Here is a 57,671-nt window from a genome sequence, read left to right as displayed (position 1 = left end):
GCTTAGTCACAGAGAAAGGCCTGTAGCAATCGTAAACTTTCAAACCCAATCCGATTTTTTCCAAATCTGTTTGAACTAGCCCTAACTGTTGAGCAACAGAACTTCTCAAAGCGCATTTCGATATAGGGTAAAGTTTTCGTTTCAAGAAATTGTTAGTAGTGGCGTATCGGATATCGAGCCGAATGTTGGGATTTACGCTGCGGATGTCAACCAGTCGTGCTCCACTGGGAAGTTGACTCATGAAAATACTTTCAGGTACTACTGGGTTTGGTTCTGGTTGGGTAATTTGCACTTGTGGCGGCTCCTGGGCGCGGACAAATGTTGTATGGTGCAGACCGATCGCACATAGCAACACTAGCATAAATGCGATTAAGTATTTTCCAAAACGATTAAATTTCATAGTTGTTGGGATTGTGAGTGTTAAAAAGTAGATTGAGGTCGTTGGTCTATGCTATAACCAATATTATGATGTCACCGTGACAGCAAGGGGAGCTATGAAAACTGCAATTTCACTTCCAGATTTAGTTTTTGAAGAAGCCGAGGCTTTGGCTAGTCAGTTAGGTTTATCACGCAGTGAGCTTTATACAAAAGCATTGCAGGCGTATCTGCGGCGACACAACCGCGAGCGAATTTTGAGCAAACTAAATCAAGTCTATTCTGAAGAGTCCTCTGAACTAGATCCTGTCTTGGCAAAGATGCAATTTATGTCCTTACCCCATGAGGATTGGTAATGTATCGCGGAGAAATTTGGTGGGCAAACTTACCCTCTCCAGTTGCTTCAGAACCTGGATATCGTCGTCCCGTCTTAATTGTTCAGGATGATACTTTTACTCAGAGTCGGATTAGCACTGTAATCGTCGTCATCATTACTTCTAATCTGCGGTTAGCGGAAGCACCAGGTAATGTCTCGTTACCGAGTAAAGCCACAGGTTTACCCAAGGATTCTGTGGCTAATATTTCTCAGCTTTTTACTGTGGACAAAACGTTTTTAATTGAGTGCATTGGCACAATCCCACAGGATTTACAGGAAGAAATAGATGAAGGATTACGATCGATCTTGTATCTTTAGTAGGAAATTCAAGAGATTTTTAAATTCCCAAGCGCTGATACACTAAATCTAAGTGCCTCAATTGATACTGCGGATCGAAACAATCATCAATTTCTTTGGTGGTCATCTTAGCTGTTACCCGATCGTCCTTAGCAATTAAATTGTAGAAATTGCCGCCCGGTTTGTTCCAAGCTTCGTGAGCACAAGATTGCACAATTATGTATGCGTCTTCGCGACTCGTGCCTTTTTCTACTAAGGCTAACATCACGCGCTGGCTGAAGATGACTCCGCCGTAAAGATTCATGTTTTGTTTCATGTTTTCGGGATAGACTAGCAGGTGTTTTACTAAGTCTGTGGTTTCTACTAACATGAAGTGAGTTACTGTAGAACTGTCGGGCAAAATCATCCGTTCTACGGAACTGTGAGAGATGTCTCTTTCGTGCCAAAGCGCAACGTTTTCTAAGGCTGCGACGGCGTTGGCGCGGACAATTCTCGCCATCCCTGTGAGTCTTTCCGATCGAATCGGGTTGCGTTTGTGAGGCATGGCGGATGAGCCTTTTTGCCCTTTGGAAAAGAATTCTTCGACTTCGAGAACATCGGTGCGTTGCAGGTTGCGGATTTCTACTGCAAAACGCTCGATCGATGCTGCTAAGAGTGCTAAGGTTTGGACGTATTCGGCGTGTCGATCGCGCGAAATGACTTGAGTCGATGCGGTATCGGGTTCGAGTCCGAGGTTTTGACAGGCGATCGCTTCAATTCGCGGATCGATATTAGCATAGGTTCCGACTGCGCCGGAGATTTTGCCGACTGCTATGGACGATTGCAAATTCACTAATCGGTCGCGGTTGCGAAAGACTTCTGCCAGCCATCCTGCTAGTTTAAAGCCAAAGGTGATGGGTTCGGCGTGAATTCCGTGCGATCGGCCAACCATCACGGTATTGCGATGCTGTTGAGCCTGATAGCGAATAGCTTGACTCAATTCTTCGACACGTTCTAACAAGATATTGACGCTAGCGACTAATTGCAGCGCCAAAGCGGTATCGAGCACATCGGAACTGGTTAAGCCGAGGTGAATGTAGCGGCCGGCATCGCCTACATATTCGTTGACATTTGTCAAGAAGGCGATCATGTCGTGGCGGACTTCGGCTTCTATTTCGAGGACTCGTTTCGGGTCAAAATTAGCCTTAGCTTTGATTTCTTCGACTGCGGCGGCGGGGATGTAGCCGAGTTCGGCTTGAGCTTCGCAGACAGCGATTTCTACTTGCAGCCAGCTTTTCAGTTTGGCGGTTTCAGTCCAGATGTTGCCCATTTCGGGCAAAGTGTAGCGCTCTATCACGGTGGGAGTTGGGGAATGCGATCGTCCTATTGTACCTCTGCGAGGCGATGCAAGGGCCATAGGATTTAGCATGGGGCCCAGAAACCGGGTTTTTACCGAATCTGCGGGCTACAACGGGTCTTTTCGTAAAAACCCGGTTTCTTTGGTTGGAGTGCAGAAACTAGGTTTTTGTATTTTTGTAGTTTGGGCGATCGGCTACAATATCCTAAACCTGATTAGCTGGCATCACTCATGCCTAAAAAGATTCGAGAATTGAAAAGCCTATTGCTAAAAGCAGGGTTTACTTACCGACAGGGAAAGGGCAGTCACACTGTATGGGAACACCCTTTATTACCTGAAAAAATTACACTATCAGGTAATGATGGTGATGATGCACCTAATTATCACGAAAAAAGAGTAATTTCTGATTTGCAGAAACTGAAGGAGATAGAAGAATGAATAGCCATTACAGTCTCATCATCGAGTGGTCAGAAGAAGATCGACTTTTTGTTGTCAGCTTGCCTGAGTTTACCGATGTCATGCAGCCTTGCACTCACGGACACACTTACGAGGAAGCGGCCAAACACGGACAAGAATTGTTAGAAACATTGATAGAACTTTATCAAGAAGATGGTAAACCTCTACCAGAACCTCAAACTTTGGGAAAACGATTGCAGATTGCGTAAAGTTATTAATACAACGCATCAGGAAGTGGCTCGTTAAAATCCTCACTCATCCAGCCCATCCCTTGATGCAGACCCAAAACCCGTTGTTGCCCAGGAGGGGGTGCAGCTTCAACTGAAGTGTTTTCGGGGATCGATCGCATCTGTCGTTCCAGCAAAAACTCTGCAAAAGCTAACAGAAGCTGCTGATTTTCCGGGAGTAAGTGTTGTAACTTGCCTAGCAAATCTTCCAAAAGTTCGATCGTTTGAGAAGTCATCTTATTCCCCTCAATGTTGGCGATAGTCTCATTTTATCCGAACGTATACTATTTCATTTTAACTGAGCGATCGCCCTAATTGTACATCTGCGCGGCCTCGGTCTTGAGTCGGGATGGGGAATTTCGGGCGATCGGGCGATCGAGTATAATAATTCAGAACTTACGCACGGGTAGCCAGAAACCGGGTTTTTTAACCACAATACTTGCTTAAAACCCTCAATAAGAGTTAAAAAACCCGGTTTCTTTGTGGGCTAGGGTGTCCAGGACTATAATTTCAACCCGAAACTTCAGAACCATGAAATATACAATTGTTATCCAATGGTCAGAAGAAGATCGATGCTTTGTCGTATTTTTGCCCGAATTTGAGGATGTAATGCAACCAGTCACTCACGGAGATTCTTATGAAGAAGCTATCTACAATGCGCGAGAGGTACTAGAGTTACTAATCGAAAGCTGTGAAGCTGAAGGTAAGTCATTGCCAGCAATTAAGAAGATAGAACGATTATTTCAGGCTGAATGAAACCGTAAATCCTAGAAAAACACATCACAAGAGAGACTATGTTGAAACAAAAACCATCGCCAGAATCTGTTTTAATTACCGAACAAGAAACAGAAGCTATAAAAAAATTACAGCAGATTCTCAGCATCGAATCCCCACAAGTAAAATTAGTGGCAAGTAATGGAGAAGAAATTCTCATTCCCGAATCAGTTTACAATTTGTTGGGTCAAATTGTGCGCGCAATGGCATCGGGTCAAGCTGTATCGATAGTAACTCACAATCGCGAACTGACGGTGCATCAAGCTGCCGATCTCCTGAATGTATCGCGAGCGTTCATTGTCAAATTGCTAGATGAAGGAGCAATTCCTTATATTGAAGTTGGTTCGCGCCGACGCATACTTTTTCAAGATTTAATGACCTACAAGCAACAGCGTAAAGTTCAGCGACGCCAATTATTAGACGAGTTAATCGAGATGACTGAAGAAGCTGGCTTGTACGAGGAATAGGACTAATTGAATCTTTAATATGACTAAGCTGCGTGTTGTACTTGATGCTTGCGTCCTTTTCCCGATGTATTTGCGCGATACTCTGCTTTCCACTGCTGATGAAGATTTGTATTTACCCTATTGGTCTCAGAAAATCATTGATGAAGTAATAGGCAATCTTGTTAAAGGAGGAACACTTTCGCAGGAGAAAGCAAAGAATCTTGAAAGGACAATCAAAATAGCCTTTCCTGAAGCAATGGTTGAAGTGCCTGTCGCACTAGAGAAAGCAATGACCAACGATCCTAAAGACCGTCACGTTCTTGCCGCAGCCATAACTGCTGGAGCTGATATCATTGTCACCAATAATCTCAAGGATTTTAGAGAAAACGATCTAGCTCCTTGGAACATTATAGCACAGTCGCCCGATGAGTTTCTGAGCGATTTATTGGACGAATACCCGGACTCAATAGTTGATTTATTACAGCAACAGTCTCAAAAGTACAAAAATCCCCCAAAGACTTTTACTGAATTAATTAATTTTTTAGGTGAAAAAGCAGGTACACCAAAGTTTGCCAGTAATATATTATTAAAAGTTCAGCGTCGCGAGGAAAATCAGTAATATCTTATTTGCTAATTCTTAGGCTTTGCCTGGAAGAATAACTTTACTAGGTTTGTTCACAGCAATATCAGTCAAATATGGAATAAGTGCCAAGCCGATACACTCCGCCAAACGAGGCGGCACGGCATTTCCAATTTGCCACATTGCCTTTTTCATCGAACCTTCAAAAATAAATGAATCCGGGAAAGTTTGCAATCTTGCCATTTCGCGAGCTGAAATCACGCGATTAAGATAAGGATGAATATGAGTGCCGCCGTGATTTTCTTTAACAGTCATACTCGGTTTTCCCGGATACTGTCGCTTGAAAGCATCGGCGTAGCTTTCATACAAAGAACCGCCTGGTGGAACTTTAGCAAGTCTTTCCATGTACTCAACAGAATGACGAGTCCATTCGTGGTTAATTTCCGGTATGCGAGTATATTCTGGTAAATCATCAATTGCTGACTCAATCGCTTGGTATTGTTCTGGAAACAATTGCGGCTTCGGATAGGGATTTTGCATCCCAAATCTATTGGCAATAAAAATAGCTCGCGGGCGGATTTGCGCGACTCCATAGGCGGCTGATTCCAGAACAGCAACGGACATATGGGGATAGCCAATTTCCTGAAAAGCATCGCAAATGGCTTGCTTAACAGCTCCTTTTTTTATAGTCAATATTCCGGGTACATTTTCCATGACAACATACCAAGGACGTATTTCAGAGACCACGCGGACAAACTCTCTAAATAAGCGATTTCGAGGGTCGTTGGGGTCGCGTTTTCCTGCAACTGAGAAGCCTTGACACGGCGGCCCACCTACAACAACATGAACTTCTGGCGAACCAATTTCAGCGAGCAAGTTTTGGGGATTTAAGTTTTTTATATCGTCGCACAAGTGATGGCAATCGGGAAAGTTTTTTGTATGAGTTGCTGAGGCGATCGCATTAATTTCAACACTTGCTACTGGTCGAAAACCTGCTTGCAATAAACCTTGGGTCATGCCGCCCGCACCGCAAAAAAGATCGACAAATGTATAGTCGGATTTTGGCAGTGACTGAGATTCAATATCAATGAATATCTTGTAGGGGTCACAGTCATTTGCTTCGAGTTCGCGTTGGATGCGTTCGTAGCGCCCTAATTTTGCTTTCTTCTGCTTTTTGGCAGGAATTGGTTCTTCCTCGTTTGAGAATAAAGACAGTTGTATTGCTTCCATTTTATATTTGTTTACTGCGTTCTCTCTGATGTCGCCCACTTGGGCCAGGGTGTAGAGCTCGATCGCGCTTGGAGTCGCAGAGTGCGATCGTCCTATTGTACATCTGCGAGGGGATGCAAGACTCAGAAACCTGGTTTTTGTAGTTTGGGCGATCGGCTACAATATGCTAAACCTCGTTAGCTGGCATTCTTCTCTATTCGCCAATAAATGGTTCCAAATAAATAGCCATTAATATTTTGGCTTGACTTCGCCCTTGAGTGCATTTACTCAAAAAGTATTGCGGTTTTCAGGGTTATTCGCTACAATAGCCAACCTGTCAAGTAAAAAAATCCCATCAACAAGACAGACATTTCCCACATCCGCTTATGACCATTGCCTATACTCCACCTTGGCTGCTCAACAACGGCCTGTTAATGACGTTGTACACCGCATTAAGGGCTAGTCGCCGCTGGGAAAAGACGATCGCTGACCCAGAACCCCCTTACCGAGAACACATCTTTACTGGTGCCTGTGGAGTCCCGATTTTCGGCTGGGTTGCCATCCCCGAAAATCCCCGATATACCATTGTCGGCACTTACGGCATTACTGGCGATCTGGATAATCAATGGTATCTGAAGCTACTAGGCCGTAAAGCCTATGCCCAAGGCTGTGCATTGGTGTTATTTGACTGGCGAGCTCACGGCAAAACTGCCCAACTCTCTCCCACCCTGACTTCTGATGGTCTATACGAAGGTGAAGATTTCGTTCGGATTGCTGCCGCTGCTAAAGAAATGGGATGTCCCGCCCCTTTTTGGTTCACTGGTTATTCTCTGGGGGGACAATTAGCCTTGTGGGCCGTAAAATCAGCTCAGACGATCGCAGATTGGGGGCCTGACTTAGGGCTCGAAGAGTCAGAACTAGCAGGCGCGGCGGTGATTTGCCCCAGCTTGGACTCGAACCGTTCTCTGTCTTATCTAGTTAAAGATGAGTGGGGGAAATTTTTAGAAAAAGCGATCGCGCGACAGTTAAAAAAACTAGCAAAAAACATCGCCGCATCGCATCCAGGGGCGATCGATCCTGCCGCTATTGAACGCGCCAACAGCATTTGGGGCTTTGACCATGAACTGGTAATTGGCCCGTTAGGTTTCTCCTCTGTGGAAGAATACTATGAGGCTAGCAGCGCTCTACACATTTTGCCTCACCTCAAAAAACCCACTTACATCCTTTATGCAGCAGACGATCCGATGTTTGATCCGGTGCTTGTCTCTGAGTTGCAAGCCATTGGCGCGAACAATTCTGCCTTAGAATTAGTGGTGACAGCCTACGGCGGTCATGTTGGGCATATCAGTAGTAAACGTTGTCAGCATCAATTTGGTGATAGCGATCGGTGGTGGGCCTGGAATCGGATTTTACAGTGGTTCGATGCCTTGAGTGTTGATGAAGATTATCAAATAAAACCTGAACACTCCTCGGCAATAGTTGCGGGAGGAAAGGATTAGGGGGTTTTTGGCCGTTGCTGTCGGTTTTAAGGAAATATTCTGGTAAAAAACCCGGTTTCTGAGTACCCGCGCCTCAAACCAAAGAAACCGGGTTTTTGGCCGTTGCGATCGGTTTTAACGCCGTATTCTCGTCCCAAACCCGGTTGCTGAGTACCCGCGCCTCGATTTTCAGCTTTTAGAGAGAGGTAAAAACTCGCCCGATCGCTACACTATTAACTAGGAACTCAGCAATTTTGGAGAAGAGGTGAATTGAAATTCGTTTCCGACCCGCAAATAAAAGTCAAAATCCGCAAAATGAACGAGCGGGTGCGGTGGCAAGAACAGTCGATCGTCCATCGGGGAATCGACCAAACTCGGATGGTTTTGGAATCTCCAACCACCGACTCTCCAGAGTTTTCGTTTTTAGTTGTAGGCGACAGCGGCACGGGCAATCACCGCGGCTACAATCCCCAGCGACAGATTGCCGAACAGATGGTCTCCGAGCGCGAAACTTGCCGTTTCGTCCTCCACACCGGCGATGTAGTTTATCTCGTCGGTTCCAGCGAATATTACTTGCAAAACTTTATTCGCCCCTACCGAGAATTTATAGTCGGCGGCGAGGAGCCATCTCGGATTGCCTACGATCGCATGGTGTTTAACTTTCCGTTTTTGCCCGTACCGGGAAACCACGACTATTACGACTTGCCGATAGTCTACGGCCTTCTGTCGGCGACAGCTTTGCCGCTGCGCCGGCTGTTGGGTTCCAAGTTGGATCTCGATGTCGGCTGGCACGGTTCCGATCGCGGAAACACCTACGCCAAAGCCTTTCTCGACTACCTGCAAGCTCACAAAATGCCGGGAGAACTCGATCGCCACCTAGACGCCCACTACACCGCCAGCACCAGCACAGGCCGCTGCATCCGCTACCAACCCGGACGCTTTACCCGCTTACCCAACCGCTACTACACCTTCCGCAGCGGCGGCATCGACTTCTTCGCCCTCGACTCCAACACCTTCAACGAACCATTGCCGATCCCGAAAACCAAACAGGGCGACATTCGCCGCCAGAATTTGGAACTCGATCGTCAGAAGTTGGAACAAGAAAAATTGGCAATGATCGAAATCTGCGATCGGCTAAACCCCGAAATTCCCGAGGAAGCCGAACAGCTAGACGACTTGGGCGCCAAGTTAGAGCAAGTTGACGAAATCCTGATGGATATTGACAAACAACTGTCGTCGCACAAAACAGCAGCCACAGACGTTGAACAGCTCGAATGGCTGAAAAAAAGGCTGATTGACTCTTGGCGGGATTCCGAGGTGCGGGGGCGGGTAATTTACCTGCACCATCCCCCCTACGTAACCGAGGCGACAAAGTGGAATCAAGCTCAAACTTTGGCGGTTCGGTTGCGATTGCGCGAGGTACTCGACGCGGTGGCCGATGCTGTTGGGGACGCGGCGCAGGGGCGTCCGCTAGTAGATTTGGTGCTGACGGGCCACGCTCACTGTTTGGAATACCTGCGGACTGGGGATACTGGACACGGCGACTCTGGGATTAATTGGATTGTCTGCGGGGGAAGCGGCCACAGTCTCCGCCGCCAGCGCCCGGAAGGGCCGATGTTGGAGGAAGCATTGAGTCCTGAAGCTTATCGGTTGGCGCGGCAGTCTGGTTCCGAAACAGCCAGCCGGCGGGTAGCGGAGTCTTTGCTATTTGTCGGCCGCAGCGGTCAAGGTTCCCACAAACGTCGTCCTTATTCGTGTTTGCGGATTGATGTTCTCGATGGGTGTCCCCCCAAATTCCGCATCCGACCTATTGTTGTCGAACGATTTGAGGGGAAATGGCAGGATATCTCGATCGAACCTTTTGTGATTTAGCATCAGTCATTCAATTGGATTGTGGGGAGTAGGGGTTGGGCACGCGAGCCCGCCCAAACAGGCACTCCGGCCTGTTCCACAAAAATTCAATTTGATTGTGGGTTGGGCACGCGAGCCCGCCCAAACAGGCACTCCGGCCTGTTCCAGAAAACCAACATCACTTAATTCAGGACAAAAATTCAATGATTGCTAACTTAACCGCCACCGGCTGGGAAATTATTTACCACCGCGCCCATGCTTTGCTCGCCGCCCAACTTGGCGGACAGTGGAAGCGCTCGAAATCTCCGCTTCGGTTGTACGAAACCATAGCCGCGATTTCGCATCACGATGATTTGGAGAAAGAGTGGGAAGAAAATATTTTAACTGAAGCGGGCGCGCCCTTTGATTTTACTTTGCAGACGGAAACTTCTCTGCCTAAAATTAAAGCCATGACGCAGAATTCCCTATATCGCGGTAGGTGGGTAGCCATGCTGATTTCTATGCACATGAGTTATCTCAACGAAGGAAAGCGGGGAGAGTCCAAGGAACTCGACGAATTTTTGGACGAACAACTGGAAAATCAAAAAAAATGGCAAAAAGAGTTGAAGATTTCCGAGGAAGATGCTAAGGCAGCTTATGCTTTTTTCCAGTGGTGCGATCGGCTATCATTAATTCTTTGCAGCCGCGAGTTACCTGCAGGAGAACGAGCTTTAGAAATTAGTGTCGGCCCGGACGGCAAGCGCTACGATATTGTACAGCACAGCAACGAACTCGTGACTGTAACTCCTTGGCCTTTTGAAGACGATAAATTTACTGTCAACGTCGAAGCGTGCAATTTAAATCAAGTCAAATTTGACACCAATGAGGAAATCAAGGAAGCGTTGCACAAAGCTCCGCGCAAAGTCTTAGAGTGGACTTTTGTCAAGTCTTAACTAAACCTTTGAAAAATAGGTGAGGGTTGTTGTCGAAGTTTAGCGGGCATGGCATTTGTGTTAACTTAATCTTAAAACCATGTCTCATATTATGTCGGGTCGATTACCCCTAATACGGTAGGGGTTCCCCTCACGAAAAATATCTGCCAATAATTGACAATCTCAAAAACCTGCCCTGTTAATCGCGGTCACTCGATCGGACATGATATCAATCAGCATTATAGTTGAGTCTTGATCCCCCCCTCACCCCCCTTAATCAGGGGGAGTAGGGGGTGGACAAGAACACTCAAAGTCAACTCCTACTCCCCTGATTAAGGGGGATTTAGGGGGAGCGAAACTTCGATATAAACGTTACGTATTACCTATTACCAACTATGAAACGTTCAGCTTGCCTAATTTTCAATCCAGTCGCCGGTAACAGCGACCCCGACCAAGACTTAGCTAGAATTCAGGAACTTTTAGAGCCTTTTATTGACTTAGACATTCGTCTGACAACCCCAGAATTAGACGCAGATCAAATCGCCCGCGAAGCAGTTGCTAGGGGAGTTGAAGAAATTATTGCTTCCGGGGGCGACGGCACATTATCAGCAGTTGCTGGGGCGATTGTGAGCACAAATATTCCTTTAGGAATTATTTCGCGGGGAACGGCTAATGCTTTTGCGAATGCTTTAGATATTCCGAATACAATTGAAACCGCCTGCGCCACTATTTTGGGAGGGTTGACGCGGGTAGTGGATGCCGGGATTTGCAACGGTAAAATGCCGATGGTTTTGTTAGCTGGAGTGGGTTTTGAGGCAGAAACTGTCGAACTAGCCGATCGCGAAATGAAGAATCGCTGGGGAATGCTGGCTTACATTTTGTCAGGAATTAAACAGTTAAACAATTTAGAAAGATTTGAAGCGGAAATAGAAACCGACGATAAAATTATCCACCTTACTGCTGTGGCCGTAACAGTAGCAAATGCAGCGCCGCCTACTTCCATTTTAGCTCAAGGCCCGGCGGGGATTGTTTTTGATGACGGCTTGCTGGACGTGACGCTGGTTGCGCCGGAGAATAAAGCTGGGGCGATCGCAGCTTCTTATCACCTATTGCAAACCGCTTTGAGCGGCAATCCTACCGATCGCGATGACATCGGTTATTTGCGGGCAAAAAAAATAAAAATTACTACCGATCCGCCTCAAAAAGTGGTTTTAGACGGGGAAATTATCGGCATGACTCCGGTTTCTATTGAGTGCGTTCCGGGAGGTTTAACTATTTTTGTACCGCGAGTTGAAGAAGCACCAGTGGTGGAAAAACTCACTGGTTTAGCGGACATCGAAGTTACATTGAAGCCCTCAACTTAAAAATTTTAGCGAAACAAACAAAAAGAAAGACCGCCCGGGCGGTCTTTTGTTTTTAGGCGTCTAAAATTTGGCGAATGCGGCGCTCCAAACGTTCGAGATCGAGTCCGCCTTCATCGCGGCTGATGCGTCGCACGGTGACGTTAACATTGCTCAAATCGGCAAGCAAATCTTGCAGGATTTCTTGTTGCTGCCGAGCTTGAGTTATTTCGCGCGGTTCCTGCACCAAATCGCGAACGATTGTATCTTCCGCGCGCGAAGCAACGATCGGGTCTGCTTCGCCGTCTACGTGTACGAAAGTGCGCCGACCGGGCCCCCGTTCTTCTTCAATTGGTATTACTGCTGTTACTCGATCGGAGCGTACATATTTGCCAAATCCCAGGTGGACTAAGACAGAAGATTGTATTTTCATAGATAGCAATTTTTATTTGTTAGTTATCTATATTTTAACTTTGCCAACTCAGAGATGACAACTAATATCCTAGCTGTTTGTACTACAATATGTGTCGGTATTTTCTGTGTTTTATAGTTGTCAATTTTCCTAAAAAGTGCTAAGTTAATTAACTGGATATAAGTTACCAACGGTGGGTCAGAAACCGGGTTTTTAACGAAAAGACGCGCTCCAACCAGCAGATTCGGTAAAAACCCGGTTTCTTTGGTCGGAGCGCGTAAATCCTGTTACCATAATAAAAATAGAGCAGTTTGCGATCGCCCGCAACGCATTTCAGGGACACAGCCTACCGATTCTAGATTTGAGCATTACTTCCACGGAAAAACAGGAAAGCCTAAATCATGCTAATTAGTCTCGACTTAGTTATCAGTATCCTGACGACAATTCCCTTCGGCACTATCAAAGACAAGTTTCAGCGCAACGAAACTGTCATCAAAATCTTAAAAAGATTTAACCTCGACCCGGATGCTCCGCCCGCAGATTTTAGCGGAGTTTATGTTTATACTTTAGTAGAATACGGCGCTGGCAAACCCAAGCAGATTTTAGAACTGTTTCGCCAAAAAGAGATTGAATCAGCATTTCGCAAAGCCTTCGAGTCCGATAGCCCAGCCATTTTAATTAAAGCAGGCGATGAATATCTGAATGAGAGTGCTTTAGGCAAAGAAATTCGAGATTTAGGCATTGACCCCAGACGGGAATTCATGGCATTTGCCGCCGTGTTTATGGAAGTAGCAAAGCGGACGCGGACGCTGGGAGATGTGATGGTGGGAAATGCGATCGCCTCTTTGCAAAAACGCCTATCTATGGTAATGGATCGCATCGAACGCCTCCCCACTATCGAAGGAATTCGCACCGAATTTGCGCGGTTGGAATCCGAAGATTATCCCGCACTTCCCGCAGCAGCATCAACTAATTTTCAAAAGTCTCAAGCTTTTATTTTATCACAACAAGTTCGCGGGTGGTTTGAAACATTAAGTTATAAGTTTGAAACCTATCAAATCTCGGAAGATAACTATTTTGAATGGATTATCAATGTTCCTGTCAGACGCAATCGGTACGATCGCATTTTAGTGCGCGGAATAGCCGGAGAAGCAGGACTGAGGGATATCTCAGCCCTGCGCGAGTCGGTGGAAAAACAGCGCACCGATGAAGGATGGTTAGTCACCGCCCGCCGCATCAGTCGCGCAGCGCGGGATGAAGTAGATAAACCAGAAAATAGCGATCTAGCTTGCTATACTTTCGATGAATTACTCGACCAAGATGCCGATTTTACGGCTTATCTGGATTGGCTGGAAACTGAAATCACCAGCCGGGGAATTAATACTAAATACGTACCGCTAGCTTGTACGAAAGAAGAAATTGACCCCGATACTCACCGCAAGATAGGCGTGAGTCATTATGGCGATCGAGATGGCTGGATTGAAGGTTATATTGATTTGTGGTTGGATGACCCAGTAAAAGAACATATTTCAGTTTTAGGAGAATTTGGAACCGGGAAAACTTGGTTTGCGATGCACTATGCTTGGATGGCGCTGCAACGCTACCGAAATGCTCAAAAGCGCGGCTTAGAACGTCCGCGTTTACCGTTAGTAATTCCGCTGCGAGATTACGCCAAAGCAGTTAGTGTCGAGTCGCTATTTTCCGAGTTTTTCTTTCGGAAACACGAGATACCTTTGGCGGGTTATTCGGCTTTTGAACAGCTAAATCGGATGGGCAAGTTTCTGTTGATTTTCGATGGTTTTGATGAAATGGCCGCTAAGTGCGATCGGCAAGAAACCATCAACAACTTCTGGGAACTAGCAAAAGCCGTGGTTCCCGGCGCAAAAGTCATCCTCACTTGCCGTACCGAACACTTTCCTGAAGGCAAGGAAGGACGGGCATTGTTCAATGCAGAACTGCAAGCATCAACAACCATTTTAACAGGCGAAACTCCCCAATTTGAAGTCTTAGAATTAGAGAAATTTAACGACCAACAAATTAGCCAAGCGCTGTCATTTCAAACAGAAGCGGCGACAGTAGAAAAAGTGATGGGAAACCCGCAACTATTGGATTTAGCGCGTCGCCCTGTGATGACCGAGTTAATTTTGGAAGCATTGCCCGATATTGAAGCTGGAAAACCTGTCGATATGTCGCGGATCTATCTGTATGCGGTGCGGCGGAAGATAGAGAGAGATATCAAAGCAGAACGCACCTTTACTTCGTTAGCAGATAAGCTTTACTTTTTGTGCGAACTGTCTTGGGAAATGCTGTCTACCGACCAAATGAGTATCAATTATCGCGGTTTTCCCGATCGCATTCGAGGCCTGTTTGGTTCCGTCGTCCAAGAGGAAAAAGACTTAGACCACTGGCACTACGACATGATGGGTCAAACGATGCTGATTCGCAATGCAGATGGGGATTATACTCCAGCCCACCGTTCGTTATTAGAGTTTTTTGTCGCTTATAAATTTGCAGCGGAATTGGGAGTTTTGGCCGCAGATTTTACCGAATTAGTTGCGCCCGAACAGTCTTGTGTCAATCCTGATGCAGAACCTCGATCGTACACTTGGTCTAATTATTGTCGGCTTCAGGCCCAGAAGAGAAATAACAACGAACTTATCGCACCTTTAAAGGGATTTGTTGCTGAAGATTTAGATCAACTTCTTCAGAGTTTCGGACAAGCGCCACTGACGAAAGCTGTGATGGATTTGTTGTTGCCGATGTTGGATGCAATTTCTCCCCCCTTGTTAAGGGGGGCCGGGGGGGATCGTGACGATACTAGCCAGGAGAAATCCCCCCAACCCCCCTTAACAAGGGGGGCTTTAGAGAAGTCGCCCCTACTCGAAATTATAGAAGCAACGCGAGGTAAAACTGAAACCGAAGTAGGCTACGTGGGAGGAAATGCAGCAACTCTGTTGGTGAAAAAGGACAAGACTGCTTTAGAAGGTAAAGACCTCTCTAGTGCAGTTATTTTAGGTGCTGATTTTACAAATGCGACGCTGCGTCGCGTCAACTTTGCTGAAGCTAATTTGGCTAATTCTGATTTTACTAAAATCTTCAGCAGCGTGCGATCGGTCATATTTAGTCCCGATGGCAAACTGTTAGCTACAGGTGATACTGATGGCATAGTTCGCTTGTGGGAAGCTAGCAGTTGCAGAGAAATATTGACCTGTAAAGGACATACCAACGTGGTGGAGTCAGTCGCCTTTAGTCCTGACGGTAAGATACTTGCTAGCGGGAGTTATGAAAATACAATCAAGTTATGGGATGTCAAGACTGGTGAATGTTTAAAAGTTTTGCAGGCACATACCGGATCGGTAATGTCAGTCACCTTCAATCCTGATGGAAATATACTCGCTAGCGGGAGTTTTGATGGCGCGATCAGGTTATGGGATATTCACACGGGTGAATGCTGCAAAATTTTGCAAGACCATACTAAAGTTGTATTTTCAGTGGCTTTCCATCCTGCTGGTGAGATGTTAGCCAGTGGAAGTGGCGACACAACAGTAAGGCTGTGGAATGTCGGTACTGGTGAATGTCTCAAAACTTTGCAAGGTCATACTAAAAACGTGTTTTCAGTAGCTTTCAATTCTGCTGGTGAAATACTTGCTAGTGGCAGCAGCGACGAAACAGTGAAGCTGTGGAATATCGGTAGCGGTGAATGTCTCAAAACTTTGGAGGGACATGGCGATCGAGTACGGTCAATCGCCTTCCATCCTGCGGGTGAAATATTAGCCAGTGGAAGTCTCGATCGCACTGCAAAACTGTGGGATATCCGCACTGGAGAATGCTTGAATACTTTGCAAGGGCATAGCAATCAAGTAGGGTCAGTCGCTTTCCATCCTGGGGGTGACATACTTGTTAGCGGTAGTTACGACCAAACGCTGAGGCTGTGGGATATCAACAGCGGTGAATGCTTGAATACACTGCAAGGGTATAGCAATCAAGTAATGTCGATCGCCTTCAGTCCCAACGGTGAAATGCTTGCCAGCGGCGATGATGAACAAACTGTCAAGCTGTGGGATGTCAGCAGCGGTGAGTGCCTCCAAATTTTGCACGGGCATCTCGATCGGGTACACTTAGTTGCCTTCAGTCCAAACGGTGAAATACTTGCCAGTGCTAGTTATGACCAAACACTGAAACTGTGGGATATTCGCAGTGGTGAATGCCTTCATACTTTGCCAGAATTTAGCAATGAAACACGATCGATCGCCTTCAGTCCAAATGGTGAAATACTGGCGAGTGCAGGTTATAAACAAACGGTGAGGTTGTGGGATATTGGTACTGGCGAATGCCTCAAAACGTTGCACGGGCAGAACAATTCTGTCTACTCGGCTGCTTTCAGTCCTTTGGGCGAGATATTTGCCAGTGAAGGTTTTAACGGAACGGTGAGGCTGTGGGATATCCATACTGGTGAATGCCTCAAAATCTTGCAGGGGCATACGGATTGGGCACGCGCGATCGCCTTTAGCTATAACGGTGAAATACTTGCCAGTGGAAGTGTCGATCGAACAATAAGATTATGGGATGTCCGCAGCGGTGAATGTTTCCAAATTTTGCAGGGGCATACTGATTGGATACGTTCAGTTGCCTTTAGTTATTCTGGTGAAATAGTTGCTAGTGCAAGTGTAGATGGAACGGTAAGAATATGGGATATCCGTACAGGTCAATGTCTCAAAATTTTGCAAGGTCATACCAGTAGAATTAACTCAGTTGCCTTCAGTTCAAATGGAAAAATTATTGCTGCTTGCAGTCGTGATGGCACAATTATTCTTTGGGATGTTGAAACAGGTGAGTGCCTCAAAATACTGAAAAGCGAAAGACCTTATGAAAACATGAATATCACGGGTGTTACGGGTTTAACGGAAGTGGAAAAAGTCACGCTCAAAGCTTTAGGGGCTGTTGAAAATTGATCGTAGCAAAGGAGAAACTATGCAGTCAGCAATACGGATTACAACCAAAGTTCTTGCAGGAAATAAACTTGAAATTCAAGTGCCGCCTGGTTCTGTTGGTGAAGAGGTTGAAGTTTTTGTGATTATACCAGAAAAGCCTGAAGGCGGGCGGCGTAAAGTGTTGGAATTGCTTACAGAAATCCGCAGCCGTCATGTTTCCAGAACTGTTGAAGAAATCGATCGCGAACTTCAGAACTATTAGTCTATGAGCTTTATTCCCCGCTTCTCATACAATCACAATCTGGTTAAGCATTTGGGAGTCATCGAGGGTGCCCGTGCTGTCATTAAGGTGTTACCATTGCCACCTGATACGACTCTACGCCTGCGCCACGATGCTTTGCAAAGAAGTACGCGCAGCTCTACTCAGATTGAGGGTAATCCCTTGGATGAAGCGGCGGTGCGACGGGCGATCGCCAGGAGCTCGCGCACGGGAAGTGATGCTGAACAGGAAGTCCGAAATTACTGGCGGGCACTCGATCGCGTGGAAGAATTCGCAGAAGCCCAAACCCCGATTACAGAAGCATTTATCAAAGAACTGCACCGAATAGTCATCGTGCGCGGTCGCGGGCGGCGGGGTAGCAAAAGCGAGTATCGCATTACAGAATGCCCTGTGGTGGATACAGTCACGCGGGCGATCGATTACGGACCACCGGAACCGGGGGACGTACCCGCCCTGATGCGGGAATTAGTCGATTGGCTATCTTCAACGACAGCAGCAGAATGGTCAGCCCCTATCCGTGCGGCTATTCTGACGCACCGCTTTCTCAGTATCCATCCATTTAACGACGGGAACGGTCGCACGGGACGGCTATTGGCTACTGCTGAACTGTGGCGTTCCGGCTATCGAATGCGAGGGTTTTTCTCATTTGATGAGTATTTTAATGCCGATCGCGATCGCTATTACCGTTCGTTGCAGATGGGACTGCCGGTGAACTTCTACGAAGGTCGCCACGACCCAGACCACACGCCCTGGCTGCTTTACTTTGTGGAGACGATGGCTCGTGCCGCCGATGAACTGCAAGCTAAAGCTAAGTCTCTTTATCAAGGCGCTTCTCCTGATGCCCTACCCTGGGAAGCATTGCCACGTCGCTCTCAACAACTCCTCACCCGACTTTTGGCAAGGGTTTTGGATGGAGTGGAAAATCCTTTTGCGATCGACGTTTCAGATGTTGCATCCTGGTTTGGGATTTCGGACAAGACGGCCCGCGAATGGCTGCTTGAGTGGACTGAAGGTAGTTTGATCCATCCAGTTTTAGCAGGTTCTGGGTCAAGAGTCCGCAGTTACGCACTAGCTGAAGAGTGGATCGCTGCTTGTTTCAAAATAAGGGAATCAGTTTCGGAAAATAGCGGAAGTTAATTTGAGCATTTAGCCCCTAATTTGAGGGAGGTTTCACGAATTTACAAGGTTTTCGGCTGTTTTGAGTCTAAAAATAACGGAAGTAGGTTCGGAAAAATAACGCCTATTTAGCCTAGTTGGGGGTGCCATCGCACTCCGAAAAGAATAGTCCTGGACGCACGGGTGGTCAGAAACCGGGTTTTTTCCAAAATACTTGGTTGGGGCCAGCAGAAACGGCCAAAAACCCGGTTTCTAACGTAGCCTACTGACTAAACTGTTGAGCGTAGTAGCCAGCATAGCGAGATCCCTTTTCCAGCAACTCCTCGTGCGTCCCAGATTCCACAATTCTGCCTTTTTCCAAAACTAAAATGCGATCGGCTCTCCGCACAGTAGCCAAGCGGTGAGCGATAATAAACACAGTGCGATCGCGCATCAATCTTTCCAGCGCTTCTTGCACTAAACCTTCGGATTCCGAATCCAGCGCCGATGTCGCTTCATCCAAAATCAATATTCTGGGATCAAGCAAAACTGCACGGGCGATCGCAATTCTTTGTTTTTGTCCCCCAGATAAATTTACACCCCTTTCTCCTACCCAAGTTTGATAACCGTCAGGAAACTGACTAATGAATTGATGAGCATTAGCAATCTCCGCAGCTTTTTGAACATCTTTCAGTTCATAATAAGATTGACCGAAAGCGATATTTTGAGCGATCGTACCCGAAAAAAGAATAGTTTCTTGCGGTACAATTCCAATTTGCCGCCGCAGAGTATTTAAGGTGACATCTTGAATATCAATACCGTCAATTAAAATCTGTCCCGCTTGCGGATCGTAAAATCTGGGTAGCAAATTTACTAAAGTAGTTTTACCCGCACCGGATGCACCCACGAGAGCAATCATTTCTCCCGGAAGCACCAACAAACTCATGTTTTGCAGAATCGGTGTCTCTGAGTTATAGGCAAAATTAATGTTGCGGTATTCGACTTTGCCTGTAACATGGGGAAGTTCGATCGCCCCAGGCTTTTCGACTACTGTTGGTTGAATTGCTAATAATTCAAAAATGCGATCGCTAGAAGCTTCTCCCTGCTTAAAATCCCCATAATTAGCAGTTGTAATAGCGATCGGGTCAATTAAAAGTGCCACCCCTGCGATATAACTGATAAATTGAGTACCTGTGAGATTTCCTTGAGAAATTTGCCAACCTCCCAGGAAAAAAAGCAAAATCACGCTCATCGCTTCCAGAAAGCCAACTACAACGAACTGAAGTGCTTTTACTCTTTCTGACAAATACTTAGCGCGGCGGTTTTGTTCTGCTTCTTCTGCAAAACGGGCTATTTCGTAGTCTTCAGCAACAAATGCTTTGATTAAACGAATGCCGCTGAATACTTCTGTCAGCAAAGCGGATAAATCAGAAATGCGATTTTGACTTTGCCGCGAGTAACTTAGCAGTCTCTCGCCAAACCAGCCAATTAAAATAGCCATCAGCGGTGCAATAATTAATGCACCTAGAGTTAATTGCCAGTTGAGATAAATCATATATCCCAGAACCGCAATTAGCTGCAAAACACAAGGGATAAACTGATGAAAAAATTTATTTACGACTTCGCCAATGCGGTCAATATCTTCTGTGAGGCGGTAGGATAAGTCTCCGGTTTTGGCAGTTTCAAAGTAGCCGAGATTGAGTTTTTGCAGGTGGGAGTAGACCTTTTTGCGAATTTCAAAAGCAATAGTCAAAGCAGCTTTTGCCATCAGCGTATCTTGACCGTACTGGGCTGTACCGCGAATTAGAAATATAATGGCGCTGAGTGCAGCAATTTGAGCGAACCCTTGTAAATCTCCTTTACCTATAAATTTGGCAGTTTCGCCAACTAGCCACGCTATAATCGGCCAAAATATGGTAAATACTACGGTACAAGCTAATGCTTTACCGATGGTTTGTTTTTGGGGACGGAGGTAGGGTAAGATTTGCCAGTATGTCGATCGAGTTTTCAAGATATTTTGCCCTCGCAAATTCTGTTTTTGGGGATCTCTGCAAGAATATTCAAACTTCGATCCCCCCTAACCCCCCTTAATAAGGGGGGGGACAAGATTATTATTCAAAGTCCCCCTTCTTAAGGGGGATTTAGGGGGATCTCTGCGTCACTCATTGCGTAAGTCATAGAGATATCTGAGCCAGAATATGATAACAGCGATCGGACAAATCTCAACAATCATTCTTCACCAAAAGCATCCGGGACACAAAGCCCCCGGATTAATCCGTGGGTTAATTGTCCAATTCTTCAATTCTTTAATCTAAAATCTAAAATCTAAAATCATTCTTGAGCGTCTGCATGAGTAGCTACTACCTTAGCCCCCGCCACAACTTCGCCCCGAAAGGCGGCTGATTGTCCGGGTGCAAGAGTAACTGGTTGAGCGAAGATAAATCCGTTGTCAATTAAATTGCCTGACTCGTCCAAAACTTCATAATTGACTTTGACATTCTTGATTGTTTTGCAGCCTCGATTAAGCACTTGACCGCTGAAAAAGTTGCCGTCATAATTAGCCGCCGCAATTGACACTTTTGCAGCGATGTTGGAACCGGGAATGCAAGTTTGGGCCGTTCCCGATGCTGGCTGCTTCTCGCACAACTTGCCCAAGTCTACTGTTTTGCCGTCGGGGGTTTTCATGTAGCAAAACGGTTCATCAACTGGTGAATTTTGAGCAAGTGTATTTGTAGCGTCTGCAAGCAAAGGGCGAGCCGATATCGGCGAGATTAGAAAACTTAATAAAGCTACGGTAAAATGTAAAAATTTCATATTTTTTTCGGCCTAGTCTGAAATTAATTGTACAATATAGTTTGCCTCAAATTTAGGCTAGCATATCTATATGTAGGGCGCGCCGCGCTCACGTTGCATTGTGCTATGATAAGACATCAAACTTTAGAAAGTAAAGTAAAGTCATGGTCGTTACTCAAGATAACCCAGGACAAAAAACGTTAGAACTGATCGTGTTGTTCTTGAGCAGGAAAGGAGAAAGTGAAAGGAGAACCGTTGCTCCTATCGATTTGGAACGTTACTCAAATTGAAGCTCCAGACGCCATCTTTTTACTACTCAATCCCCAGAGTACATATAGCGGTTCTCAAGCGTGGTGAGGTATGCCCTATGCCCTATGCCCACGGAGGCCTATGTCCTATGCCCATGAGTACCTCATATGAGAGCTCGAAAGGCTATATAAGAATAATTATCATTGGCTCGTCCCTCCGGAGAATGAGTCACCGATTGTGCAAATTACGCCGACATTATTACAGCTACGTCCCTCTGTTGGTGTCTCTGCTAAAAAAATCTATAAGGTTGGTGCTGATACCCCCGTCGTTGCGGTAAGCTGTTGGGCATTTAAAAGAGGATAGTAGGGTGCGGAGCGTACATAAGTATTTCCCATATCCCGCCAGTGTTCTCGCTGACGCACCCTACCTCTATCGTTATTCGTTTAAATGTGTAACAGCTTAGCAACTGTCAAAGATGGCTTAGCCATGATGGAAAAAGCAACTTGTCAGGATGGGGAATACCCCGATGGGGCAGTAGGCGGTGCTGGATTTCCTGTAGAAGTGTATAACAATGGCGATGCTAAAGAAAATTACGCAGAACTAGAACTGCTTTTTCCACTACATCTTTTCAAACAGGGCGATCGCTATCAGTATACTGTGCGTTGGAGTCTTCATCAACTGCTTTCAAGTGATGTCAATGCTATGGCAACACGCGACGCTATTGAAAAATTCCTAAAAGGGAAGTGATGGACGGGTACGGTCAAAAGTTACTCTGTTCTACCTGATCGCACGCCTGGAATTTTGAGGCGGATACGGTAAAGACCATTACTTGCAGTTCGGCAATTGCATTTTTCAACCAAACTCGGCGAAATCGGGGCTGTAATCTTTAGCCGATATCAGATGCCAATTGGTATTACCAACTAGCCTTAAGACCTGCTCGTGATACTGTACCAAAGTCGGACGGTGACCGACACTGATAAAGGCAGTTCCTGTTTCTTTGAGCAACTGATAGAGCCGTCTCTCGTTAGCCACATCCAATGCACTCGTTGATTCATCCAAAATAGCGTAGCGAGGTTTAGTCAGCAGTAGGCGTGCAAATGCTAACCGTTGTTGTTCTCCTAGTGACAAAACATCAGCCCATTCCAATTCCACATCAAATCCACCTACCCGTTCTGGCAAATGGGAAAGATTGACTTGTTCGAGCACTTCGTGCAGTTGTTCATCAGTAACTTGACCGCTGGTGTTGGGATATAGCAATTGGCTGCGTAAGTCCCCTAGCAGCATATAAGGCCGTTGGGGCAAAAACAGCGTTTCCTCCGGTTTAGGACGGACAATGCAACCCGTACCCGCATTCCACAATCCTGCGATCGCTCGCATTAACGAACTCTTGCCAGCGCCAGAAGGTCCAACAATCAAGACGCTTTCACCCTGCCCCACCTTGAAAGATAAATCTCTAACTAAGATTCGCTCATAGTTAGGCGTCTCTAAGGTAACCCGTTGGAGGGCTAGATAGTGCTGTTCCACAACATCAATCGTTGCCATGCCGGCTTGAGGTGCTGCCATTTGCTCGGACAGAACCCGATCAAATGTTCCTAAACGATTAATCTGAGTGGTAAAGTTAGTTAGCATATCAAAATTCTCGGCAATAAAGCCCAGGGCACTTAAAATAGACACAAACGCTCCAGAAGCTTGCGTTACCTGCCCAAAATCTATCTGGCCCGCAAAGTATCGAGGAGCTAAAAAAACTATAGGTAAATTTGTAAATATCATCTGGCTTCCTTGGGTAAAGAAACCAAGGTTACGCTGCAAGACAATCAGGTTATTGAAATTATTCAAAGCTTCATTAAATCGCTGTGATACTGCACTAAATTCACGCTCTTCACCTCGGTAAAATGCAATGGATTCACTGTTGTCTCGAAGATGAACCAAACTATAGCGAAAATTTGCTTCTCGTTGTAACTGATTGAACTTTAATCTACTTAACCTCTTACCTATAAAGATAGTGAAAACAGTTCTAAAAGCAGCCAGTATAAATACAACTAAAGTCAGGGTCTTGTCAATTGTAAAGAGAACGCCGAGAAAAGAAATTATTGTGACAACTTGGTTGAATAATAATCCCCAAATATCAATATTTTGCTTAACAAACAAATTAACGTCTTCAGCTAAACGCTGATCGGGATTATCAACCTTATCATTGAACTTAATTTTGTAGAAACCTTGATTGCTAAAATATTTCTTCAGTAAGTGATTCGTTAGCCACTTTCGCCAGTAGAGTTGCAGTACATTTTGCGAATAGAAGAAGGAAACCATAATGGGCGTGAATATGGCAAACACACCCAATAGCATCAGCCACATCTTATAGAAGTCTGAAACATTCTTTCCCGTGACTGCATTCATCAAGTCCCGCATAATATAGCTCTGGACTATGCCCACAGCATTGAAACCTAGCATTAATAACATTACGAGGGCGAACAACCCCCTAGCTCCCCATTTTTCTCTGGAAAAGAAGTAGGGGTTTGCGATCGACCAAAACTGCTTTACCGACTGCTTCAATTGATTCATCTTTTCTTATGGGTAAAAAAATTTGTGCTTTGGTGGAAACTACCTGTAGCGGATGGGGCAATTCTCATTAGAAAAATGGGGAGAAACCCCGTCCTAAAAGGACGGCTTTACATTTTTGATTTACTACCGCCTTGGGACTGGTTGGCGGGAGTGTGCTTTTGTGTTGCACTTTCAACGGGACAATTACCGCCTCAAACTTCCCAGTCCTGTACGCATAGTGTTTTGCTCTTTTGGAGCCTAAGAAAGCGGGGTAATGTTAGCTTCGACAATGTTTTGAGAGCTTGTTAGGCCCAAAGCACTGTAAAGCGTGACCTTAGAACTGTTTAACCTTCAGCGACAGAGCAAGGAACTAGCTACGCATTCCAGGGTGTCGTGACTCTCAAAACGTAGGCAATTAAGCCTTAGTCTGGTCAGTACGGCTTTCGAGATTTCTCTTTCAAGCCTCATGCCTTTAGGCTGAGGTTCCTGACCGTTCTTGTCCATCAGCGACACCTGATATGGGTGATGCTCCCGTGGTACTTCCCTAATGATCCTCGGATCACTTCAGGATTTCTATCTTAAGGTAGATGACATATCTTAAGCATCAGTAAAATTACTGATGAAACGGAACTTACCCCGTGTGCGGGGTAAGTTCCGTCTGAAACCATTGCGAGGTGAGACTTGCCCGGAGCCTCCAAGTCTTTTAGATGACTACAATCTCTTACAACCCTTATGTGGCTGGGTTTTTGCTTAAATTCATCATAGAACAATACTCTCGCCCTAAATATTGAGAAAATCTTAAATACATGACTACGGTTTGTCGGCAGTCAAGTCGCTAAAACCGAGACGGGACAAAAAATACAGCCCCCAGAACTACCCCCGCAGGGGGTAAGTTCCGATTTAACTAATGCGAATGGGAAGTCCCGCGCTCTACCGAAGGTGAGCGTCGGGATGAAAACGCAGCCCGAAAATAAATTGAGCGACAGCGAATCAATATCGTTTTTTTGTGCGCTATGATAATTTTATCGGTATTCTGCAACCTTGATAAATGTATAAAGCTTACAAGTACAGAATTTATCCCACAGATGAGCAAGATGTCTTGCTTGCAAAGTCTTTTGGCTGTGCGAGATGGTTCTGGAACTATGCTTTGAATCTATGTCAAGAAACTTACAAGAATACTGGCAAAGGACTATCTAGGGCATACATACAAGGCTTGCTCCCTGCACTCAAAAAAGAATACGAATGGTTAAAAGAGCCTTATTCTCAATGCTTGCAGGTGGTTGCATTGAATTTATCTACTGCCTACAAAAACTTCTTTGACAAGAGGGCGATGTTGCCCAAATTCAAAGCCAAGCATGGCAAGCAGTCGATCGGCTACCCTCAAAATGTCAAATTCGACGGTGACTATATCAACCTACCTAAGATTGGTTTAGTTTTCTGTCGGCGACATCGTGATTTTGAGGGCGATATCAAGACCGTTACCGTATCTCGCAACCCGGACGGTAAACATTTTGTTTCTCTTTTGATTGACGATGGGAAAGAACAGCCTGAGTTAGTCCCAGCAGATAAAGCTATTGGCATTGACGTAGGGTTAACTCATTTTGCGATTACCAGTGATGGTTCTAAGTTCGGCAATCCCAAGTATTTCGTCAAACGTCAACGAAACTTAAAACGTAAACAGCAGAAGCTTGATCGCAAAAAGAAAGGCAGTCAGAATCGAAAAAAGGCAAGACGGGCGGTGGCAAAAGTTCACTCCAAAATTGCCCGATGCCGGGAAGATTTTCTACAAAAGCTATCCCGCAAGATAGTTAACGAAAACCAAGTTATTGCAGTAGAAAATCTCAATATCAAAGGCATGGTCAAGAATCATAATTTAGCCAAAGCCATTAGTGATGTTGGCTGGGGTATGTTCTGCACAATGCTTAAGTACAAGGCCCAAAGTGAAGGTAAACAATACATTGAGATTGATCGATGGTTTCCTAGCTCAAAAACTTGTCATGCCTGCCTAAATCAAGTTGAGCATCTCACTCTTGATGTTAGGGCATGGACTTGTAAACATTGTGGTACTCATCATGACCGTGATGTCAACGCCGCCATCAACATTAGAAATGAAGCCTTGCGGATTTTGGCGTTAGGAACTAGCGCTTCTGCCTGTGGAGGGGATGTAAGTCGATCTGGCAAAACTTCGGTTTTGTTGGACGCGCCGCCCCGTTGAATCAGGAAGCCAGCGCTGTACCACTTAAGTGGTCAGCGTCTGGTAGTTCACAATCAGTAAAATGGCTTTAAGCTGTTGGGCATCTAAATTGTATTTTTGGGCGGGCTAGAAGCCCAACCCCTACTCCCCACAAGAATTAGATGCACGGGCTATAAGCAACGGCAAACAATAATTAGATGTACACCTGACGAGATTATCTAATACTCGGCTTTCTATTCCCAAGATTCCGTGCTCCGGGAATTTTCCGGCTGGGACGGCGATTGTTCAAACTGCTCGCAGTTCGAGCATTCAAAGCATCAGCAGAAGGTATCAAACCCAAGTCTTGCAAAATTTCAACAGCCGCCCTTTGTCCAGTTTCGCAAGCGCCTTCCATGTAACCTTGATTTTCCAGCGAAGTGTGTTCCCCGGCAAAAAATAAGTTCCCAACTCGTTCGCCTTCAACGCCGTACATTTGCGTCCACTGTCCCACTAAATAGCAGGAATAGGAACCTTTAGAAAAGCGTTCTCCCGGCCAATAAGCTCGCACAGCTTTGCCCGATCGCAAATTTCTCACTCCGGGAAAAACTCTTTCAAATTGGTTCAAAAATCTTTGTGCTTGGTCTTCTGGAGTTCCGGCACCGATCGACAAACCCTGCTTTCCTCCTGTAAAATTAGTAACTAAACCGTTAGGAGTAGGAGCGAAAGGTGTAGCTTCCCAGGTACTCTGGAATTCTAAATCGCTATAAACAGAAGCAGTCGAGCGATAAAGTTCCCGCCAAATTCGGCTGCGGTAGCCAGTAACTAACTTAGAATTAGTACCGTAACCCAACTGCTCGATCGCCCGCCGCTTTGGTTGGGGCAAAGGTACGTTAATTTTAACGTCTCGCAGAGTGCTGAACGGTAAAGTTAACAAAACTCGCTCGTAAGTACGCTCGAACGCGCTTAGTCCCGATCGCAAATTTACCCGATAGCGGCCATCCGGCAAAAGAGTAATCGCTTCCAAAACCGTCCCCGCCTCGATCGAACCAGACAATTGACCCGCCAAACGGTTGATAATTTGACTGTTGCCGCCGTCAATTTGATAACGCTCGTCGCTGTTGCCGTACAATTCAAAACTGCCAGCTTCAGAACCGATTAAAAACAGTAGATTTAACGCCGACTGTTCTTCGGGATCTCGACCGTAGAATACCGTATAAGCAACCCGCAACAATTGTCGTAGTAGCGTGCTAGTATCAGCTTGGTCTAGATATTCAGCGATCGAAAGATTGTCCAATCTTTCCGCTGCTTCCGTAAAATCTTGATAGCTAATGTTATCTCCGATAGCGCCCAAATCTTCATTAATTTTATTGGCTAGCGGCGCAAAATCCGCGATTATTTGCTCAAGAGGAAGTCGTCGCCCTTGAAAGAAAAAAGTATCCTTCACAAATCCACTCTGCACCTGGGCTAAGTCGATCGCCCGCAAACCCAATTCCGTCGCCAGCGAGATTAAATTAGTATGACCGGTGTCAATAAATTCTCCTCCCAAATCCGCCGGAATTAGCGTTCCAGCCACCTTGGGAACCGTGCGTATCCGCCCCCCCACGCGGTTAGTTGCCTCGATTATATCGGCGCGCACGCCCGCTTGGCCCAAGCGATAAGCCGCCGTCAAACCCGCAATTCCCGCACCCACAACCAAAATCGGCGATCGTCCGCCCTGTTGAGCAAAAGCTCCCCCTCCATCCCTGGTAAAAGTCGCAGCAGCGGCAGCCCCCGCAGCAGCTAAACCCCCGTGCAGCAACTGGCGACGAGATATGGCAGAATTAGGAATGCGATCGCTCAGCATCCCCAGCAGTTCATCAGCCGGAATGCCCGTTTCCCTTGATTTCTGGGCAATACTCGCAGCGCGGCGCAGCATAGCCATCAGTGCAGACTTAGCCATAATTAAGACATCCTCACAAAACAAAACTTTGATGTAAACTGGATTCTCGATCGTGCACTTTCCAGACTAAAGCCCAGAGAGATTTTTTTAATAATGCTAACCCTCAGAACGCTGTTCGACAGGAAATTTTATCTCGAAAACAACCCAGATGTCGCCGTAGCAGTTGCCAGAGGCACGGTATCGAGTCCCTTCGATCACTACCGAAAAATTGGCAAATTTGAAAATCGCGACCCGAATGCCCTGTTCGACGCCAGCTATTATTTAGACACCAATACAGATGTAGCGGTATCAGCCAAACTGAACGGCTTTTCAGGAGCGGATCACTTTATTAGATTCGGTCAATTTGAACGACGCAACCCCAACCCTTTCTTTGATATTGGTTTCTATCTAGGAAGCAACCCAGACGTTCAGATAGCAGTCCAAACAAATCAATTTACCCCATTTGAACACTACTTGAAAGCCGGTCAATTAGAAAACCGCAAACCCAGCGTTTTCTTCGATCCCAGCTTTTATCTAGAAAAATATCCGCTGGTAGCAGCCGCCGTCCAAAGCGGCGCAGTTAAAAGTGCGATCGACCACTATATTCAATTCGGTCTACAAGAAGGATTGTTGAGCACTCTCCCCGATCCCGCAGACAATTTGATCGCAGCAAAAAGCCTGGGCATTCTCACAGAAATTCAAACTGCAAGCGATTTTGTGGGAGCTGCAGAACCAGCCGACATTTACAGTTTTATCCTCAATAGTCCCAGCCTTTTCAGTGTAACTGTTGAGGGTTTGAGTGCAGATGTTGATGTAGAATTAATTCAGGATCTCAACGGCAACGGCGCAGTTGGAGTAGAGGATCTTATTGCTTCGTCTAACAATTTAGGCACGGCATCAGAAACAATTGTCAGCAATGGGGCTTTGCCGGCGGGGACTTATTTCGTCCGCGTTTCTCAATTTCAAGGCGATACAAATTATGACTTGAGATTGCTATCCGCTCCCTCAGTAATACCGCCCGAAATTTAAATCAAAATAACGTATATAGCAAGCCTAAATCACTCAAAAAAAACCAGACTTCTCCTCACTTCTCCTCTCTTCCTTCGCGGTCTTTGCGCCTTCGCGGTTCGTAAAAAAACATCGGGTTCACAAATGATTTAGACTTGCTATAAAACAGGTTGCAAAAAGGGCGATCGACAAGTTGCCCAGGTTTCACTTATTAGTTTCTGGCCCGCTGGGAGAAGGCAAAGATTGAACAGGTGCCGGAGGCCAATTAGAGCGACTTCTGGTGAGAGTGGTAGACACCAAAGCATAGCCCAAAACAGCAGGAAGCACGATCGCACTCAGAAACACGATCGTCGCAGCCCAAGTCATCGCATTCGAGATCGGGCCGTAATGAGTGCGGTAAGGGTCAAACGTTGGTAAATTAGGCCTCGGCGCGTCCCGCAGCGCGATCGGACGTTTGAACCGCACCCGCCTGTCGTCGAGCTTTTCGAGCAAAATCCAGCCAACTTCCGCCTCTTCCTGGCATAGCTTGTGAAAAATCGCCGGATTGCGGAACAAATCGTTGCTAGCCCGCACAATCTTGTACTCCCAAACCGTCAAATCAACAGAATTGGGATCAGATGGGGGAGTGCCATTGGAGCGCGCATTTTCAGGCGCATTAAAATTATCCTCTTGAGATTCGTACCGAGTCAAAACTTCCTCCTCCTCATCGCATTTTTGCCCCGCATCCAATTGCTCGTGGTTCACCAAAAGACCCACAAACGCAGCCTCCAAGCCGAGACTGCCAATCATCAAACTCCAAATCAGAATTTCAACCATAAAAGGAGTTAAAAGTTAAAAATCAAAAACTCAAAAGACTCGCTTTTAACTTTCAATCTTTAATTTTTAAATAGCCTTCTACCACACAATCTGCACCCACCGCGCGCCAAGAAACTCGCTCTAAAGTCAAAGCATCAGTCATTGCGGAAAACCCCAAATCTCCTACAGGAGTTGGAGCTCCTTGGCCACCGACAATTTTAGGAGCAATAAAAGCCATAATTTTTTGAACTGCACCCTCAGCAATTGCCCTCGCGGCCAAAGTGCCGCCGCACTCCCAGAGTACAGAAAGAAAAGATCGATCGTACAAATAACCCATAACATTAGTCGGTGTCAGAGGCGAGAGCTCCACAACTTCCACCCCTTTGGCGATCAAAAATTCCTGAAATTCCGGGTTAACCCCAGGCTCAGTCAGCACCAAAGTAGCCGCCACAGAGGTTTCCCACAACCAAGCCGACTTCGGCAAATCCAGAGTGCGACTCATCACCACCCGCAGGGGATTATTCCTATCAGGCTGGTGACTCGTCAGTAGGGGATTGTCCAGACGCACCGTATTCCCCCCAACAATCACAGCATCGCAGCCGACGCGCACCCGGTGTACCTCGCTCCGAGCCTCCTCGCCTGTCACCCAAGCGCTGTGGCCGCTACTGGTAGCAATTTTACCGTCCAAAGTCATTGCATATTTCAAAATTCCAAAAGGCCGGCGGTACAAAATCCGGTGCACAAAAGCCTCGTTGAGTTTCTGGCAAGCTTCCCCTTCCACTCCCGCCACCACTTCAATGCCAGCCTCTCGCAACCGGGCTAGCCCAGTTCCAGCTACCAAAGGATTCGGATCGACCATGCCAGCCACTACTTTTGCCACCTTGGCCTTAACTAAAGCTTCAGAACAGGGGGGAGTCCGACCGTAGTGGTTGCAGGGTTCCAGGTTCACGTAGACAGTCGCTCCTTCGGCGAGTTCCCCCGCTTCCCGGAGCGCAAAAACTTCGGCGTGAGGTTGACCGGCACCGGGATGAAACCCTTCGCCGACAATCTTGCCGTCTCGGACAATTACAGAACCGACAAGGGGGTTGGGTGCGGTTTTGCCGAGAGCACGGCGAGCCAATTCTATGCAGCGGCGCATCATGGCTCGATCGAACTCTTGAATTTCGCTGTTTTCCAGTTGTTTTGTACCTTGCTGCTGTCCGTTAGCTAAGCTGGCGATCGCTTGAGCGTGCGCCGGAAAAGTTTCCATGAGATTTTGGTATGATATCTATCCCTGAGTGTACTGAACTTTGATGCTAATTTTGGCTGCGATCCGACGATCGATTGCGGCGGGGGAAAACTGTACGTTACCACTGAGATATTGCACCATTCTCAATTAGCCTTTATGAACAGGCTTTTCGGCCTGTTCCACAAAAGATAAATTTTCTTGTGGAACAGGCCGAAAAGCCTGTTGCTGACAAGGGTGCAAGATGTGAGTTAGCAGGAGTGAAAAGCAATTTAGGACATCGACCCGCACGATCGATCGCATAGCTTTAATATGAGTAAAGAATAGCAGGCGCTTGAAAAAACAATGAGTCAGGACATGAAGCGGGAATTTGCCAGCCGCGACGAATTAATTGCCTACGTGCGCGAACAGTTCCCCGAAGCCGCCGCCCGGCGGGACAGCAGCGTACCCCCGATCCTAGGCGGGCGGAAAGCAGCCGAGACAGCCCTGCAACAAATTGACCCCAGCAAATACGGCTCAACCCGCAATTTCCTCAACGGTGCGGTAACGCGCTTGTCGCCCTATTTGCGCTACGGGGTTTTGAGTGTTGCGGAAGTCCGGGATGCCGTACTGGAGAAGGTGCGCCATCGAGAAGAGGCAGTAAAACTCGTCAACGAGTTGGGTTGGCGGGATTATTGGCAGCGACTGTACGCCGAATTGGGCAACGGGATTTGGGAAGACCGGGAAGCCTACAAAACTGGTTACACTGCTAAAGATTACAGCGAAACTCTGCCGCAGGATGTCGTCGAGGGCACGACTGGTTTGGTTTGCATCGACAGTTTCAGCCGCGAGTTGCGAGAAACTGGTTATTTGCACAATCACCAGCGGATGTGGACTGCTGCTTATCTCGTACACTGGCGCCGCGTGCGCTGGCAAGCCGGAGCTCGCTGGTTTTTGCAACATTTGCTAGATGGAGATCCGGCGAGCAATAATCTTTCTTGGCAGTGGGTAGCCAGCACTTTTAGTCACAAACCTTATTTTTTTAATCGGGAAAATTTGGAGCGTTACACTAAGGCGGTTTATTGTCGCGATTGTCCTTTTTATGGGCAATGCGATTTTGAGGGAACTTACGAATATTTGGAAGGGAAGTTGTTTCCTAATGGAGAAAAGGTCGATCGTAGCGGCGGTTCTAAAAGTTGGCAAGGCTCTAAAAAAGGTAGCAGAAATTAAAAAGTCATTAGTCATTAGTCATTAGTCATTAGTCATTAGTTATCAACAGTCAACAGTTAACAGTCAACAGTTAACAGTCAACAGTCAACAGTCAACAGTCAACAGTCAACCGTCAACCGTCAACAGTTAACAGTCAACAATTCCCAATTTATGAACAATCCGATTATTTGGCTGCACGGCGACTGTTTGAGTCCTAAAGGCCCCGCTTTTCAAGCGCACCCAGAGGCACCGGCAATCTGGGTTTGGGATGATGCGCTCATTGATGAATGGCAGTTGAGTCTCAAACGAATGGTGTTTATTTACGAATGTTTGCTGGAGTTGCCGGTAGTTATTCGGCGGGGCGATGTGGCTGCGGAAGTTATCGCTTTTGCGATCGAATCCGGCGCTAATCAAGTGGTAACTACCGAAAGTCCCAGTCCTCGGTTTCAGGATATTTGCCGGGAAATTAAGCGATCGCACCCCGTAGAAGTTTTGCCACCCGAACCCTTTGTCCGCTACGATGGTTACATTGATTTGAAGCGTTTTTCTCGCTATTGGCGCGTCGCTGAAAAATATGTTTTCTAATTGTAATTGGAAATTGGAAATTGGAAATTGGAAATTGGAAATTGAAAAGAGGTGTTCTTTTCTCTTCTTCCCTCTTCCTTCTTCCTTCTTCCCTCTTCCCTCTTCCTTCTTCCCTCTTCCCTCTTCCCTCTTCCTTCTTCCCTCTTCCTTCTTCCCTCTTCCTTCTTCCCTCTTCCTTCTTCCTTCTTCCCTCTTCCTTCTTCCTCCTTCCTTCAACTCCCCTTCAAACGCTCCAACAGCCATTGAAATCTCGATGCCGCCAAATCTGGATTTTCGACATTTTGCGGGATGGCATCCTCGTCGTCGGGATCTTGATATATTAAACAATCACTGTCATCGCCGAAGCGTTTGACTGTACCCCGCAGTCTAGACGACAGAAATTTGGTAATCGCCCGATAAAACCGCAGGGAAAAAAGCACGTCTTGCTCGAGTTTTTCAGTTAGCAGTCGCCGGGGAATTGACAGGATGAGGCACTCTTCAATTGCCGTGACGCTAGCAGAAGGAAGCCTCCCGTCTACAAAAGACATTTCGCCCAAAACTTCCCCGGAAATAATTTTTCCAATTTCTTTGTCGCCCAAAGATGATACAACAACGCTCAAAGTTCCCTCCAGAACTATGTACAGGGCGTCTAAGGGCTTACCTTCGGCGATCAGGGTTGTGCCGGGGAGGACTTGGGTGCGGGTGCCGTTGGCGAGCATCCAATCGATGTCGCGATCGCTCAATTCGCCTAATATCACTAGAACTTTGCTCATAAAGTCAGGTTAAGATGAGAGAATTTGTATTTTTTTACTTGTTTAGTTGCGTGCTGTTGTTAGATGGTCAGACCCTGAGCGAAAGCGAAGGCTAAACTTTACAAATAAAACACTAAATTTTACACAATTTTCATAAAATTAAGTAATTTTGACACGATCGAGCCACAAATATTTCTCGGAGCGGTGGTATTATTCTACATTAATTGTCAGGGACTGTGCAGCAGCCGATCGCGTTGTATTAACTGCACTTGCTTGGGACGGCGGGGTTGCCCAAACTGTTTTGACAGCTTGCTGTCTCTTGGTTTCGAGCTGGTGCCCCCTCTAAAACCGGGTTTTTCCGGCGTGGCTGCGAGTGCAGCGCCCCCAAGTACAGTATTGTAGAATGCAAGCGAGACGCGCGATCGACCCATCAATTAAACACGATTAAGGATGGAATCATCCCTAGGATTGATTTTTTGCCGATCGATCGGTAAATTAAAATTAGCCTCTAAACGCGCCGTCCGTTCTTGAATCTAATCAGCTTGAGAGTTGACTATTCAACAGTAAAATGGCAATCTAGGAACAACACAACTCATATTTGTGTCTTTTTTGAGCAAAGCTCTCGATGTTCGCCCTCAAACACTTACACTTTTAACACCCCCTTCATTGAGGAGTTTCTATGAATAGTCTATTTTCCAAGTCTACTTTTGCGTTAATAAATCTTGCAGCTTTAGCTGTTTGTTGCAGTACCATGTCAGCGAAAGCTGAAACTGGCAACTTGCCCGATGTCGCTACAACTGCAACAATAGCAGCTCAAAATATTGACCAAATTTCTGAGCCGACGGCAACTTCAGCAGTTAAACCAGACGCAGAAACAACGGCTAGTAATAAAAAAATTGATTCAATCAGTTGGAGCGAACTAACAGAAGCGGCAGAGCCAGCAGCCTCTGAACCGGCCGCCAACTCGCAAGTATCTATGGCTGCACCCGAAAAATCGGAAGCAGCAACATCTGAAATTGCTGAGACAGAAACAGCGCAAAATACATCCATTGCTGCTGAGACCCAAAAGTCGGAAGAAACCGCTAAAATTGCTGATAATGCTGTCCAAGTGCAGTCAACAGTCGAGACTGCCAAAAAGAGCGATCGACCTACCTCAATTGTTGCCGAGAGCAATAATCGGGAAGTAACAGCAACGAAGGAAGAAAAAGAAGTCCAAACAGCCCAAGAATTGTTGAGCAATCCTGTCAGCACTTCCGCCTCAGCTTTGACAAACCAACCGAAAGTTGCTGAAAAACCGGCAACTGTCTCCGAAGCAACTGAAAAAGTAGCTCAAGGAACTCAAATCCGACCAGGCCGAGCTACCCGTTCTGGGCCCAGCTACATCGGGATTGGCGGCAATCTAGGTTTTGGCGGAGATTCAGCTTTAGGCGACGGTTCATTTGCGATTATTAGCAAAATCGGTTTGACGAGCAATTTGTCGGTGAGACCGACTGTTTTGTTCCAGGACGACTTAGCTTTTCTAGTTCCCGTTACCTTCGATTTTGTATCTCAAGATGCCGTCGAAGTCAGCGAGGATTTTGTGATTACTGCTGCTCCTTATGCAGGTGCTGGCGTGATAATTTCTACCGGGGATGACGGTACTTTGGGCTTCCTGATTTCGGGGGGTGTAGATGTGCCGCTGTCGAGAAATTTAACAGCAACAGCGGGACTGAATGTTGGTTTTGTAGACGGAGCTGAAGTGGGATTGTTAGTCGGTGTGGGCTATACGTTCCCGAATATTGCCCGGTAGTGTTGCTGTTTGAGCAAACGCAGGACAAATAAATAGGCGCGGGGTTGGCTGTAGGAATACAGTCAACCCTTTTTGATGATGGAAAATCTGCCTATGCGATATGTAGGGTGCGCCATAAGCACAGAGCGGTAATGTAGGGTTGGAAATCTTCGTAGAAACCTGGTTTCTTTACTCGTCCTAGACGCACAAGCCCGATCGATGAAGGATAATAGGTCGTTTCAGCCATCAATCTAAGTCCAGAAAGCCGGAATATTCGTGACAGTCTGCAAGTCTGATAGTTGTATAATAGACAGACTAGCCAAGCGTAAAAAGTAGAATCCTATGTCGCAGGGAATCTTCAACAAAATCCTCAATCAGCTTGACACTCTGGAACTGCTAGAACTACAGCAACTAGAGCGCGCTATAGGGATATATCTGGCCCAGAAAGAACAAACTGCTCAACGGACAAAATTGCACCAAGCGCTGTTAACTTCTGGTTTAGTAAAAAAAATCAAGCATTCTTCTGGGAGTCAGCAAACAGAACGGCGACTAATTCAGGTACAGGGTAAGCCTGTTTCTGAGACAATTATTGAGGAACGCCGCTAGATGACAATTTATTTTGTAGATAGCAGTGCGCTGGTATAACGCTACATTAATGAAATAGGTTCGGCATGGGTTTTGAGTTTGTGCGATCCTGCACTTAACAACGATATATTGATTGCTGCTATTACAAGTGTTGAAATTGTTGCTGCAATTACCAGAAGGTCGCGCGACAGATGCTACAGCAGCGTGCAATCAGTTCAGGAGTGACCTACAATCTGAGTATCAGGTTGTAGAATTCACCGAAAGCATTATTAACTCTGCAATGGCATTAGCTGAAACCTACGGATTGCGAGGCTATGATGCTGTGCAGCTAGCAACAGGCTGTGGCATAAATAACCTTTGCACAGCTAACAGTTTGCCTGCGATGACTTTTGTATCTGCTGACGGGGAGCTGAATGCAGCAGCAACAAGTGAGGGTTTGATAGTTGAAAATCCCAACAATTACCCGTAAGGTCGCAAGCCCGTACAGTAAAAACCGCACAAATCTCGTTTGTAGCCGAGTATCGGGATGCTCCCGGCTCGATCGTACTTTCTCACCAACCACCCGAAAAAACCGTGACCAAAACAGAAATCTTAGCAGCACTCAAAAATCTGACAGCAGAAGAACGCCTAGAAATCATCGAAACAGCTTCGCGGATGATGCGCGAAGAAATAGAAGAAAAAGCCCAGCGTAAAGCCGAGAGAAAGCAGAAACTCAGAGCCGCAGCAGAAGCAGCAGTAAAAGATTATATGCCGGGAGGTGCTTTACATGATTTGTGGTCGGCTGACAGCGAACCCTATTTTGAATCCGAGGAAGAATACCTTAATGCAGGGATAAAAACTAATGCGTAGAGGCGAAATCTGGCTGGTTGCGCTTGAACCTACTGTGGGCGCCGAAATCGGCAAAACCCGTCCGGTAGTAATTGTCAGCGATGAAACGGTGGGAATTTTGCTGCTTGAAGTTATTGTTCCCATCACTGACTGGAAAGAGCGATACACCGAGAGAAATTGGATGGTTCGACTAGAACCCAGTGGCGAAAATGGCTTGGCGAAACTCTCCGCCGCCGACGCTTTTCAACTAAACCAAAAGGAGTCCCGCGCTCTACCTGTACCCAGGTGAGCGTCGGGAGGAATTGGCGTGAGCGAAGAGAGCTGCCCCGAACCAAACCGATGACTTTATGTGTCGGAAGGTGAGGGGCGGTCGATGAGCGAACAGATGATTTTTACTACACCACTTGCTTTTGGTGTCTTCACGAGATAGAATTTTCCCAGAGTTCGTGAAAGTAATGCCTCAAATAATCACCGCCAAGTTAAAGCTACACCTGAATGCCGAGCAAAAAGCTCTGGTGTCTCAGACTACCTTGGCTTATCGCGATGCCTTGAATCATACTTCGCGAGTTGCTTTTGATGCGAACAAAACCAGCAATGGTGCTAAGTTGCAAAAGGCTGTCTACAATGAATTGCGAGTTCGATTTGGACTCGGTGCTCAGATGGCTTGTAATGTACCAAGACAAGTTTCGGCAACTTACAAAACTCTCTGGACTAAAGTAAAACAATCTAACGATGGTATTGCTAAAGGGTACACCAAGAAACGGTACAAAGGACTAGACCAACCTCCTAAATATATCTCTCGAACCTGTACCTTAAATTATCAACGCGATTACTCGTTTAAATCCGAGCAAAGGGTGAGTATTATCACCCTAGCTGGTAGAATAGTAGTCTCGTATGAGGGCTACAACAAACATCTAGATTTGATTGCCAATGGTTCCAAGGTTGGAGCAGCTAAAATTGTCTATCAGCGTTCCTCTAAAGTTTACTATTTGATGGTAAGTATTGAGGTAGAAACCCCTGAACTCGACCCACTGAAAATAACTAGAGTTTCTGGCGTTGACGTGGGGATGCGCTACTTAGCCGTAGAAACAGACTTACAAAACAAGTCTAATTTCTACTCAGGTTCAGAAGCTAGACATAAAGCCAACCGCTATCATAAAGCTAGACAAACTCTTCAGCGTAAAGACACTCGTTCGGCAAAGCGCAGACTAATTGCTTTGTCGGGAAGAGAAAGACGGTTTATCGCTGACGTGAACCACCAAATTAGCAAGGATATTGCCAAACCTAATACTTTGATTGGACTGGAAAACCTAACCGGAGTTCGGGAGAGAATTAAGTCCAAGTCTGGTAAAAAGGCTAGCAAGAAACAGCGAAGAGCTAATCGAAATAAAGTTAAATGGTCGTTTGCCGAATTGCACGGCTATATTGACTACAAAGCTAATTTGAACGGCTCTTTAGCTACTAAAGTCCCAGCTCATTATACTTCGCAAAGCTGTCCAAAGTGCGGACACACATCAGCAGGCAATAGACCAAAAAAAGGGCTATTGTTTCGCTGTGAATGTTGCGGACACGAGCTTCATGCTGATTTGGTGGGTGCGCGAAATATTGCCATGAGAACGTTGCTTGTCCGGCAGGACTGGACGAGTACGGGGAGCTTGTCAGCATCCCCTAATGTGTCGGGCCGTGAAACTAAAGCTGAGATTCTGCAAAGATTCTCCCAATTGCGGTGGAGCTCAGATACAAGCCCACATCTCCGGCGGTACTCCGCTTGATGCTGGGTAGTTGACGTCCGTTCCGTTTCTCAACAAAGATTTGTCCGACAACTCGGAACCCTGTCCGAGACAATTATGGAAGAAATTGCAGAAGCACTGACAATTGTTCTGGATCTAGATTGAATAACTAGGCAACAGCGTACAAATAGTGTTATTTATAGATAGATTGTATGGCGCGATGGCCTAAATGATTCCTATACAACTTACACTCAAAAATTTTCTCAGCTATCGCGAAGCTGCTTTAGACTTTCGCGGCCTGCACACCGCTTGCATTTGCGGGCCTAACGGTGCTGGCAAATCCTCCCTCTTAGAAGCCATATCCTGGGCACTTTGGGGCTGTTGCCGCAGCGATACGGAAGACGATATCATCCATATCGGCGAAATTGATGTGCGCGTTGATTTCACTTTCTCCACCGGCGGCCAAATCTACCGGGTGATTCGCAACCGTCGGCGCGGACAATCGGGAAGTTTGGAATTTCAAGTCAGCTTGAATTCTGCCGAGAGTGAGGAAAAACTTAATTTTCGCACGCTCACAGACAAGGGGCTGAGAACAACTCAGCAAAAAATCCTCGAACACATCAAACTTGATTACGATACTTTCATCAACTCGGCGTATTTGCGGCAGGGGCGAGCTGATGAATTTATGCTCAAAAAACCGATCGAACGCAAACAAGTTTTAGCCAACCTGCTAAAACTCGACTCCTACGATACTTTATCCGACCAAGCCAAAGATACCTCCAAACAATTTAAAGCTCAAGTCGAAGTGCTCAAACAGAGTTTGCTAACCGTACAAGAGCAACTGCAACAAAAAGAGGCTCTCGCCTCCGAACAAACTCAATTGCAGCAAGCAACCGATTTGCTTCAGCAGCAGCAGCAAGCCGACACAACCGAGTTACAGCAACTGCAACTCCAGCACCACAACCGCCAAACTTGGCAAAAACTCCTCGCCGGCCACCAGCAACAGCACTACAATATCTCTCAAGAATGCCGCCGCTTGCAGCAAGAACTCAGCGCAGCCAAACAGCAGCAAAATGAGCTGCAAGCCCTCCTAGACCAAGAAAAGGAAATAACAGCAGGCATCGCGTACTTCCACAGCTTGCAAGCCACAGAAGAAAGTCTGGCGGGAAAATTTAAGGCAAACCAACAAGCGCAAAATCAGCGCCAGCAATTGCAAGAACAGCAGCGGCAAGAACTGAGCTTTTTGCAAAGCAAAATTCAGCAATTGCAAGCTCAATTAGAGGTTTTAGAACAAGATGAAAAAGATGTTCTGGAGATTCTCAAACAGCAGCCGGAGGTTGACAAAGGACTCGCACAGTTGCAAGCAGTTCGATCGCGCCTCAACGAACTAGAGCAACTGCAACTGCAAGTTTCGCCGCTGCTACAACAGCAGCAGCAAAAGCAACAAAAGCTCGATCGCGCCCGCGCCGGTTTAACCGCCCGCTTAGACGAAATCAACCGACAGGTGCAAGTTCAGCAGCAGCAGCGACAGCCGCAATTACAGCAGGAAATCTCGGCCATCGCCAATCAAATTTTGCAGTTGGAAAACAAGCGAGTTTATCAGCAGCGAGTCCGCGAAAAAGGTCAAGAAAGGCACGACTTTCTAGGAAACCTGCAAGCCCAAAGCCGCGACTATCAAACCAGACTCGCTGAAATCGACCAAAAACTGCAACTGCTGCGGAAACATGAAGGAGAAAAAACCGCAGGCGAAGGTAAAGCCTCGAATTTTGCGGAAAACGAGCCATCGAATTCGCCTTTAATGGTGCGGGATGCAAATTTTGGCAATTGTCCTTTGTGCGATCGACCTTTAGACGAACACTACTGGAATTTGGTAGTCACAAAACACCACACCCAACAGCAGGAAATCTGGAACCAACTGTGGGTTGTGCGCGAACAGTTGGCCGTCTCTGAGCGCGAAATTCAAGTTCTCAGACATGAATACCGCGAACTAGAAGAGGAATTAGCGCCCTACCAAGAATTGCGGGAACGCCGCAGTCATTTACAAGCACAATTAGATAGCCTGGGCCAAGACGAAAACCGACTGCACAGTATGCGTCAAGACGCTGCAGAAATAGAGCGGTTGTTACGCACCGGCGAGTATGCAGCGGAGGATTTGGGCGAACTCCAGCAAATCGAACAGCAACTGCAACAGCTCAATTACAGCGATCGCAGCCACTCCCTCGCCCGCAGCGATGAAAAGCGCTTGCGGTGGGCGGAAATTAAGCAAGCTCAAATCAAAGACGCTCAGCAGAAACTGAATAAAATTAATGCCCGCCGCCCGGATTTGCAAACTCAATTAGCCACCGTACAGCAACAGTTAGAACAGCAAAAAAACAGCTCGGAAATACAGCAGCAAATTCTATCTTTAGATAGATACATTGGGGAAATTGGCTATAATTTGGAACAGCACGAACACGTGCGGAGCGAAATGCGCCGATCGCAGTTTTGGATTGCGCGCGCCGAAAAATTGCGATCGGCAACTGTGCAGTACCCGCAAGTGCAGCAGCGGGTTAATGACATAGCAAATTCCATCGCAGTGCGCGATCGAGATTTGCAAGCTGTCAGCGCTCAAACTGCAGCCATGAACCAGCAATTGCAAGAACATCCCGATCCCACAGCCCGCATAAGTGCGATCGAACAGCAAATCAGTCGCCGCCGCCAGCAGCTAGACCAACATTTGGGAAGTCTCGGACGCCTCCAGCAGCAGCAGCAAAATCTGGAAACTCTGCAAGTTCAGCTAGTAGCTCAAAAAGAGCAAATGCAAGTTGCCAAACGCCAGCAGCGAGTTTATCAAGAGTTGGGTCAAGCATTTGGTAAAAACGGCATTCAAGCTTTAATGATTGAAAATGTTTTGCCTCAACTTGAAGCTGAAACAAATCAGATATTGTCGAGATTGAGCGCCAATCAATTGCACGTTCAATTTATTACTCAGCGGGCGGCTGCTTCTAAAAAAGCAACTAAGTTGATTGACACTTTAGACATTTTAATTGCTGATGCTCGCGGTACTCGCGCCTACGAAACTTACTCGGGCGGTGAAGCTTTTCGGATTAATTTTGCGATTCGGCTGGCGCTGGCGAGACTGCTGTCTCAGCGGGCGGGCACGGCGTTGCAAATGTTGATTATTGATGAGGGATTCGGAACTCAGGATGCTGAAGGGTGCGATCGGCTGATTGCTGCAATTAATGCGATCGCCTCCGACTTCGCCTGCATTCTCACCGTTACCCATATGCCCCACCTGAAAGAAGCTTTTCAAGCCAGGATTGAAGTAAGCAAAACTGCTCAGGGTTCTTGCATCAACTTGTCAATGTGAACTACCTACACCAACCGCTTAGGCGGTAGGTCGCAGGCTTCCAACTTCATCGGAAAGCGCCTTAGAGACGGATGACTTACGTCTTCCACCCTTCGGACTTACCTTTCCTCCATTGGCAGTAGCGTTGGTTCCCAGCGCTAAAATGCGAAGCCCTTCATCTCGAATATTGATTGCTGCATTTACATCACGGTCATGCTTCGTTTCACAGTGTTGACACTGCCACGATCGGACACCCAAAGGCAGGCTACCTACTCGATTGAGACAGACTGAGCAGGTCTTTGAAGATGGGAAAAAGCGCTCTACTTCTACGTAGATTTTCCCATCTTCCCCTGCTTTATATTTGAGCATGGTGGTAAAGGTTCCCCAACTGGCATCGCTAATTGCTTTTGCCAAGTTGTGATTCTTGACCATGTTCTTCACCACTAAGTTCTCAACGCAGATCACTTGGTTTTCGTTGACCATTTTGCGCGATAGCTTATGCAGAAAATTTTTACGGGTATTTGCAATTCTTTCATGCACCCGTGCGACAATCCGTTTCGCTTTGAGACGACGACCAGACCCTTTTACTTGACGCGATAGCTTTTGCTGCTTACGTTTTAGATTCTTAGCGCGTTTCTTCAAGACTCTCGGATTGTCAAACTTGGAGCCATCTGAGGTGATGGCAAAGTGAGTCAGCCCCAAATCAATCCCTACGGCCTTACCTTTACTGGATTTCTCTAGATCGGGCAGTTCGTCATCAAACAACAACGAAGCAAAATACTTGCCCGATGGAGTCAGAGAGACAGTCACAGTTTTCAGTTTTCCGTCCAGAACGCGATGGATTTTGGCTTTGATTATTCCCAACTTAGGGAGCTTCAAACCTCCATCCGCGATCTTGACGTTCTGAGGATATTGAATAGATTGCTTGTCAAACTTGGATTTGAAGTTAGGGAATTTAGTCCGACCTTCAAAGAAGTTAATAAAGGCTCTAGACAAGTTCAGGGACACAGACTGAAGCACTTGCGAGTAAGGTTCAGCCAACCATTCAAACTCCTTTTTGAGCCCTGGCAGACGGTCATTCATCCCTTGCTGGGATAGACCCTTACCAGTCTCTTTATATATCTGATTGGTTTGAGCTAAGGAGTTATTCCAGAACCAACGGGCACAGCCAAAAGCCTTGGAGAGCGCTTCTTGCTGCTCGTCTGTCGGATAAATTCGTACCTTAACCGCGTGTTTCATATTCCTATATTACCATGATGACTGGAATCTAGTAAAGCTCTTTCGATGTTGCTTTATATAGTGTGGCAATCCCTCAACTCTCTATCTCCCTCGCCGTTGGCATTGGTCATGCTTAGGTTTCGGTCTTGCCCTGCCTTTCATCCTGCCACTAAGCTGAGTACAGCTATAGTGGGGGAATTCCCGTGCCCGCGAGTTAAAAATAAGATCGTAAAATAGGAATACCTCAAGCTATTTATAATTTTTTATTCTTCTGTCCGCTCCGAAGGAGCGTGAATATTGCTACAGATGACAACAGACTCTTTCAACCTGTCTCTCCTAGAGCGGGCGATCGCAGCTTCGAGCAACAGCATCCTCATCGCGGATGCTCGCAGGCCTGACACACCTATTATCTACTGCAATCCTGCTTTTGAGAAACTGACCGGTTACAGTACCGAAGAAGTTATTGGACGCAACTGCAGGTTTTTGCAGGGCCCCGATACCGATCAGAGCGAATTAGATAAACTCCGCAGCAGTTTACGATCGGGAACGGAAATTCAGGTAGTTCTCAAAAATTATCGCAAAGACAAAACTCCTTTTTGGAACGAATTAATGGTTTCCCCCATCCTAGACAATGAGGGAAAATTAACTCATTTTATCGGAGTTCAGAACGATATTAGCAAAAGAGTAGCAGCCGAAACAGCCAGGGAAGAAAGCGAAGAAAGATTGCGGGCGATAGCCACTGTGACTCCCGTTCCCATGTCAATTACGCGCCTAGAAGATAGCGTAATTTTGTATGCAAATTCTGCCCTCGGAGAAAGTTTAGGTGTGAGTTGCGAACAACTTATCGGACGCAAAAAAAATGAACTTTATGCCAATATCAATGACCGCAGTCAATTGATAGAATTAGTCAAACAAAAGGGCTTTGCAGACCGCGAAGAAATCTGCCTCAAGAAAGCAAATGGCAGTTTTTTTTGGGTAAAAATGTCGATGCGAGCGATTAATTTTAATGGCGAAGCCGCAATTTTATCGGCATTTTACGATATTACCGATCGCGTAGAAGCAGAAACCGCACTACGGCAAAGCGAAGCGAGGTTTCAAAAACTAGCCGCCAACGTTCCGGGAATGATTTATCAATTTCAGTTAGCAGCAGACGGCACTATGTCATTCCCCTACGTCAGTTCCGGCTGCCGCGAACTCTGGGAATTAGAACCTCTTGTACTCCAAAACTCAGCTATGCCCGCGATCGAAATGATTCATCCAGAGGATGCGCCCAGCTTCCACGAATCAGTTGCTATCTCAGCTAAAACTTTAGAGCCTTTGCGGTGGGAAGGCAGATTTGTTTTTCCGGGCGATCGGATTAAGTGGATTAGCGGGGCTTCCCGGCCAGAACCGGGCGAAAAAGGTGAGATTATTTGGGACGGCTTGTTGATTGATATTAGCGATCGCAAACTTGCAGAATCAGCACTGATCCAAAGCCAAGCCAGATTCCAAAAAATGGCCGCCAACCTGCCGGGAATGATTTATCAATACTTGCTGCATCCCGACGGTTCCGATGAATTCATTTATGTGAGTTCAGGCTGTTGGGAACTCTACGAATTAGAGCCAGAGAAAATTCAAGAAAACTCCGCTTTAATTTGGGCAACGGTGCATCCAGAAGACCTAAAAACTCTGTTAGAATCAATCGCCGTTTCTGGCGAAACTTTAAAACCTTGGATATATGAAGGGCGGATCGTAACCGGATCGGGAAAACTGAAATGGATTCGCGGCATCGCCCGCCCCGAAATGCAGCCAGGGGGCGATATACTGTGGGAGGGAGTGACAATCGACATCAGCGATCGCAAGCTAGCAGAAATCGCCCTGGGCCAGTCAAAAATCGCCCTGCAACAAGCCAATCAAGAACTTGAAAAGCGCGTCCTAGAACGCACGGAAGCCTTGGAAACATCCCAAAATATGCTGTGGTTGGTAATCAATAACATCCCTCAGTTAATCGCCTGGAAAGATCGAGATTTAGTTTACTTGGGAGGCAACAAAAACTTTGCCAAAGTCGCAGGTTTCCATCACCCCAGTGAAATCGCCGGTCTCACCGACTTCGATATGCCCTGGAAGCCGGAAGAAACAGAATTTTTTCGAGCCTGCGACCGCCGCATCATGGCAACCAACACCCCAGAATATCACATCTTAGAATCCAAAATGCAAGCCGACGGCACCCAGTGCTGTCTGGATACAAATAAAATACCTTTACACGACAATTCCGGCAATGTTGTCGGCATTTTGTCTACGTTTGAAGACATCACCGATAGGCTTTCCCTAGCAGCTCAAGTCCGGGCCAGCGAGGAACTATTTCGCACAATTTTTGAAGATGCACCCATCGCTATCTACTTAGCTAATTTAGATGATAACAAGTTAGTGCGAGTCAATAAGACTTACTGCGATATGCTGGGATATACCGCAGCAGAATTGCTCGCCAAAACATTTATTGAACTGGGGCATCCCGAAGATTATCCCAAAAATCTCCAAGTTGCTCTTTCTCTCGATCGGGGAGAAATTAATAGCTATCAAATCGAACTCCGCCAGATTGCCGCTACAGGTAAAATTGTTTGGGTAAACGTGACAGCTACTTTGATTCGAGACGGCGAAGGAAAACCCATTTACAATTTAGGGATGATTGAAAATATAACGAACCGCAAAATTTCCGCCGCCGCACTCCAAGCTTCCGAATCTCAATTAAGAAAACAAGCAGCCCAATTGCAAGAAGCCTACGAACAGCTACAAAACGCTCAAATCCAATTAGTGCAATCCGAAAAGATGTCGAGTCTCGGTCAGATGGTGGCTGGGATTGCCCACGAAATAAACAATCCGGCCACTTTTATTAACGGCAATATTTCTCACACTTACACCTATTTTCACGATTTAATTGAACTGTTAAGTCTCTACCAGGAATGCTACCCGTCCCCAGTGCCTCAGATTGCTGAAAAAGTTAAGGAATTAGAGTTGGATTTTCTGAAGGAAGACTTGCCAAAAATGCTAAATTCCATGAGAGTAGGAGTAGAAAGAATTAGTAAGATTGTGCTGTCGCTGCGGAACTTCTCGCGACTGGATGAATCTGAAATGAAGTTGGTAGACGTTCATGAAGGAATTGACAGTACACTGTTAATTTTGCAGCACAGATTGCATCAGGCCAGTATAAAAAGCGGGATTGAAATTATTAAAGAATACGGAAAAATATCCAAGGTTTACTGTTGTGCGGGTCAGTTAAACCAGGTATTCCTAAATATTATCAGCAATGCGATCGACGCTCTAGAAAACCAACGGGAACCTCGGACGATCGTGATTCGCACCCTCATGAAAAAAGCCGGGTGGGAAAGCCATAGTAATAGCCAGCTCAGTGATTGCGATCGCATTGTAATTTGCATCGCCGACAGTGGCCCGGGAATGAGCGAAGACGTTCGCAAGCGGCTATTTGACCCCTTCTTCACAACCAAGCCCGTAGGGGCTGGAACAGGCTTGGGATTATCCATCAGCCATCAGATTGTGGTAGAAAAACATAAGGGAAGCCTGCGGTGCATCTCAGCGCCCGGACAGGGAGCGGAATTCTGGATTGAAATCCCCTGCTGAGCGATCGTCCATTAATCAAAAAGTTTAAATATCTAACTTTTAATTCCCAATTGCCGTCGGTGCTTGAGTTATCAGGGTTTTGAATTAACCGCACTCAGAGACCGGAACAAATCGCACTCAGCGGTGTGCTAATCTGCTGCCCTTATTCGCTAGGCAAATATGCTGAAAAAATTACCTTTATCCTGGTCTCGCTACATTCCAGCCGGGTTGACGCTGGGTTTGGGTGTGGGACTGTCGCTTCTGACATTCGCCTTGGTTTGGGACTGGGAAGACAAGCGCCGCGACTACGAAATGAACCGCCGCATCGACGATATTTCGATCGCCATCGAACGCCAGCTCAACTCCGACTTAGATACTGTTCTCGCCCTCAGCGACTACATGAAAGCCTTCAGCGCCGTCGAGCGTTCCTCTTTTGCCAGGTTTGTCGCCCGGCCCCTATCCGTCCACCCCAGCCTGCAACTCCTGGCTTGGGCGCCCCGCGTCCCCAATTCCGAGCGGCGCAACTACGAAACCAAAGCTAGAACGGAAACAGAGCCCAGCTTCGAGATTACAGAGCGCGGCCCGCGAGGAGAACTCCGCAAGGCTCTCCAGCGTTCCGAATACTTCCCGGCTTTCTACGTCGAACCACCAGCCGGAAACGAGACAGTATTAGGCTTTGACCTCGCCTCCCACCCAGAAATCCGCGCCGCGCTCGATCGAGGGCGCGATACAGGAGAAATGATTGTCACCAACTACATCGGCTTAACTCAGGGCAATTCCCCGGAACTAGGTCTTTTGGCTATAGTTCCGATTTACGAAAACAGCAGTAAACCCACTACCCTGGAATCCCGTCGCCAACGGCTACAAGGATTTGTTCTGGGCGTATTTCGAGGCAAAGATATTTTCCAAACCTCTTTAAAAGGACGCAATACCGACTACCTCAATATTTATCTCGTTAGCGAGGCTCCAGACAAGCAACAAGCAGCGTCGCTGTTACCGCAAAGGGCCAACCCGGTTCTCAAAAATCTCCCTGCTGAGGGCCAAATTCAGCAATTTGCGGTGCAGTTCCAATCCGAGAGCCAACAAGTGCTTCCAGCATCAGCCGCTGCGGAACCCTCCCTCATGCAAAACTGCCCGATTCTTGACAATCCAGGCCCGAACTATACAGCTTGCAGAAGGCGGCTGAAAATTAGCGGCCGCCAGTGGTCTATGTACGTGTCTGCAACGCCGGAAATTCGCAGGCTTCGCAAGCACTGGCGCTCTTGGGGAACTCTGACGATGGGGATGCTGTGGACTCTGATTCCGGTGACATATATGCTGACATCTTTGAGTCGCACCGCCCAAATCGAAAAGCTAGCCGGAGAAAGAATTCGCCAAGCCGAACAGTTGCAAGCTGCTTACCTACAGTTGGAACTCGAACAAGCTAAATCCGAGCAACTGCTGCTGAACGTTTTGCCTGCTGCGATCGCCCTGCGTTTGAAGGACAATGAACACAATATCGCCGAAAGTTTTGCGGAAGTAACTGTGATGTTTGCCGACATTGTGGGGTTTACAGAGCTTTCGTCGAGAATTTCAGCGACGGCGGTGGTGGAAGTGCTCAACGATATTTTTTCGGCTTTTGACCATTTGGCCGATCGCCACGGTTTGGAGAAAATTAAGACTATTGGTGACGCTTACATGGTTGTCGGCGGTTTGCCTACGCCCCGAGACGATCACGCCGAGGCGGTTGCGAACATGGCGATCGATATGCTGCATGAAATTAGGCTGCTGAGTTTAGAACATTCGGAACCTTTCAGCATTCGGATCGGGATTAGCAGTGGGCCTGTCGTTGCCGGCGTTATCGGCTTAAAAAAGTTTATTTACGACCTCTGGGGCGACACAGTAAATATTGCTTCGCGCATGGAATCCCACGGGATTACCGGCTGCATTCAAGTCACCGCCGAAACCTACGAGATATTAAAAGATAAATATACTTTTCAGAAGCGCGGCGCTATTCAAGTTAAGGGCAAGGGATACATGGTTACTTATTTGCTGACTGGGAAAAAAGATTATTAATCCAGCCCCAAAACGGATACGAGTCTCCGAATCCGCGATCGACTAAGACTTTCGATCGCCAAGCTAAGATATGATAAGCTCAAGGTATTCTATCACCCCTGCACCAACTGAGGAAAAACCATGACGACGCTGCTAATTCAAACCGAAAGCGTCCCACTGACGGTCAATTTCCCTGCGATCCAATCGATGACTGTGGAACAGTTCTATGAATTCTGTCTAGTGAATCGCGATTTGAGAATTGAGCGTACAGCAAGTGGGGAAGTTATCATTATGTCACCAGCCTTTTCAGATACAGGGAACCGCAACATTAAAATTGCTCAGCAACTTGCGAACTGGGCAGAAGAAGATGGCACAGGTGAAGCGTTTGACTCCAGTGCAGGCTTTACCTTGCCGAATGGAGCAACCCGCTCCCCCGATGCCTCATGGATTAAACTAGAGCGCTGGAATGCCTTAACTGAAGAACAAAAAGCCTCATTCGCACCGATTTGTCCAGACTTTGTGATTGAATTGCGGTCTGCGAGTGACACTCTCAAGGGATTGCAAAACAAGATGCAAGAATATATTGAGAACGGTGTATCGCTCGGCTTTTTGCTCGATCGCAAAAACAGAAAAGTCTACATCTACCGTCCCGATTGCGAACCTGAAGTCTTAGATAATCCTGAAACAGTCAGCGCCGATCCAGAGTTACCGGGATTTGTCTTGCGGATGGCAAAAATCTGGTGATTTAGATCGTTACACCATACTCAAAGACATCAATTCATCTGTCATTTCAAAATTCGCCGTCACACTTTGCACGTCGTCCAAATCTTCCAGTGCATCCATTAACTTAAGGAGCGATCGAGCTTTTTCAGGAGTGTCTATTTCTACTGTATTGCTCGGAATCCAGCGAGTTTCCGACTGCAAAACTGCAAAATTTTTTTGTTTCAAAACATCAGCCAACTGTTCCAAATTAGCCACACTTGTAAATACCTCTGCCCCTTCAGTATCCTCATCAATTAATATCAAATCATAAGATTCCGCAGCCGCCTCTAGGGACGCTTCAAACAATTGTTCCTCATCAATCGGGCCGCGTACCGTACAAACTCCTTTGTTCTCAAACATCCAGCCCACACAACCAGTTTCGCCCAAGTTGCCGCCATTTTTAGTAAAAGCTTCTCGCAAGTCAGCCGCCGTGCGGTTGCGGTTGTCTGTCAGCGCTTCAATCAGAATAGCAACTCCGCCAACGCCGTAACCTTCGTAGCGAATAGCTTCTAATTCCGAACTTCCCCCGGCCAAGCCAGCACCTTTGGCGATCGCCCTTTCTATGTTTTCATTAGGAATATCCGCCGCCTTGGCTTTTTCAATAGCCGTCCGCAGTTGAAAATTGCCAGCGGGATCGGGAACTCCGCTGCGGGCCGCGACAATAATTTCGCGAGATATTCTAGCAAAAACCTTGCCTTTAACAGCATCAACTCTAGCTTTTTGGCGTTTAATATTCGCCCACTTACTGTGTCCAGCCATACCGATTTAAGATTTTTGATTTAAAATGTGCGATCGACATTAAACAATAACACCCAGATTCGGACTAATCAGATGAACGTAGGGTGCACCGGGCCGCGCACCTTACACACATAGCATACAATGCGATTTTTCGCACGAATTTCAACTTTAATTAAACCGGATCACGGTTTCAGAGTCAGTCAGGTGAGAAGTATCGCCATTAAGTGCGATCGACCATTCTCCCTCACCCCGCACCACTTTCACCAAACAGCACAAAGAAGCGTTAATTTCCGTTTCAGCACAGCCCGCCAGCCCGATCGCAGTTCCTAAAACCGACGCACCGTGACCTACCAATAACATATCTTCGGGAAACTCAGCCGCGAGGCGTTTAGCAGTTTCCCCCGCCCTTTTGAGACAAGCTTCCCCAGTTTCGGGATAATTAGCAATACCGCCTTTGTAGGAAGCATCAATCCTGGGAAAACGCCTGCACAAAGCTTCAACGGACTCAGTTTCCGGCATTTCTGTCATCCATTCAGGATTTAGCCATTCGCACAGTCCCCACTCTAGTTTAATTGACAAATCGAGAGCTTCTGCCGCGTGATTTGCTGTTTGGACAGTTCGCAGAAAAGGGGAAGCAAAAATATGAGAAATTCCTTCACCTTTGAGGCGATTTGCGAGTTGTTTAGCTTGAATGTGACCGTCTTCGGAAAGGTGGGGGTCGTAGCGGTGTTCTGCGGTGAGAAACCAGTCGGGGTTAACGAAGTCGATGCGGTTTCCGTGTCGTGCGATCCAGACTGTTTGTGGCATGAGTTGGTTTGAGTTTTGCTTCTAGGTGTAATATTATATCAAAGATGCTGATTTGGGCTCTTTATGAAATTCGAGTGGGATGAAAAAAAGTGAATCCGTAGGGTGCGGATCTGCGATATCTTAGATATAACTTGCAGATTTTTGAGGGCGACGCACCTTACTGACGAGAAGATTATGTGTACCACATCTACATGCAATATGCTGTATATTAAAGATATTGAAGTTTATGAATAAGAATAAAACAGGGATGAACGATGAACTGCGATCGGAATATGATTTGAGGAAGTTGCGTGTAAGAAGGGTAGGCTCTGAACGAAAGACCTTTGGTGGTGTAAATATTCGTTTAGAACCGGATGTTGCAGAGATGTTTCCAGATTCTGAAGCAGTGAATGAAGTTCTGCGGTTTTTGATGAGAATTACTAAATAAAACGTAGTGTCTGAGAAATAAGCTCGTCCCTCTATCCGTGCGGCAGTTTTTTCAAGCATCCACTCTAACATGGATTTTAAAATTATCAAAAATATGCTGAAACTGTGCGTTATAGTTCCACAACTATTTGACACGGCGCTAAAATTAAACCAGTCACTCTGTATTGTCGAATGGCTCAATCTATAAAGCAACTCCACGCCCAAATTCAAGCCATGCCCAGCAATTCGGTTAAGGCGATCGTGCTTTCATGGCTGAATCAGTCCAACGGTATTGATCTCAGCGACTTTGAACAATCGCAGAAATTGCTGAGGAAACGGAGGGATATCAGTGGGGAGAAATTGACACAGCAAACGAGTTTCAACCCCTCAGCGAAGAAGGAACGATCGCCTTGAGTCTCGCAGCCTTGCAAGATTACCAAACAAACAAGACGGGCCGAAGAGCACGATCGGGTTAAGCAATGGGCAGATAGTCTAGGGAGCGATCGTTTTGGCTACCTATGCCAAAATAAAGTGAGAAAATAAAGTTAACCATTCATCATAACTTTTATGACTCTTACACTCACCTTACCCCCCCAAATCGAAGCACTGCTGCGCCAACGGGCGGAAAGTACAGGACAAGATATAACCAGCGTTACCCTAGCTGTTATCGCGTTCGGACTTAGCTTTGATGAAAGCGATTTCTTCGAGGCATTAGAAGGGATTCAACGCGGACTTGATGACTTCGATCGGGGTCAGTTTTCTACTCTGGAAGAGTTTGTCGATAAACAAAACCAGAAATACGGACTTTCTTTGGAAGCATAATGTATCGCATTGACTTTTCCAGTACAGCTCAATCTGAAGCTGATGCAGCGTTTCTGAACTTTTCCCAATTCACGACTCCCGAACGCGCTCAAGCATGGTATCAGGGTTTGATTAAAGCGATTTCCTCACCGAAAGAAATGCCGCGTCGTTGTGTTTTAGCCCGTGAAAACGCGTTTTTCAGCCAAGAGATTCGCCAGCTTCTGTATGGAAGTGGTAAAACCACGTATCGCATACTATTCACTATTTTTGACGATCAACCCATACCAACGGTGAGGATTATCCACATTCGCCATGCACTCCAGCGTGCGATTGGCGAACCCCAAGATGAGGCAGGACCTTATGCTTAGCTTATCTAATTTTTTTGAAATAAGCGATCGCAAATTGCCATGCCCTCCGCAGCCGCGAATTACATTCGCCCCCTAACTCGCAGCATCTTATTCCCACCTTTTTGAAACTCATAAGGAGCCTCTTGAATTTCTACACTAAAACTTCTCTTTTTCAATTCTGTGAGAATCGGATTTAAGTGATCGGATTCCTCCCCGCTAAAACTCTGCAATAGAGGGAATACCCGGACTTCCTTCGCAACCCGACACATTTCTGTAATTGCTGACCGATGAAATCCTTCGGAAAGCAGGTGAGAATAAGCAAATAAGAAATGGCTGCACAAAGCTAAATCGAATTGACCGTTCTCGAAAGGCAAAACTGGCAGCTCAGCATTAATGTATCGACCTTGCTGCAAACCTGATGGAAAATCTTCTAAAAATTCCTGCATCGCCTTCATTCGCACTTCGCCTAGCTGGTAGGGCGATTCAAAATTATTCCACAGGTAGCCGTCTAAATTGGCTTTAACACCGTCAATCACAGTTTGATATGTTTCTTGGATGCGATCGCCAATTTCCACCGCACTAAACTGATAAACTGGATCGCAAGAAATTACCTTTTTACCTTGGCGAGTCATTTCGGCATTGAAACTCGCCGGGCCGCCCGCACAATCAAGAATTGCTAGCTTGAGGTCACTTGATGTCAAGCTAAACATTCCTATGTATTCATCCAAGCAGCGTCCCCAGGGAATTACTTTATCCAATTTTAGTGACACTTGTCTTTGTCCCGCAGATAGAATTATTTAATATTTTACCTCAAATGAGGGTGGTTTTTTCCTATCCCCTTTCGGTGGCGGGTTGATTTGTATCGCGAGTTATGTATGAAAAATTTTGCTCAAACGAGATCCTAATCCTGAGAACAGTTGGCGGGCTTTACAGTTTCTTTACAAACAAGGTGCAAAATAGTTAAGTGCGATCGCACAATTTTTATGATTCCACCTGTGGATTTTGCAGCGAAGCGAGGCTACACTGGACAGCAGGGAAAATAAACTAAAATCCACTAGCTAAATTGCTCTTGTTCAATGGCAGGCTGCAACCAGGAAAGAAAGATGAAACATACCATTCAAACCGCTACAAGTCTGAGTTTGTCAGCACTCCTGGTGCTATTGAGTTCGCTGCCCAGTATAGCTCAGTTGCCTGCCGTCAGAACTCCTGCAGGCACTCCTAACCCAAACAGGCCGAGAGTACCGCTGCCGCCACCTCCGGGTTCGAGTTTGCCGGCGAGCGGCAATTCTGGTTCCCTGACACAAGAAGCAGCTTATACTTTAGGGTCGGGCGATCGCATTGCTTTAGAGATATTCGGCGTCCCTGAATTCAGCAGAGAATATCAAGTGTTAGTTGACGGGACGCTCAATTTGCCAATCATTCGCAGCGTCTCAATTCAAGGGTTGACGCTGCAACAAGCTGCTAATGTGATTACCCAGCGATACGAACCCTTCATCAATGTTCCCGTTGTTACCGTAACTCTGATCGTCGCTCGCCCCCTAAATATAGGTCTTGCCGGTGAAGTTACTCGCCCGGGTTCCTACAAGATTAATCCGACTAGAGATGGAGGAGGAGTAAAATTCCCGACTTTGATGGAAATGCTGCAACTTGCACAAGGGGTGACATCAGCAGGAGATATGCGAAATGTCCAAATTCGCCGTCCCCGCAGAGGCGGGCCGGAGCAAGTTACTAATGTTGATTTGCAGGATTTTTTAGACACGGGAAATTTGCGTCAAGATGTCACGATTCGAGATGGAGATACAATTTTTGTACCGACAGCAAGGGCCCTTAATACTCAAGAAGTTCGTCAAAGAGCCAGTGCTAATTTTTCCGCTGATATTACTAAACCAATTGGTGTGGTAATTGTCGGGGAAGTAAACCGGCCGGGGCCTTATACTGTATTTGCTTCGGATGTGCGATCGAGCAACCAACAAACAGAGTTGAGTTTTGTATCTATCGACCAACAGCAAGGAGCTGTTGTGGGCTTACCAACAATAACTAGAGCACTGAAAATTGCTGGTGGTATCACTACAGAAGCTGACATTCGCCGCGTGCAAATCCGCCGCCGAGTCAGAGGTGGCAATGAACAAACTATCATGGTAAATCTGTGGGATTTGCTGCAAAGAGGCGACGCAACTCAAGATATTTTGCTGCAAGAAGGAGATAGCGTAATTATCCCGACAGCAGCTACTGTAGACTTAGCCGAAGTTTCTCAAGTCGCAAATAGCAGTTTTTCTCCGAACGCGATTAGCATCAATATTGTAGGAGAAGTAATTAGGCCTGGGGCTTTGGAGGTGCGGCCTAGTACATCCCTGCACCAAGCTTTGCTGACCGCAGGCAGTTTCAATCAATTGCGGGCTAAAAAAGACAAGGTAGAACTATTGCGATTGAACCCCAACGGTACTGTTTCTCGCCGCACGATCGAGGTGGATTTTGCTCAAGGGTTGAATCCTAATAATAACCCCACTCTCCGCAACAACGATGTGATTCTGGTAGCGCGATCGGGCTATGCTAGGGTAGCCGACAATATCAACACTTTCTTGCAGCCAATAACAGGAGTAGCAACTGGAATTAACACTGTTAGCGGCGTTTTTACTGGGTTTCAAGCAACTATCAACGCTTTTCAAAACTTATTTTTGGGAGGCGATTTCGAGCGGCGAAATCAGCTCAGACAGATTCGCGAACAACGTGAAGACAGACAAGAGCAACGTCAAGACAGACTGCTAGACAGAGAGCTCCAACGTGAAGACAGACAGCGGCAAGCTGAAGACAGACTGCTGCAACTTGAAGACAGACGCTTGCAACTCGAAGACAGACAGCGGCAAATAGATCTTGAGAATCGGCAACTTCAGATTCAACAGCAGCAACTTCAGCTCCAGAATCAGCAGCAGCAAATGCAGCCACAGCAAATTCAGCCAACTACTCCCTGATAAGACTCGGGCGTTGAAATTTAGCCACCCTCTTTATGAATCGGCGGTTGAAACCGCTGCATAGAGTCAAACGAAGTTTGAGCAAAGGGGGACTAACAAATAAAGGGGGTATTCAAACCGGATTTGCTATTACATGGCACATCCCAAATCTACGGCAAACATCCAAGGCGTTGCTGATTTACGGTATGAAACGTTAAATATGCCCGTCATAGAAACCTGTATCCACAAAGCTTTTGGATTTTAAAGTTATTTTTTTCATACCCTGATTAAGCAACGCCACTTTGAGATTGCTTCATATTGTTTCCGGTTGCATCGGAATGATATAGAGGACACCGCAGTGCCGTGTCCCTACAATTAATGGGGGTAGGGACTTAGGCCAAGCCGTATCCTGACTGTGAGTAATATTAATTCCGATGCTAGCGGAGTTGATATTACTGAGTTCGCTGGGCGACAGAAATACGTTACTTTTGCGTAAGTCCTGTAATCCTAACAATTCGAGCCTTGAAAGGTATAAGTTGCTACATCAAAGGTCCATGTTCGATTAAGATTGATCCCCTTTTTCCATGTCCCAAACTACATCAATCATGAGAAATTTTTTGTAGTGTGGAAAATTAATTAACCTTTCGCCCCCAACAACTGCGGCTGCAAAACCTGATTTAATTTGCCACTACGAAACCCTTCCAAATCCAAAGTCGCGTACACAAAACCAAACTCCTGAAACACCGCCACCAATGCAGGCAAATCCGTATTTACCACAAACTCCTGAATCTCCTCTGCGGGTAACTCAATCCGCGCCGTATCTCCGTCCGATCGCACTCGCAAATTTTTCAGTCCCAACTGCCGCAAATACCGTTCGGCGCGCCCCACTCTTTGCAACTTTCCAACGGTGATTTCTTCGCCGTAAGGAAAGCGCGAACTCAAACAAGGTTGAGCCGGTTTGTCCCACCAAGGCAAACCCAATTCTTTTGCCAATTGCCGCACTTCAAATTTAGTCATGCCTACTTCTGCTAAAGGCGATCGCGCGCCGCGTTCCTTCGCAGCCTGAATTCCGGGACGATAATCCTTTAAATCGTCACCATTAACCCCATCCACCACATAAGGATAACCCTTTGCTAGTGCTAGGGGTTTCAAAGTATCATGGAGTTCGCTTTTGCAGAAATAGCAGCGGTTAACCGGGTTAGAAGTGTAATTTGGATTTGCCATTTCCTGAGTTTGTACTTCCTCGTGGGCAATGCCAATTTCTGCTGCTTGAATGCGCGCATCTTCTAAATCTTCTGGCAGTAAAGACGGGGAAACTGCCGTCACTGCCAAAGCGCGATCGCCCAACACATCAAAAGCGATTTTTGCCACCAAAGTGCTGTCAATTCCGCCGGAGTAGGCAATCAAAGCCCGTTCCATTTGTGCGAAAATATTTTTTAATTCTTCAAGTTTTTCTGTTAACATAATTTCACCTTTTTTTACCAACATATAAGTAAGACAGCAAACTAAAGAAAGAAGGATAAAGAAAGCATCTCTCATCGGGTTCCCTTCTTCCCTCGAACCTCTTCTTTCTTCCGACTTCCATCGGACTTCTAATGCTATTCGGGATCGATACCGAGGGCTGCCAATCGAGCCAAAAGCTCTTGATTTCGCTGTCTTTCCTGTTCCAGCCGCGTCTCGGCTAACTCTTTGTCTTGCTGTTGGCGATCGGCCCGCTGGCGTTCATTTTCTGCCCTTTCTTCCGGCCACAAAAGCAGTTCTGCGCCCTCCGTCCACCAACGCAGCCAATATCCCGTTCTACCTTCGCGATTTCCCTGCCACACTCCCAAAAATAGATTTAATCCAGGTATTAAATAACGGCCATTTTCATCAGGATTTTGATTTTCATAACGCTCGGATTCAAGCGCATAAACTTCTATTCTGCCTGTATGCGGCCGAAAAATGACATAGCGAGGAACTTTGATTACTTGTTCGTAAAAAAAACACTTGCCGATTTCTTCTGTGTGTTCTACAGAGTATTCGTCGCCGTAAGTAGCTGATAGAAATTCCATCACTACAAAAGGGACAGTTCCCTCGGTATGAGGGGTGTAACTGCGGCGGGGATAGTTTTGACACTCCCCGTGCTAAAGCAGCGGGGATTCTCCGGAAATTAATCCGGATATCCTTTTTTCTGGATAACCGCTTTCTACATTAGATAA

51 protein-coding genes and 2 pseudogenes (1 of these 53 running past the window's edge) are annotated in these 57,671 nt (G+C 46.5%); 34 read left to right on the top strand and 19 right to left on the bottom strand.

Annotated features, from left to right (window positions below):
• Positions 1 to 400, bottom strand: partial view of a M15 family metallopeptidase gene (locus QUB04_RS22055; RefSeq protein WP_333287619.1) — the 5' portion only. Its footprint begins 326 nt before the window's first position; only the first 400 of its 726 coding nucleotides appear in the window; its start codon is at positions 398 to 400; the stop codon falls past the left edge of the window.
• A 94-nt stretch (positions 401 to 494) separates the two neighbouring features.
• Between QUB04_RS22055 and QUB04_RS22050 the strand changes: the two genes are divergently transcribed.
• Both QUB04_RS22050 and QUB04_RS22045 read left to right on the top strand, forming a co-directional pair.
• Positions 495 to 731: a hypothetical protein gene (locus tag QUB04_RS22050; RefSeq protein ID WP_333236631.1), complete on the top strand. Its 237-nt coding sequence runs from the start codon at positions 495 to 497 to the stop codon at positions 729 to 731.
• Positions 731 to 1,069: a type II toxin-antitoxin system PemK/MazF family toxin gene (locus tag QUB04_RS22045; protein WP_333149306.1), complete on the top strand. Its 339-nt coding sequence runs from the start codon at positions 731 to 733 to the stop codon at positions 1,067 to 1,069. The genes QUB04_RS22050 and QUB04_RS22045 overlap by 1 nt, the downstream gene beginning before the upstream one ends.
• Positions 1,070 to 1,088: 19 nt before the next feature.
• Here the strand turns inward: QUB04_RS22045 and purB are convergent, their stop codons facing one another.
• A complete protein-coding gene (gene purB / locus QUB04_RS22040) occupies positions 1,089 to 2,384 on the bottom strand; it encodes an adenylosuccinate lyase (protein ID WP_333287638.1) in 1,296 nt (431 codons plus the stop codon).
• A 231-nt stretch (positions 2,385 to 2,615) separates the two neighbouring features.
• On the opposite strand from purB, the gene QUB04_RS22035 reads away from it, so the two are divergent.
• Together QUB04_RS22035 and QUB04_RS22030 are read left to right on the top strand one after the other, a co-directional pair.
• Positions 2,616 to 2,822, top strand: coding sequence for a type II toxin-antitoxin system HicA family toxin (locus QUB04_RS22035; RefSeq protein ID WP_106148795.1), 207 nt, complete (start codon positions 2,616 to 2,618; stop codon positions 2,820 to 2,822).
• The gene (locus QUB04_RS22030; protein WP_015175593.1) at positions 2,819 to 3,049 is read left to right on the top strand and encodes a type II toxin-antitoxin system HicB family antitoxin; all 231 of its coding nucleotides are present in this window, start codon (positions 2,819 to 2,821) and stop codon (positions 3,047 to 3,049) included. The genes QUB04_RS22035 and QUB04_RS22030 overlap by 4 nt, the downstream gene beginning before the upstream one ends.
• A gap of 5 nt (positions 3,050 to 3,054) precedes the next feature.
• Here the strand turns inward: QUB04_RS22030 and QUB04_RS22025 are convergent, their stop codons facing one another.
• Positions 3,055 to 3,303, bottom strand: coding sequence for a DUF2281 domain-containing protein (locus tag QUB04_RS22025; RefSeq protein WP_333054490.1), 249 nt, complete (start codon positions 3,301 to 3,303; stop codon positions 3,055 to 3,057).
• 295 nt (positions 3,304 to 3,598) lie between these two features.
• Here QUB04_RS22025 and QUB04_RS22020 point away from each other — a divergent pair, with 295 nt between their 5' ends.
• Genes QUB04_RS22020 through QUB04_RS22010 form a run of 3 tightly spaced genes read left to right on the top strand, consistent with a single transcriptional unit; the run spans position 3,599 to position 4,906 of the window.
• On the top strand, positions 3,599 to 3,823 hold the full coding sequence (locus tag QUB04_RS22020) for a type II toxin-antitoxin system HicB family antitoxin (protein WP_333054489.1): 225 nt from the start codon (positions 3,599 to 3,601) through the stop codon (positions 3,821 to 3,823).
• A gap of 38 nt (positions 3,824 to 3,861) precedes the next feature.
• Positions 3,862 to 4,308: an excisionase family DNA-binding protein gene (locus tag QUB04_RS22015; protein ID WP_333054488.1), complete on the top strand. Its 447-nt coding sequence runs from the start codon at positions 3,862 to 3,864 to the stop codon at positions 4,306 to 4,308.
• Positions 4,309 to 4,327: 19 nt separating this feature from the next.
• The gene (locus QUB04_RS22010) at positions 4,328 to 4,906 is read left to right on the top strand and encodes a PIN domain-containing protein (protein WP_333054487.1); all 579 of its coding nucleotides are present in this window, start codon (positions 4,328 to 4,330) and stop codon (positions 4,904 to 4,906) included.
• An 18-nt stretch (positions 4,907 to 4,924) separates the two neighbouring features.
• On the opposite strand, the gene QUB04_RS22005 is transcribed toward QUB04_RS22010, so the two are convergent.
• Positions 4,925 to 6,097: a DNA cytosine methyltransferase gene (locus QUB04_RS22005; RefSeq protein WP_333054486.1), complete on the bottom strand. Its 1,173-nt coding sequence runs from the start codon at positions 6,095 to 6,097 to the stop codon at positions 4,925 to 4,927.
• A 365-nt stretch (positions 6,098 to 6,462) separates the two neighbouring features.
• On the opposite strand from QUB04_RS22005, the gene QUB04_RS22000 reads away from it, so the two are divergent.
• From QUB04_RS22000 to QUB04_RS21985, 4 genes are all read left to right on the top strand, one after another.
• Complete coding sequence (locus tag QUB04_RS22000) at positions 6,463 to 7,575, top strand: alpha/beta fold hydrolase (protein WP_333287617.1); 1,113 nt, start codon at positions 6,463 to 6,465, stop codon at positions 7,573 to 7,575.
• Positions 7,576 to 7,824: 249 nt separating this feature from the next.
• On the top strand, positions 7,825 to 9,426 hold the full coding sequence (locus tag QUB04_RS21995; protein WP_333271319.1) for a metallophosphoesterase: 1,602 nt from the start codon (positions 7,825 to 7,827) through the stop codon (positions 9,424 to 9,426).
• A gap of 182 nt (positions 9,427 to 9,608) precedes the next feature.
• Positions 9,609 to 10,337: a DUF3891 family protein gene (locus QUB04_RS21990; protein ID WP_333054483.1), complete on the top strand. Its 729-nt coding sequence runs from the start codon at positions 9,609 to 9,611 to the stop codon at positions 10,335 to 10,337.
• A 374-nt stretch (positions 10,338 to 10,711) separates the two neighbouring features.
• Entirely contained in the window at positions 10,712 to 11,680 is a 969-nt protein-coding gene (locus QUB04_RS21985) for a YegS/Rv2252/BmrU family lipid kinase (protein ID WP_333054482.1), read from the top strand.
• Between the two features lie 52 nt (positions 11,681 to 11,732).
• Here QUB04_RS21985 and QUB04_RS21980 read toward each other — a convergent pair whose 3' ends face one another.
• The gene (locus tag QUB04_RS21980; protein ID WP_006631047.1) at positions 11,733 to 12,089 is read right to left on the bottom strand and encodes a hypothetical protein; all 357 of its coding nucleotides are present in this window, start codon (positions 12,087 to 12,089) and stop codon (positions 11,733 to 11,735) included.
• A 380-nt stretch (positions 12,090 to 12,469) separates the two neighbouring features.
• Here QUB04_RS21980 and QUB04_RS21975 point away from each other — a divergent pair, with 380 nt between their 5' ends.
• From QUB04_RS21975 to QUB04_RS21965, 3 genes are read left to right on the top strand one after another with little or no spacing between them, the layout of a single operon-like run.
• Entirely contained in the window at positions 12,470 to 17,020 is a 4,551-nt protein-coding gene (locus QUB04_RS21975; protein ID WP_333287614.1) for a WD40 domain-containing protein, read from the top strand.
• A gap of 19 nt (positions 17,021 to 17,039) precedes the next feature.
• A complete protein-coding gene (locus QUB04_RS21970; RefSeq protein ID WP_333287612.1) occupies positions 17,040 to 17,261 on the top strand; it encodes a hypothetical protein in 222 nt (73 codons plus the stop codon).
• A gap of 3 nt (positions 17,262 to 17,264) precedes the next feature.
• Entirely contained in the window at positions 17,265 to 18,416 is a 1,152-nt protein-coding gene (locus QUB04_RS21965) for a Fic family protein (RefSeq protein ID WP_333287610.1), read from the top strand.
• A gap of 241 nt (positions 18,417 to 18,657) precedes the next feature.
• On the opposite strand, the gene QUB04_RS21960 is transcribed toward QUB04_RS21965, so the two are convergent.
• Positions 18,658 to 20,385 (bottom strand): ABC transporter ATP-binding protein, encoded by a 1,728-nt coding sequence (locus QUB04_RS21960; RefSeq protein WP_333287608.1) that lies wholly within the window; start codon positions 20,383 to 20,385, stop codon positions 18,658 to 18,660.
• Positions 20,386 to 20,705: 320 nt separating this feature from the next.
• Positions 20,706 to 21,188 (bottom strand): FxLYD domain-containing protein, encoded by a 483-nt coding sequence (locus tag QUB04_RS21955; protein ID WP_333287606.1) that lies wholly within the window; start codon positions 21,186 to 21,188, stop codon positions 20,706 to 20,708.
• A 675-nt stretch (positions 21,189 to 21,863) separates the two neighbouring features.
• On the opposite strand from QUB04_RS21955, the gene QUB04_RS21950 reads away from it, so the two are divergent.
• Positions 21,864 to 22,163, top strand: coding sequence for a hypothetical protein (locus QUB04_RS21950; protein ID WP_333287604.1), 300 nt, complete (start codon positions 21,864 to 21,866; stop codon positions 22,161 to 22,163).
• Between the two features lie 105 nt (positions 22,164 to 22,268).
• Here QUB04_RS21950 and QUB04_RS21945 read toward each other — a convergent pair whose 3' ends face one another.
• Positions 22,269 to 23,978: an ABC transporter ATP-binding protein/permease gene (locus QUB04_RS21945; protein WP_333287602.1), complete on the bottom strand. Its 1,710-nt coding sequence runs from the start codon at positions 23,976 to 23,978 to the stop codon at positions 22,269 to 22,271.
• 1,027 nt (positions 23,979 to 25,005) lie between these two features.
• On the opposite strand from QUB04_RS21945, the gene QUB04_RS21940 reads away from it, so the two are divergent.
• Positions 25,006 to 26,172 carry an RNA-guided endonuclease TnpB family protein gene (locus tag QUB04_RS21940; protein ID WP_333287600.1) on the top strand — a complete coding sequence of 389 codons (1,167 nt, stop codon included), beginning with the start codon at positions 25,006 to 25,008 and terminating at the stop codon, positions 26,170 to 26,172.
• Positions 26,173 to 26,365: 193 nt separating this feature from the next.
• Here QUB04_RS21940 and QUB04_RS21935 read toward each other — a convergent pair whose 3' ends face one another.
• Entirely contained in the window at positions 26,366 to 28,069 is a 1,704-nt protein-coding gene (locus QUB04_RS21935; RefSeq protein WP_333287598.1) for an NAD(P)/FAD-dependent oxidoreductase, read from the bottom strand.
• 93 nt (positions 28,070 to 28,162) lie between these two features.
• On the opposite strand from QUB04_RS21935, the gene QUB04_RS21930 reads away from it, so the two are divergent.
• A complete protein-coding gene (locus QUB04_RS21930) occupies positions 28,163 to 29,077 on the top strand; it encodes a PPC domain-containing protein (protein WP_333287596.1) in 915 nt (304 codons plus the stop codon).
• 183 nt (positions 29,078 to 29,260) lie between these two features.
• Here the strand turns inward: QUB04_RS21930 and QUB04_RS21925 are convergent, their stop codons facing one another.
• Both QUB04_RS21925 and ribD read right to left on the bottom strand, forming a co-directional pair.
• A complete protein-coding gene (locus tag QUB04_RS21925) occupies positions 29,261 to 29,872 on the bottom strand; it encodes a hypothetical protein (RefSeq protein ID WP_333287594.1) in 612 nt (203 codons plus the stop codon).
• Positions 29,873 to 29,924: 52 nt separating this feature from the next.
• A complete protein-coding gene (gene ribD / locus QUB04_RS21920) occupies positions 29,925 to 31,100 on the bottom strand; it encodes a bifunctional diaminohydroxyphosphoribosylaminopyrimidine deaminase/5-amino-6-(5-phosphoribosylamino)uracil reductase RibD (RefSeq protein ID WP_333287592.1) in 1,176 nt (391 codons plus the stop codon).
• Positions 31,101 to 31,421: 321 nt separating this feature from the next.
• Between ribD and QUB04_RS21915 the strand changes: the two genes are divergently transcribed.
• The gene (locus tag QUB04_RS21915) at positions 31,422 to 32,285 is read left to right on the top strand and encodes an FAD-binding domain-containing protein (protein WP_333287590.1); all 864 of its coding nucleotides are present in this window, start codon (positions 31,422 to 31,424) and stop codon (positions 32,283 to 32,285) included.
• 126 nt (positions 32,286 to 32,411) lie between these two features.
• On the opposite strand, the gene QUB04_RS21910 is transcribed toward QUB04_RS21915, so the two are convergent.
• Together QUB04_RS21910 and QUB04_RS21905 are read right to left on the bottom strand one after the other, a co-directional pair.
• Entirely contained in the window at positions 32,412 to 33,092 is a 681-nt protein-coding gene (locus QUB04_RS21910) for a hypothetical protein (RefSeq protein WP_333287588.1), read from the bottom strand.
• Positions 33,062 to 33,601, bottom strand: a complete 540-nt coding sequence (locus tag QUB04_RS21905) for a cyclic nucleotide-binding domain-containing protein (RefSeq protein WP_333287586.1) — start codon at positions 33,599 to 33,601, stop codon at positions 33,062 to 33,064. Before QUB04_RS21905 ends, QUB04_RS21910 begins: the two co-directional genes overlap by 31 nt.
• 658 nt (positions 33,602 to 34,259) lie before the next feature.
• Between QUB04_RS21905 and QUB04_RS21900 the strand changes: the two genes are divergently transcribed.
• From QUB04_RS21900 to QUB04_RS21870, 8 genes and pseudogenes are all read left to right on the top strand, one after another.
• A complete protein-coding gene (locus QUB04_RS21900; RefSeq protein ID WP_333287584.1) occupies positions 34,260 to 35,369 on the top strand; it encodes a hypothetical protein in 1,110 nt (369 codons plus the stop codon).
• A 321-nt stretch (positions 35,370 to 35,690) separates the two neighbouring features.
• Positions 35,691 to 35,954 carry a hypothetical protein gene (locus QUB04_RS21895; protein ID WP_333287582.1) on the top strand — a complete coding sequence of 88 codons (264 nt, stop codon included), beginning with the start codon at positions 35,691 to 35,693 and terminating at the stop codon, positions 35,952 to 35,954.
• Between the two features lie 112 nt (positions 35,955 to 36,066).
• A complete protein-coding gene (locus tag QUB04_RS21890) occupies positions 36,067 to 36,402 on the top strand; it encodes a type II toxin-antitoxin system VapC family toxin (protein WP_333287580.1) in 336 nt (111 codons plus the stop codon).
• Positions 36,403 to 36,506: 104 nt separating this feature from the next.
• Entirely contained in the window at positions 36,507 to 36,782 is a 276-nt protein-coding gene (locus QUB04_RS21885) for a hypothetical protein (RefSeq protein WP_333287578.1), read from the top strand.
• Positions 36,775 to 37,050 carry a type II toxin-antitoxin system PemK/MazF family toxin gene (locus QUB04_RS21880; protein WP_333287576.1) on the top strand — a complete coding sequence of 92 codons (276 nt, stop codon included), beginning with the start codon at positions 36,775 to 36,777 and terminating at the stop codon, positions 37,048 to 37,050. Before QUB04_RS21885 ends, QUB04_RS21880 begins: the two co-directional genes overlap by 8 nt.
• Before the next feature lie 166 nt (positions 37,051 to 37,216).
• Positions 37,217 to 38,533, top strand: coding sequence for a transposase (locus QUB04_RS21875; protein WP_333287574.1), 1,317 nt, complete (start codon positions 37,217 to 37,219; stop codon positions 38,531 to 38,533).
• Positions 38,534 to 38,557: 24 nt separating this feature from the next.
• Positions 38,558 to 38,656, top strand: a pseudogene (locus QUB04_RS32610) (type II toxin-antitoxin system PemK/MazF family toxin); the annotation flags it as partial.
• Between the two features lie 64 nt (positions 38,657 to 38,720).
• Positions 38,721 to 41,840, top strand: a complete 3,120-nt coding sequence (locus QUB04_RS21870) for an AAA family ATPase (RefSeq protein ID WP_333287572.1) — start codon at positions 38,721 to 38,723, stop codon at positions 41,838 to 41,840.
• Between the two features lie 18 nt (positions 41,841 to 41,858).
• Here QUB04_RS21870 and QUB04_RS21865 read toward each other — a convergent pair whose 3' ends face one another.
• Entirely contained in the window at positions 41,859 to 43,058 is a 1,200-nt protein-coding gene (locus tag QUB04_RS21865; protein ID WP_333287570.1) for an RNA-guided endonuclease TnpB family protein, read from the bottom strand.
• Positions 43,059 to 43,343: 285 nt separating this feature from the next.
• On the opposite strand from QUB04_RS21865, the gene QUB04_RS21860 reads away from it, so the two are divergent.
• From QUB04_RS21860 to QUB04_RS21850, 3 genes are all read left to right on the top strand, one after another.
• Positions 43,344 to 46,652, top strand: a complete 3,309-nt coding sequence (locus QUB04_RS21860) for a PAS domain S-box protein (protein ID WP_333287568.1) — start codon at positions 43,344 to 43,346, stop codon at positions 46,650 to 46,652.
• 159 nt (positions 46,653 to 46,811) lie between these two features.
• On the top strand, positions 46,812 to 48,686 hold the full coding sequence (locus QUB04_RS21855; RefSeq protein ID WP_333287566.1) for an adenylate/guanylate cyclase domain-containing protein: 1,875 nt from the start codon (positions 46,812 to 46,814) through the stop codon (positions 48,684 to 48,686).
• A gap of 120 nt (positions 48,687 to 48,806) precedes the next feature.
• Complete coding sequence (locus QUB04_RS21850; RefSeq protein WP_333287564.1) at positions 48,807 to 49,409, top strand: Uma2 family endonuclease; 603 nt, start codon at positions 48,807 to 48,809, stop codon at positions 49,407 to 49,409.
• A 9-nt stretch (positions 49,410 to 49,418) separates the two neighbouring features.
• Here the strand turns inward: QUB04_RS21850 and QUB04_RS21845 are convergent, their stop codons facing one another.
• Together QUB04_RS21845 and QUB04_RS21840 are read right to left on the bottom strand one after the other, a co-directional pair.
• Positions 49,419 to 50,186 (bottom strand): YebC/PmpR family DNA-binding transcriptional regulator, encoded by a 768-nt coding sequence (locus QUB04_RS21845; protein WP_333287562.1) that lies wholly within the window; start codon positions 50,184 to 50,186, stop codon positions 49,419 to 49,421.
• Positions 50,187 to 50,333: 147 nt separating this feature from the next.
• On the bottom strand, positions 50,334 to 50,972 hold the full coding sequence (locus QUB04_RS21840) for a histidine phosphatase family protein (RefSeq protein ID WP_333153860.1): 639 nt from the start codon (positions 50,970 to 50,972) through the stop codon (positions 50,334 to 50,336).
• 226 nt (positions 50,973 to 51,198) lie between these two features.
• On the opposite strand from QUB04_RS21840, the gene QUB04_RS21835 reads away from it, so the two are divergent.
• From QUB04_RS21835 to QUB04_RS21820, 4 genes are all read left to right on the top strand, one after another.
• Entirely contained in the window at positions 51,199 to 51,399 is a 201-nt protein-coding gene (locus QUB04_RS21835) for a hypothetical protein (RefSeq protein ID WP_333287560.1), read from the top strand.
• A 170-nt stretch (positions 51,400 to 51,569) separates the two neighbouring features.
• Complete coding sequence (locus QUB04_RS21830; RefSeq protein WP_333108227.1) at positions 51,570 to 51,791, top strand: hypothetical protein; 222 nt, start codon at positions 51,570 to 51,572, stop codon at positions 51,789 to 51,791.
• Positions 51,792 to 51,944: 153 nt separating this feature from the next.
• Positions 51,945 to 52,199, top strand: a complete 255-nt coding sequence (locus tag QUB04_RS21825) for a hypothetical protein (RefSeq protein WP_333287558.1) — start codon at positions 51,945 to 51,947, stop codon at positions 52,197 to 52,199.
• Positions 52,199 to 52,546, top strand: coding sequence for a type II toxin-antitoxin system RelE/ParE family toxin (locus tag QUB04_RS21820; RefSeq protein WP_333287556.1), 348 nt, complete (start codon positions 52,199 to 52,201; stop codon positions 52,544 to 52,546). The genes QUB04_RS21825 and QUB04_RS21820 overlap by 1 nt, the downstream gene beginning before the upstream one ends.
• A 59-nt stretch (positions 52,547 to 52,605) precedes the next feature.
• Here QUB04_RS21820 and QUB04_RS21815 read toward each other — a convergent pair whose 3' ends face one another.
• Positions 52,606 to 53,295, bottom strand: a complete 690-nt coding sequence (locus QUB04_RS21815; protein WP_333287554.1) for a class I SAM-dependent methyltransferase — start codon at positions 53,293 to 53,295, stop codon at positions 52,606 to 52,608.
• Positions 53,296 to 53,628: 333 nt separating this feature from the next.
• Here QUB04_RS21815 and QUB04_RS21810 point away from each other — a divergent pair, with 333 nt between their 5' ends.
• Entirely contained in the window at positions 53,629 to 55,494 is a 1,866-nt protein-coding gene (locus QUB04_RS21810; protein WP_333287553.1) for a polysaccharide biosynthesis/export family protein, read from the top strand.
• Positions 55,495 to 56,109: 615 nt separating this feature from the next.
• On the opposite strand, the gene larE is transcribed toward QUB04_RS21810, so the two are convergent.
• Both larE and QUB04_RS21800 read right to left on the bottom strand, forming a co-directional pair.
• Complete coding sequence (gene larE, locus QUB04_RS21805) at positions 56,110 to 56,937, bottom strand: ATP-dependent sacrificial sulfur transferase LarE (protein ID WP_333287551.1); 828 nt, start codon at positions 56,935 to 56,937, stop codon at positions 56,110 to 56,112.
• Between the two features lie 134 nt (positions 56,938 to 57,071).
• Positions 57,072 to 57,563: pseudogene (locus QUB04_RS21800) on the bottom strand (Uma2 family endonuclease); the annotation flags it as partial.
• Between the last annotated feature and the right edge of the window lie 108 nt (positions 57,564 to 57,671).

Source organism: Microcoleus sp. D2_18a_B4, assembly GCF_036702475.1.
GTDB lineage: Bacteria > Cyanobacteriota > Cyanobacteriia > Cyanobacteriales > Microcoleaceae > Microcoleus.
Note: the sequence above shows the minus strand (reverse complement) of the source record. Positions and strands in the feature narration are given on the sequence as shown.

Bases quoted from the DNA above. Each gene is read 5' to 3' on its own strand.
- QUB04_RS21900 (WP_333287584.1), top strand. From the start codon at position 34,260: ATGAATAGTCTATTTTCCAAGTCTACTTTTGCGTTAATAAATCTTGCA.
- QUB04_RS21915 (WP_333287590.1), top strand. From the start codon at position 31,422: ATGAGTCAGGACATGAAGCGGGAATTTGCCAGCCGCGACGAATTAATT.
- QUB04_RS22025 (WP_333054490.1), bottom strand. From the start codon at position 3,303: ATGACTTCTCAAACGATCGAACTTTTGGAAGATTTGCTAGGCAAGTTA.
- QUB04_RS21985 (WP_333054482.1), top strand. From the start codon at position 10,712: ATGAAACGTTCAGCTTGCCTAATTTTCAATCCAGTCGCCGGTAACAGC.
- QUB04_RS21855 (WP_333287566.1), top strand. From the start codon at position 46,812: ATGCTGAAAAAATTACCTTTATCCTGGTCTCGCTACATTCCAGCCGGG.
- QUB04_RS21840 (WP_333153860.1), bottom strand. From the start codon at position 50,972: ATGCCACAAACAGTCTGGATCGCACGACACGGAAACCGCATCGACTTC.
- QUB04_RS21940 (WP_333287600.1), top strand. From the start codon at position 25,006: ATGTATAAAGCTTACAAGTACAGAATTTATCCCACAGATGAGCAAGAT.
- QUB04_RS21875 (WP_333287574.1), top strand. From the start codon at position 37,217: ATGCCTCAAATAATCACCGCCAAGTTAAAGCTACACCTGAATGCCGAG.
- QUB04_RS21970 (WP_333287612.1), top strand. From the start codon at position 17,040: ATGCAGTCAGCAATACGGATTACAACCAAAGTTCTTGCAGGAAATAAA.
- QUB04_RS21810 (WP_333287553.1), top strand. From the start codon at position 53,629: ATGAAACATACCATTCAAACCGCTACAAGTCTGAGTTTGTCAGCACTC.
- QUB04_RS21975 (WP_333287614.1), top strand. From the start codon at position 12,470: ATGCTAATTAGTCTCGACTTAGTTATCAGTATCCTGACGACAATTCCC.
- QUB04_RS22050 (WP_333236631.1), top strand. From the start codon at position 495: ATGAAAACTGCAATTTCACTTCCAGATTTAGTTTTTGAAGAAGCCGAG.
- QUB04_RS22045 (WP_333149306.1), top strand. From the start codon at position 731: ATGTATCGCGGAGAAATTTGGTGGGCAAACTTACCCTCTCCAGTTGCT.
- ribD (WP_333287592.1), bottom strand. From the start codon at position 31,100: ATGGAAACTTTTCCGGCGCACGCTCAAGCGATCGCCAGCTTAGCTAAC.
- QUB04_RS22005 (WP_333054486.1), bottom strand. From the start codon at position 6,097: ATGGAAGCAATACAACTGTCTTTATTCTCAAACGAGGAAGAACCAATT.
- QUB04_RS21955 (WP_333287606.1), bottom strand. From the start codon at position 21,188: ATGAAATTTTTACATTTTACCGTAGCTTTATTAAGTTTTCTAATCTCG.
- QUB04_RS21830 (WP_333108227.1), top strand. From the start codon at position 51,570: ATGGCTCAATCTATAAAGCAACTCCACGCCCAAATTCAAGCCATGCCC.
- QUB04_RS22030 (WP_015175593.1), top strand. From the start codon at position 2,819: ATGAATAGCCATTACAGTCTCATCATCGAGTGGTCAGAAGAAGATCGA.
- QUB04_RS21845 (WP_333287562.1), bottom strand. From the start codon at position 50,186: ATGGCTGGACACAGTAAGTGGGCGAATATTAAACGCCAAAAAGCTAGA.
- QUB04_RS21880 (WP_333287576.1), top strand. From the start codon at position 36,775: ATGCGTAGAGGCGAAATCTGGCTGGTTGCGCTTGAACCTACTGTGGGC.
- QUB04_RS21825 (WP_333287558.1), top strand. From the start codon at position 51,945: ATGACTCTTACACTCACCTTACCCCCCCAAATCGAAGCACTGCTGCGC.
- QUB04_RS21910 (WP_333287588.1), bottom strand. From the start codon at position 33,092: ATGGCTGTTGGAGCGTTTGAAGGGGAGTTGAAGGAAGGAGGAAGAAGG.
- QUB04_RS21925 (WP_333287594.1), bottom strand. From the start codon at position 29,872: ATGGTTGAAATTCTGATTTGGAGTTTGATGATTGGCAGTCTCGGCTTG.
- larE (WP_333287551.1), bottom strand. From the start codon at position 56,937: ATGTTAACAGAAAAACTTGAAGAATTAAAAAATATTTTCGCACAAATG.
- QUB04_RS21820 (WP_333287556.1), top strand. From the start codon at position 52,199: ATGTATCGCATTGACTTTTCCAGTACAGCTCAATCTGAAGCTGATGCA.
- QUB04_RS22000 (WP_333287617.1), top strand. From the start codon at position 6,463: ATGACCATTGCCTATACTCCACCTTGGCTGCTCAACAACGGCCTGTTA.
- QUB04_RS21935 (WP_333287598.1), bottom strand. From the start codon at position 28,069: ATGGCTAAGTCTGCACTGATGGCTATGCTGCGCCGCGCTGCGAGTATT.
- QUB04_RS21965 (WP_333287610.1), top strand. From the start codon at position 17,265: ATGAGCTTTATTCCCCGCTTCTCATACAATCACAATCTGGTTAAGCAT.
- QUB04_RS21895 (WP_333287582.1), top strand. From the start codon at position 35,691: ATGTCGCAGGGAATCTTCAACAAAATCCTCAATCAGCTTGACACTCTG.
- QUB04_RS22010 (WP_333054487.1), top strand. From the start codon at position 4,328: ATGACTAAGCTGCGTGTTGTACTTGATGCTTGCGTCCTTTTCCCGATG.
- QUB04_RS21850 (WP_333287564.1), top strand. From the start codon at position 48,807: ATGACGACGCTGCTAATTCAAACCGAAAGCGTCCCACTGACGGTCAAT.
- QUB04_RS21870 (WP_333287572.1), top strand. From the start codon at position 38,721: ATGATTCCTATACAACTTACACTCAAAAATTTTCTCAGCTATCGCGAA.
- QUB04_RS21990 (WP_333054483.1), top strand. From the start codon at position 9,609: ATGATTGCTAACTTAACCGCCACCGGCTGGGAAATTATTTACCACCGC.
- QUB04_RS21950 (WP_333287604.1), top strand. From the start codon at position 21,864: ATGTGTAACAGCTTAGCAACTGTCAAAGATGGCTTAGCCATGATGGAA.
- QUB04_RS21945 (WP_333287602.1), bottom strand. From the start codon at position 23,978: ATGAATCAATTGAAGCAGTCGGTAAAGCAGTTTTGGTCGATCGCAAAC.
- QUB04_RS21930 (WP_333287596.1), top strand. From the start codon at position 28,163: ATGCTAACCCTCAGAACGCTGTTCGACAGGAAATTTTATCTCGAAAAC.
- QUB04_RS21865 (WP_333287570.1), bottom strand. From the start codon at position 43,058: ATGAAACACGCGGTTAAGGTACGAATTTATCCGACAGACGAGCAGCAA.
- QUB04_RS22035 (WP_106148795.1), top strand. From the start codon at position 2,616: ATGCCTAAAAAGATTCGAGAATTGAAAAGCCTATTGCTAAAAGCAGGG.
- QUB04_RS22015 (WP_333054488.1), top strand. From the start codon at position 3,862: ATGTTGAAACAAAAACCATCGCCAGAATCTGTTTTAATTACCGAACAA.
- QUB04_RS21980 (WP_006631047.1), bottom strand. From the start codon at position 12,089: ATGAAAATACAATCTTCTGTCTTAGTCCACCTGGGATTTGGCAAATAT.
- QUB04_RS21860 (WP_333287568.1), top strand. From the start codon at position 43,344: ATGACAACAGACTCTTTCAACCTGTCTCTCCTAGAGCGGGCGATCGCA.
- QUB04_RS21905 (WP_333287586.1), bottom strand. From the start codon at position 33,601: ATGAGCAAAGTTCTAGTGATATTAGGCGAATTGAGCGATCGCGACATC.
- QUB04_RS21835 (WP_333287560.1), top strand. From the start codon at position 51,199: ATGAATAAGAATAAAACAGGGATGAACGATGAACTGCGATCGGAATAT.
- QUB04_RS22020 (WP_333054489.1), top strand. From the start codon at position 3,599: ATGAAATATACAATTGTTATCCAATGGTCAGAAGAAGATCGATGCTTT.